The organism is Mycobacterium sp. B14F4 (genome assembly GCF_039871645.1).
Taxonomy (GTDB): Bacteria; Actinomycetota; Actinomycetes; order Mycobacteriales; family Mycobacteriaceae; genus Mycobacterium.
On the sequence record NZ_JBDPMF010000002.1, the window covers coordinates 842,926 to 889,299 of the forward strand.

Genomic DNA, 46,374 nt, shown 5'->3' on the forward strand with positions numbered 1-46,374 from the left:
CGCCTCACACAGCGGGTCGAGAACCATCCGGCCGTCGTAGCCGGCGTCCCAGGCCCGGGGTGGTCCGACGTAGGCCGGCAGCGGTTCACAGTCGGCGCCCGGATCGTGCGGGACGTACGGCGGATTGCACACCACCAGGTCGAACGGCCCGAATTCAACTGCCCGGGCCCATGATCCGAGATGGACGTCGACCTTCATACCGGCCGCCGCCGCGTTGGCCCGTGCGCAGCGCACCGCACGCGGGCAGATGTCGAGCGCCGTCACCGATGCGGCGCCCTGCTCGGCGGCGCCGACGGCGACGACTCCGCTGCCGGTGCACAGGTCGACGACGTGGCGCTCGCGCGCCAACGCAGTGGCCTCCATGACGTCGATGAGCAGTCGCGAATCTTCCTGCGGAACATAAACGCCCTCGGCCGCAACCAGCGGATCACGGACGTCGGTGTATGCGGTCGTCACATCGGCCTCTCGACAGGTCTCTTCGCTGCGGCGACGCAGCACTGCCGTGAATTAATGCCCGGTATCGGCCCGGTTAAACGTCGCCGGTCGTTTCACGAGGCGACCGCGCGGCTATCCCTGGGTGGTGCAAGCATCCGACATCGCCGCACTGCCCATTCGGCTGGGCTCGGCCATTCGCCAGCGCAGGATCTTCCATCCCGCGGGGGTGATGGCCGAAGGTCTCCTCGAGCGCGTCGCGCCCGAGGGTGAGGGCTTGCCGATGAACTCCTGTGACGTGATCGCGCGGGTCTCGAAGGGCATCGGCCTGCCTGGTGCCACCCCCGATATCGCGGGCCTGGCGTGGCGCATTCCGCCGCCGCCGGATCTGCGCTCGTGCAGTCCGTGGGATGTGCTGCTGGCGACGACGTTCGCGGGCAATCGGGTCGCGCTGGCGCCCGCCGCGTCCTGGACCGGGGCCACGTTCTCCAGCCTGATGCCGTTGCGCTTCCACGGCGGGGTGTGGTGGGTGCGGGCCCGGTTGGCCTCGCAGATCGATGCGCCGGGCTTGTCGCTCGACGTCGTTGAGCGCCAGATCGATTCGGACGGACTGACTTTCACCATCGAGCAAGCACCCGGGACCGGCCATTTCCAACCGTTGGCGCGGTTGACTCTGCGGCATATCGATCCCAGTTGCGACGACATCGCGTTCGACCCGGCCCTGCACAGCGACCCCGAGGTCGAGCTGGCACCCCGCTGGCTCGGCGACTTCCGGCGCGCCGCCTACAAGCGCAGCAGGCAGGGCCGCGACGCCCGGTGACGGTGGCTCAGGCGGTCGGTTCGCCGCCCGACTCGGCGACATCCGGGGCGTTCTCCCGCGTCGCCATGCCGCCGTCGCCGCCTTCGTCGGTCGGACCGGTGCGTTGCGCCTTGCGCTCGTCGCGCTCGTCGGCGTCGTTGTCGTCGTAGATACCCTTGCCCGTTGGCATGACGGATCCTTTCTAGCGCGCGGCAGAGCGCAGTTTGTCCAGCAGGGGCGCAGCCGCTTCCTTGAGGAACAACTCCTGGCCCTCGTCACCGATCTGCACCAGCGCGATATCGGTGAACCCGGCTTCCCAGTACTTGCCGACGGCCTCGACGATCGCGTCGAGATCCGGCCCGCACGGGATGGATTCGGCAACGTCCTCGGGTCGCACGTACTGCGTCGCGCCGTCGAATCCCGCGGTCGTCGGCAGGTCGGAGTTGACCGCCCATCCGCCGCTGAACCAGCGGAACTGGTCATGGGCGCGTCGGACGGCCGCGTCGCGGTCCGGATCCCAGCAGATCGGGATCTGCCCGACGACGCGCACATCGCCGGGCAGGCCGGTGGCCCGCCTGGCTTCGTGCCACGAGTCGACGAGATCCTTGTTCGGCTCGACGGCGATCAGGTGATCGGAGATCGGCGCGAACGTCTCGACCGACCGCTCACCGGAGACGGCGGTGGCAATGCCGACCGGCGTCTCCGGGATGTCCCACAGCCGGGCCGAGTCCACCTCGAAGTACTCGCCCTTCCAGTCGACCAGCTCACCGTCGAAGAGTTCGCGGATGATCTGGATGGCCTCGCGCAGCATGTCCTGGCGCCGCCCCACCGTGGGCCAGCGCTTGCCGACGACGTGTTCGTTGAGGTTCTCACCGCTGCCGAGGCCGAGCGTGAACCGGCCGTCGGCGAGGATCTGCAGGGTCGCGGCCTTCTGCGCGACGACGGCGGGGTGATAGCGCATGGTCGGGCAGGTGACGTAGGTGAACAGCTCGACCCGCTCGGTGGCATGCGCGACGGCGCCCAGCACGGACCAGGCATAGGGAGCATGTCCCTGTGCCGACAACCACGGGAAGTAGTGATCGGACGAGACTTCGAAGTCGAACCCCTCGCGCTCCGCCGAAACCGCATAGCGCACAAGGTCTTTGGGTCCGCTCTGCTCGGTCATGAGGGTGTAGCCGAAACGCGTCATGACCTCTGGGTACCCCAGCCCCACGCGGCGAAAACGGCTACAACCTGGACTTGACGGCCGCCGAAAGCCGCGCGCCGTCGGCCTTCCCCGCGGCGATGGCGGTCGCGGCCTTCATCACCTGGCCCATGTGCTTCGTGCCTGGCCGTTCGCCGATCGCCTCGGCGACCTGCGCGATCGCCGTATCGGCCACGTCGGCGACCTCGGCCTCGGTCAGCGGTGTGGGCAGGTACTCATCGATGATCCGCGCCTCGGCGTGCTCGTTGGCCGCCAGTTCCCCTCGGCCGTTCTGTGTGTAGATCTCGGCGGCTTCGCCACGCTTCTTGGACTCCTTTGCCAGCACTTTGAGCACTTCGGCATCGTCGAGATCGCGCGAGGCCTTGCCGGATACCTCTTCGTTGCGGATCGCGGTCAACAGCATGCGCAGCGTCGCGGTGCGCAGTTTGTCCTGGGCCTTCATCGCGGTCGTCAGGTCGTGCCGCAACCGCTCGGTGAGTTCCGCCATGGGGCCAAAGCTACGCCGCGGGCGGCCGGCGCGGTCGCGGAGACGACGTTGTCAATCTGCCCGGTGATCGACAGGATGGTGGCCATGAGCACCGACGCCGGCGGGTCAGGGATGACCGGACCACCGCCGCCGGGCTACCCGCCCTCCGGCTACCCGCCCTCGGGCTATCCGCCGCCGGGCTACCCGCCTGCCGGATTCGCACCACCGCCCGCATACGCGCCGCCGGGGTACGGACCGCCACCCGGCTACGGACCCCCACCCGGGTACGGACCCCCACCCGGGTACGGACCCCCACCCGGGTACGGACCCCCACCCGGGTACGGACCACCACCGGGCTGGGGCATGCCCGGCTACGGCCCGCCGACACTGAAACCGGGCGTCATCCCGCTGCGTCCACTGAGCCTGGCCGACATCTTCAACGGTGCGGTCTCCTACATCCGCGCCAATCCGAAGGCCACTCTCGGGCTGACCACCGTGGTGGTCGTCATCACCCAGCTCGTCGCGCTGATCCTGTCGGTCGGACCGCTCGCGGTGTCCGGCCAGTTCACGCCCACGCTGACCGGTGAGGAGGTGCCGACCGGCGTGCTGCTCGGCTCGTCGGTCTCGAGCTTCGCGGGCTCGATTGCCACCGGGCTGGCGTCGATACTGCTCAGCGGAATGCTCACCGTCGTGGTGGGCAGGTCCGTCTTCGGCGCCGGGATCACCATCCGCGAAGCGTGGCAACGACTTCGGCCGCGGTTCTGGGCGCTGATCGCGTTCTCGGTGCTCGAGGTGCTCGGCGCGGGCGTGCTGATCGCCGTGGTCGCCGGCCTGATCTTCTGGATCGCCGTCGCGGCCGGCGGTGCCGCCGCGGTCGTCATCGGCATCCCCCTGGTGCTGGCCCTGCTCGCGGCGCTGGTGTACCTGGCGACGATGCTGACGTACACCCCGGCGATCATCGTGCTCGAGCGCCTCGACATCGTCGCGGCCGTTCAGCGGTCGTTCAAGCTCATCAAGAAGGACTTCTGGCGCGTCCTGGGCATCCGACTGCTGTCGGTGATCGTCGCGCAATTGATTGCGAGCGCGGTGGCCATCCCGTTCAGCATCAGCGGCCAGTTCATCCTGATGTCGGCGTCGTCGACGGCGGCCGCACTGCTCGCGCTGATCCTGATCACCACCGGCGGCGCGATCGCCCAGGTCATCACCTCGCCGTTCACCGCGGGCGTGGTGGTGCTGCAGTACACCGACGGCCGAATCCGCGGCGAAGCGTTCGACCTGGTGTTGCAGACCGGTGCCGGATTCGGTCCGTCCGCTCCCTCTGATTCAACCGACCACCTGTGGCTGACCCGCCAACACTGACGTGCCGACGATAGACATCGACAGCGATGCCGCCCATGACGCTGCGCAACGCGAACTGTCGAAACCGATCTATCCCAAGGCTTCGCTGAAAGACCGCCTCGTCGACCGGCTCGGCGACCTGCTGTACCGGGTGATCGAGGAGGGCGCGTCGGTGCCGGGCGGCTGGTTGACCATCTCGGTGCTACTGATCCTGCTGGTGATCGCCCTGATCGTCGCGGTCCGGGTCGCGCGGCGCACCCTGCGAACCAACCGGGGCCGCGATGCCGCGCTGTTCGGCGCCCACGACCGCAGCGCGGCCGAGCATCGCGCCGCGGCCGAACGGAGTGCCGCATCGGGTGAGTGGGCCGCCGCGATCCGGCACCGGCTGCGGGCCGTCGCCAGACAACTGGAGGAGTCGGGCGTCCTCGACCCGGTTCCCGGCCGCACGGCCACCGAACTCGCGCGCGACGCCGGCCGGGTCCTGCCCGAACTCCAGAGCGAATTATCCTCGGCGGCAATTGCTTTCAACGACGTCACCTACGGCGAGCGACCCGGCACCGAGGCGGCGTACCGGATGATCGCCGAGCTCGACGAGCACCTCGGGTCACGGCCCCGGACAGCCGCGGTGACGGCGGCGCCCGGCGGATCGACCGATGGTTGGGCGCAGGTCCGATGACGACGCGCTCAGTCTCCTCGGCCGTCGGGCCCACGCTGCGGCAGCGGTGGCGCGGTGCCCGCTGGGTTCTGCTCGCGCTGGTGGTGATCGTCGGCCTCGCGGCGCTGAGCGCGTACCTGACCGCGCCGCGTCCCGGCGGCCGGATGGACCCGACGTCGACGTCGCCGGACGGCGCGCGGGCCTTGGTCACGTTGGTGCGCGAGCAGGGCGTGGACGTCGTCGAGGCCCCCGACGTCGCGGCGGTCGAGGCGGCCGCGCGGCCCGATGCCTTGATCGTGGTCGTGCAGACCTACCACCTGGTCGACGAGGAGCTGCTCGGGCGACTGGCCGCGCTGCCGGGCGACCGGCTCCTCGTGGAGCCGATGTCGCGGACCCGGGAAGCCCTGGCGCCGGGAATCGAGTCGGCCGGCAGCACGTCGCTCGGCAGCGGCCGACGGCCGGCCTGTGACCTGCGCGAGGCGACGCGCGCGGGGGCGGTGAAGCTCGACATGAGCGCGGCGTACGAAGCGTCCGGTGACATCCCGGTGACACGCTGCTACGACGGTGCGCTGGTCCGGTACATCGCCGGCGGACGCCGGGTCACCGTCGTCGGCAGCTCCGAGTTCATGGCCAACGACGCGCTGCTCGACGAGGGCAACGCCGCTCTCGCCATGAACCTCACCGGCACCAACCCCCGGATGATCTGGTTCGCCCCGCAGTTCACCGAAGGTGAGTCCAGCGGCGGCGCAACGCTGTTCGAGCTCATCCCGGATCAGGTGTGGTGGATCCTGTGGCAGCTCGTCCTGGTGGTCGCGCTGCTGGCGGTGTCGAAGGCGCGCCGCGTGGGTCCGCTTGTCGCCGAACGGCTGCCCGTCGTGGTGCGCGCCTCCGAAACCGTCGAAGGACGCGGACGGTTGTACCGCTCGCGGCGGGCCCGTGACCGCGCGGCCGACGCACTGCGCACCGCCGCACTGCAGCGGATCGTGCCGCGACTGGGTCTGGGTCGCAACGCCGACCCGACGGCCGTCGCACACGGGGTCGCGTTCCTCTGCGGGACAGCGCCGCAGTCGGCGATGCGCACGCTGTTCGGTCCGCCGCCCGGCGACGACGCCGAACTGGTCAACCTCGCGCGCGAACTCGACGACATCGAAAGGCAGGTCGCACACTCGTGACTCAGTCAGGCGAACAGGATTCGGCCCGGGAGGCATTGCTCGCGCTGCGCGCCGAGATCGGCAAGGCCGTCGTGGGCCAGGACGCGGTCGTCAGCGGGCTGGTGATCGCGCTGCTGTGCCGCGGCCACGTGCTGCTGGAGGGAGTCCCGGGAGTCGCCAAGACCCTGCTGGTGCGCACGCTGGCCGCCGCGCTGCAGCTCGACTTCAAGCGCTTGCAGTTCACCCCGGACCTGATGCCCGGTGATGTCACCGGCTCACTCGTATACGACGCCCGCACAGCGGAGTTCGAGTTCCGCTCCGGGCCGGTGTTCACCAACCTGCTGCTCGCGGACGAGATCAACCGCACCCCGCCCAAGACCCAGGCCGCGCTGCTGGAGGCCATGGAGGAACGGCAGGTCAGCGTCGAGGGCGAACCGCGGCTTCTTCCCGATCCGTTCATCGTCGCCGCGACCCAGAATCCGATCGAGTACGAGGGCACCTATCAGCTGCCCGAGGCGCAGCTGGACCGGTTCCTGCTCAAGCTTCACGTGCAGTTGCCGACTCGTCAGCAGGAGGTCGCGATCCTGGACCGGCACGCAGGTGGCTTCGATCCGCGGGATCTGTCCGCCGTGCGACCCGTCGCGGGTGCCGCCGAACTCGCCGCCGGGCGAGAGGCGGTGCGGCGCGTGCTGGTCGCCGACGAGGTGCTCGGTTACATCGTCGACATCGCCGCGGCGACAAGGAATTCGCCGTCGCTGCAACTGGGCGTGTCCCCGCGCGGGGCGACGGCGCTACTCGGCACCGCGCGGACGTGGGCGTGGCTGTCGGGCCGCAACTACGTCACTCCCGACGACGTCAAGGCGATGGCCCGTCCGACGCTGCGCCATCGGGTGCAGCTACGCCCGGAGGCAGAGCTGGAAGGCGCCAGTCCCGACGGGGTTCTCGAGGGGATCCTCGCGTCCGTTCCGGTGCCGCGGTAGTGATCCTCACCGGACGGACCGGCCTGGTCGCACTGCTCTGCGTCCTGCCGATCGCGTTCTCCCCCTTGCCGGCAGTCACTTTCGTCGTGCTGCTGGCGGCACTGCTCGCCGTCGTGGCCGTCGACGCCGCGCTGGCGGGCAACGCCCGCCGCGTCGAGTTCGACCGATCCGGGGACACCACCGCGCGGCTGGGCCAACAGGTCGACGCTGTGCTGCTCGCCCGCAACACCGGCGGTCGTCGCCTGCGCGGCGTCATCCGCGACGCCTGGGCGCCGAGCGCGCGGGCCGAGCCGCGCCTTCATCCGGTCAAACTGTCTGCCGGACAACAGGTCGGGCTGATCACGACGCTGCGGCCGGTCCGTCGCGGAGATCAGCAGTCGGCCCTGGTGACCGTCCGGTCCGTCGGGCCGCTCGGACTGGCGGGCAGGCAGAGCTCGCACCGCGTGCCCTGGGAGATCCGGATCCTGCCGCCGTTTCTGTCGCGCAAGCACCTGCCGTCGCGGCTGGCCAAACTGCGTGAGCTGGAGGGCAATACGCCGGTGTTGATCCGTGGTCAGGGCACCGAGTTCGACTCGCTGCGCGAGTACGTCGTCGGCGACGACGTCAGGTCGATCGACTGGCGGGCCAGCGCCAGGCGCGCCGACGTCGTCGTCCGGACCTGGCGGCCCGAGCGGGATCAGCGGGTGGTGATCGTGCTCGACACCGGCCGCACGTCGGCGGGCCGGGTGGGCGTCGACCCCACCCAAGCGAACGACCCGTCGGGCTGGCCGCGGCTGGACTGGTCGATGGATGCGGCGCTGCTGCTGGCCGCACTGGCGTCGCGCGCAGGCGACCACGTCGACTTCCTCGCCCACGACCGGGTGACGCGGGCCGCGGTGTTCAACGCCACGCGCACCGAACTGCTGGCGCAACTGGTGGAGGCGATGGCGCCGATCGAGCCGGCCCTGCTCGAATCCGATGCCCGCGCCATGGTCGCCGCCGTCGGCCGCCGGGTGCGCAGGCGCGCGCTGGTCGTACTGCTCACCGACCTCAACGCGTCATCGCTCGACGAGGGTTTGATGGCGGTGCTTCCGCAGCTGTCGACCCGGCACGAGGTGATGCTGGCCGCGGTCGCCGATCCGCGCGTCGAGTCGCTGGCCGCCGGTCGCGCCGACGCCGCGCAGGTCTACGACGCCGCGGCGGCCGAGCGGGCGCGCAACGAACGGCGGGCCATGGCGGCGCGACTGCGGCGCAGCAGCGTCGACGTCGTCGATGCGCCGCCCGAGGAGCTGGCCCCGGCGCTGGCCGACCATTATCTGACCATGAAGGCCACCGGCCGGCTCTAGCCGGTCCGCCCTAGCCGGTCGGTACGACGTCGGGTGCGTCCTCGACATCGCCGGTCTCCCTCGCCCGGTCGGCCCTGCGGCCGAAGTGGACGATGTACGCCAGGAACGCGATCTCGGCGGCCACGCCGATCGCGATGCGGGCCGCGGTGGGCAGCGGCGACGGCGTCACGAGCGCTTCGATGAGACCGGCCACCAACAGCATCACCACGAGTCCGCCCGCCACCGCCCCGATCGCGCGGCCCTGTTCGGCGAGTACCTGCCCCCGCGGACGGTTGCCCGGCGAGATGACCGTCCAGCCCAGCCGCATCCCCGCCGCCGCGGCCAAGAAGACGGCCGTGAGCTCCAGAAGCCCGTGCGGGGTGAGCAGGCCGAGGAACATGTCGCCCTTGCCGGCTCCGAACATCAGGCCGCCGATCACGCCGAGGTTGGCGGCGTTCTGAAACAGCACGTAGGGGATCGGGATACCGAGCAGGATCGCAAACGCCAGGCACTGCAACGAAACCCACGAGTTGTTCACCCACACCTGCAAAGCGAACGACGCGGCCGGGTGCTCGCTGTAATAGTCGGCGAAATCGTTGTTGATCAATTGCTCTATCTCGCTTGGCGTTCCGACCGTCGCGCGCACCTCGGGGCTGCCCGACACCCACAGGGCGATCAGGGCCGAGACGACCAGGAACGCGACGGCCGTCGCCAGCCACCACCGCCCCGCCCGGTAGGCGACCACCGGGAACGACACCGTCCAGAACCGGACGAACTCGCGCCACAGCGGCGCGTGGGCACCCGTCACCGCGGAGCGCGCCTGCGCCACCAGCCCCGACAGGCGCCCGACGAGCACCGAGTCGGCGGACGCGGTCCGCACCATCGACAGGTGCGTCGAGACCCGTTGATAGAGATCGACGAGTTCGTCGACCTCGGCGCCGGTGAGGTTCCGCCGCCGCTTGACCAGCTGCTCGAGCCGGTCCCACGTCGGGCGGTGCGCCAGCACGAACGCGTCGACATCCACCTGCGCAATCCTAGTAGCGTGGGCGGGTATGGTCGGCCCGCAAGAACCCGTCGTCACCGGGGACGCGGTGATTCTAAACGTTCAGATCGCCCAGTTACCGATCCGTGCGGTGGCCGCGATCATCGACATCACCGTCGTCGCGCTGCTCTACCTCATCGGGGTGCTGCTGTGGGCCGTCACGCTGCTGGACTTCGACCCGGCGCTGTCGGGTGCCGTGCTGATCATCTTCACCGTGCTCACCCTCGTCGGTTATCCGTTGGTGTTCGAGACCACGACGCGCGGCCGGTCGCTGGGCAAGATCGCGTTGGGTCTGCGAGTGGTGTCCGAGGACGGCGGCCCGGAGCGGTTCCGGCAAGCGCTCTTTCGCGCGCTCGCCGGCGTCATCGAGATCTGGATGCTCAGCGGCGGGCCTGCGGTCATCTGCAGCCTGCTGTCGTCGAAGGGCAAGCGCATCGGTGATATCTTCGCCGGCACGATGGTGATCAGCGAGCGCGCGCCGCGGATGACCCCGCCGCCGCCGATGCCGCCCCACCTCGCGTGGTGGGCGTCGTCGCTGCAGCTGTCGGGGCTGCGTCCCGAACAGGCCGAGTTGGCCCGCCAATTCCTCAGCCGCGCCTCGCAATTGGATCCCGTGGTGCGCGACCAGATGGCCTACCGGATCACCAGCGACGTCGTGGCGCAGATCTCGCCGCCACCGCCACCGGGCACACCCGCGCAGCTCGTGCTGGCCGCCGTGCTCGCCGAGCGGCACCGGCGCGAACTCGCGCGCCTGCAGGTCGCGCAGCCGCCGATACCGCCGCAGTGGCCGGCGCCTGCGCAGCCATCGGCGTCCTACCCGGCCCCGGCCGCTGCGCCGCAGCCGGTTCCGCCACCTCCGCAATCCGGCGGCTTCACGCCACCGGGCTAGCCGGCGATCCAGTTGCCGTGGAAGCCGTACGGAACGCGCTGCGGCAGCTGGATTCTCGCGACGGGGGGACCCGTGAAGTCGGAGGCGTCGATGACGACCAGGTCGCTGCCGTCGCGCACGGGATCGTAGACGTAGCCGAGGTACCAGCCGCTGCTCTCGTCCGCGGGTCCCGACGTCGACGGGACGAACACCGCCTCGCCCGGGCCGCCGGGAGCCTCCGGCGATCCGAACGCATGCTCCACCCCGTCGCCGGTCGTCAGGTCGTAGCGCACCAGTCGCCCGTCGCCGACCGAGACCGCGTACCGGGCGGGCAGCGTTGCGAGCCGGTCGTCGATGCGCGGGAACTCCACCGCGCGGTCGTCGAGCTGGCGTTGGGACACCGTGCCGGTCGTCAGGTCGATGATCCAGGACCACAGCACGCCGTCCGCGTCGAATCCGCCGGTGCCGCGCCACAGTTCCGGGTACCGGATTGCCTGCAGAACAATAGAATCGCCGTCGTCGTAGGCGTTTGCGACGTGGAAGACGTAACACGGGTCGATGTCGAACCACGTGACGGCGCCGAACGGGTCGTCGCGGCGCAGCACCCCGAGCCGGGCGCCGTAGTCGTCGTCCCAGCGGTACGGCATGTCACCCTCACCGCTGAGCGCGGCGTCGAGGTTGAACACGATCGGCAGGTCCATGAAGATGACATGCTCTGCGGTCAGCGCGAAGTCGTGCATCATCGTCAGCGCGGGGACGTCGAGCGGACGGTTGATGGTCAGCTCGCCGTTCGAGTCGGCGCGGTGATAGGTGACATGCGGGGTGAAGATGTTGCCGTACCCGAAGAAATGGAGTTCACCGGTGGTCGGGCAGATCTTCGGGTGTGCGGTCATCGAGTCGACCAGCTTGCCGCCGAAGTCGTAGGCACCCAAGGTTTCCAGGTCGTTGGTGATCTCGTAGGGCAGTGACGACTCGACGAGCGCGAGCGTCTTTCCCGCGTGGTTGACGATGTGGGTGTTGGCGACACTGGACCGCAGGTTGCGGGTCCCGTCGGCGTTGTAGACGGGGAAGTCGGAGACGAAGCTGTCGGTGCGCACCCACCGGTTGCGGTACCACTTCGCGCGGCCGCCCTCAATGCGGACGCCGTGGATCATGCCGTCGCCGGTGAACCAGTGTGCGGTCGCCTGACGCGGGTTCGGCCCGTTGCGCAGATACCAGCCGTCGATCTCGGGCGGGATCGCGCCATCCACGGGAAGGTCGTACTCGGTCAACTCGTCCGCGACGGGCGCGTAGTTGCCGCGCAGGTGGAATGCGCCGGTGCCGAAGAGTGCTGAGGCGTCCGAAGTCTCGGTCATGGGGGTCTCCTTGTGTTCGACATTCCGACTCTGACATGTCGATCATGACATGTCAATGGTGTATGGTCTGTCCATGAGCTTGCGGATTGCGGCGCTGGGGCTTCTGGCTCAACATCCCGCGAGCGGGTACGACCTGCTGCGAGTCTTCGAGAAGTCGATGGCCAACGTCTGGCCCGCCACGCAGAGCCAGCTCTACGGCGAGCTGAACAAGCTGGCCGACAACGGGCTGATCGAGGTGGCCGACATCGGGCCGCGCGGCCGCAAGGAGTACCGCATCACCGACGCCGGACGCGCCGAGCTGCGCCGGTGGATCACCAGCCCGCAGGACGACCCACCGTTTCGCAGCGCCGGCCTGCTTCGCGTCTTCCTGCTGGGCGAGATACCGCGCACGCAGGCCCGGGCGCACCTCGTGGCGATGGCCGAGCACGCCGACACCGAGGTCGAACGCCTGACGGCACTGCGGGATTCGATCGAATGGGGCGACGACGACGGCACGTTCTACGGGCTGGCGGCGCTGGACTACGGCCTGCGGTCGAACGTGATGCAGGCCGAGTGGGCACGCTCGGTGATCGACGGGATCGACGCGCGTGCCGATCCCGTCGGGGAAAAACCGTAAGAGCCCGCGCAGGCGCGCACTCCTACCCGTGAGAGCGGCCCACCGGGGGTCGCGACCATGAGAAGGAGTTCCACCATGAAGCGCAGCCTCAAGAAGTCCGTCGTCGCCGGCCTCGGCACGACCGCGGCCGCCGCGGCGCTGTTCGCGGGTGCCGGCAGCGCGCATGCGTTCACCTGGGTCAACACGAACACCGACGCGCTCGGCGTCACCGTTCACGTCATGTCCTTCGGCGGCCCGGCCAGCAGTGGGTGGTGCACCTACACCGCGATTCCGAACGGACCCGGCGTGCCGGTCTACGGCGTCCCCTTCTATCTGCAAGAGAACGGCACCCACAACCTCTGGTTCCCCGGTATCCAAACGGGCACGACCTGGGACGTCGACGTTTCCTGCCAGAACGGTGTGAACAGCGCAACGCAGCAGGTCGTCTACTGAACGTCCGTGTCGGTGTGGGTTCCGCGCCGTCGAGGCCCATCGTCGCCGGGCGTTGCATCACGATAGTTTCCGATATATCGTCAACGTATCGGAAACGCGATCGGGCGTTTCCTCCCGATGCAAGGACACAGATGACCAACCCATTCACGCCGCCACCCGGCGGCTTCGGCTTCACCCCACTCGATCGCCGCGCCCTGCACCAGCAGCGGCGTCATGCGCGGCGCGAGTTCCGCGAGAACCTGCGCGAGCAGATGCGCCAGCACGACGCCGGTCCCGGCCCCGGCTTTCCGGGCTTCGGGCCCGGTCGCGGCGGCTTCGAGTTCGGCTTCGATCCGCGCGGCGGCTTCGGTTTCGGCCCTGGCGGACCGCGCGGGGGTCGACGTGGCGGTCGCGGACGTGGCCGTCGCGGAGACGTGCGCACTGCCATCCTCAAGCTCCTCGCCGACCGGCCGATGCATGGCTACGAGATGATCCAGGAGATCGCCGAGCGCAGCCAGAACCTGTGGCGACCCAGCCCCGGATCGGTGTATCCAACGCTGCAGCTGCTGGTCGATGAGGGCTTGATCGCCGGAACCGAAAGTGCCGGCAGCAAGAAGCTTTTCGAGCTCACCGACGACGGTCGCGCCGCCGCGGAGAAGATCGAGACGCCGCCGTGGGAGGAGATCGCCGACGGTGTCGAGCCGGGCCATGTCAACCTGCGCAGTGCCGTCGCCCAGTTGATGGGCGCCGTCGCGCAGTCCGCCTACGCCGCCAACGACGAGCAGCAGCAGCGGATCGTCGACATCGTCAACAACGCGCGCCGCGAGATCTACGGCATCCTCGGCGAGTCCGACTAGGCGGTCGGCACCGGAATAAGTCCGGCGGTGAGCGCCGGTCGCGGTGCACAGATCACTCGACGTCGACCCAGTCGAGCGTGCGCTCGACCGCCTTGCGCCAACCCGCGTAGGCCGCTTCGCGCTGATCCTCGCTCCACGACGGCGTCCAGCGCTTGTCCTCCTGCCAGTTCGAGCGCAGGTCGTCCGGGTTCTCCCAGAACCCGACCGCCAGACCGGCCGCGTACGCGGCACCGAGCGCCGTCGTCTCGGCCACCACCGGCTTGACGACGTCGACGCCGAGCACGTCGGCCTGGATCTGCATGCACAGGTCGTTGGCGGTGATGCCGCCGTCGACCTTGAGCACTTCCAGGTGCACGCCGGAGTCGGCCTCCATCGCGTCGACGACATCGCGGCTCTGATAGCAGATCGCCTCGAGCGTCGCGCGGGCGATGTGGGCGTTGGTGTTGAACCGCGACAACCCGACGATCGCGCCGCGGGCATCCGAACGCCAGTACGGCGCAAAGAGTCCGGAGAACGCGGGCACGAAGTACACACCGCCGTTGTCGGAGACCTCACGTGCGAGCGGTTCGCTGTGCGCGGCGTCGCGGATGATGCCCAGCTGGTCGCGCAACCACTGCACCGCCGATCCGGTTACCGCGATCGAACCCTCGAGCGCGTAAACAGGTTTCGCCTCCCCGAACTGATAGCACACCGTGGTGAGCAACCCGTTCTCCGAGCGCACGATCTTCTCGCCGGTGTTGAGCAGCAGGAAATTGCCTGTGCCGTAGGTGTTCTTGGCCTCGCCCGCGTCCAGGCAGACCTGCCCCACCATGGCCGCCTGCTGGTCGCCGAGGATGCCGGTCAGCGGTACCTCACCGCCGGCCGGCCCGTCGGCGAGCGTGACGCCGTAGGGCTGCGGGCAGGACGACGGCCGGATCTCGGGCAGCATCTGACGCGGAATGCCGAAGAACGACAACAACTCGTCGTCCCAGTCCAGCGTCTCCAGGTTCATCAGCATGGTCCGGCTGGCATTGGTCACGTCGGTGACGTGCACACCACCACGCGGCCCACCGGTGAGATTCCACAGCACCCAGGTGTCGGACGTGCCGAAGATCGCGTCGCCGTTCTCGGCGTCGCGGCGCACCCCGTCGACGTTGTCGAGGATCCACTGCACCTTGCCGCCGGAGAAGTACGTCGCCGGAGGCAGTCCCGCCTTGCTGCGGATCACGTCGCCGCGGCCGTCGCGGTCCAGCGCCGAGGCGATGCGGTCGGTGCGGGTGTCCTGCCAGACGATCGCGTTGTAGTAGGGCCTGCCGGTCCTGCGGTTCCATACCAGCGCCGTCTCACGCTGGTTGGTGATGCCCAGCGCCGCGAGGTCCGCGGCGGACAGGTTCGTCTTGTTGAGCGCCGACATCAGCACCGACGCGGTGCGTTCCCAGATCTCGACGGGGTTGTGTTCCACCCAGCCGGCCTTGGGCAGTATCTGCTCGTGTCCGAGCTGGTGGCGGCCGACCTCCGCGCCGCCGTGGTCGAAGATCATGCATCGGGTACTCGTCGTGCCCTGGTCGATCGCGGCTACGAACTCGCGGTCCTCGGCCAACCCTGCTCCCTTCGGTGACGGCGCTCCGTCGTCCATCATGGACTACATGGCAGAGCCGCTCACCGACATTGACCGCATGCCCCGCGGCGGGCCGGACGCGTCATGCCTGGATCGGATGCTGCGCACGGATCGACGGGAATACCTCGATCGCGACGACGTCGACGACTCGATAAAGCGCAGCGTCATCCGGGCACTGGAGTGGACCGGCGAGTTCTTCGGCAACACCGAGAGATTCGCGACGATCACCCTCGACACGGTCGCCGACGTGCCCGACCCGAGGATCCTCGAGCTCGGCGCCGGCCACGGGGGGTTGTCGCGCAAGCTGCTCGAGTGGCATCCCACCGCACGCCTCACCGTGACCGATGTCGGGGACGAAACCGTCACGGCGATGGCCGAGAGCGATCTCGGTTCGCACCCGCGGGCGACGGTGCGGCGCATGGACGCCACGGCGATCGACGCCGCCGACGGCGAGTTCGACCTCGCGGTGTTCGTGCTGTCGTTTCACCACCTACCGCCGTCGGCGGCATCCCGGGTGTTCGCCGAGGGCACCCGCGTGGCGGACACGCTGCTCATCATCGACCTGCCGCGGCCGCCGGCGCCGCTGCATCTGCTGCGGCTGGCGACGATGCTGCCGCTCGCGCCGGTGATTCCGTTCGCGCACGACGGCGTGATCAGCTCGTTGCGCGCCTACAGCCCGTCCGCGCTTCGCGCGCTGGCCGCGCACGCCGATCCGCGAATCGGCCTCGAGTTGCGCGGCGGGCCGATCAGCCCTCAGGTGGTGGTGGCCCGCCGCTGACGCTCGACGGCGCGCCACACCGACGGCCAACGCTCCTGGCCGTACTCGATGAGGGCATCGAGCACGTCGTACAGCGCCGGATGCCGCGCGATGAGCGCGCCGATCAGCTTCACTCGATCTTGATACCCGCTTGAATGCGGCTCAAACCGCGACGCGTTCGACGCGGCGGGCGGGCCGGGTCAGCCGATGCAGAAGCCAGGCGACCGGAATCGTGAGCGCCAGCGTCACGACGAACAGCACCACCACCGAGCCGGTGTACACCGGCCAGCGCAGCACCGACACCATCGCGATCTCCATCACGAGCACGTGCAGAAGAAAGATCTCGTAAGAGATCTCACCCAGCCACACCATCGGCCTGCTCCCCAGCAACCGGGAGTACCAACCGGTGTCCCCGAGGGCCAACGGCGCGACGACCAGCGTCGCGATCGCCGCGAAGCACACCACCTTGACCACATCCTGGGCCAAATTGAGCGCGGGAGCGTCGATCTCGCCCGCGATCGGAGTTGCCACCACGAGGTACACGATGACCCCGACGGGAACGGCCGCGACCGCGTAACACCGAATACCGCTGGCCGCCAACACCGCAAGAGTCATGCCGCCGACGAACCACACCAGATAGTGCGGCAGCCACAGGCCGGCGCCGTCCGGCAGCCAATCGGTGGTATGTAGGACCACCAGCCACAGCGGACTCAGCGCACCCAGTACGGCGAGCCCGGCCAACAGCACACCCGTTCGCCACCGGCGGCGGCACAGCACGACCAGCAACAGGTACGCGAGCCCAGGTAACGCGGCGTAGAACGCCACTTCGACCGCCAGGCTCCACATCTGGGTCAGGCCCTGGTGCGTGTAGAGGGTGAGATAGTTCTCGCTGTAGATCTGCGTCAGCGTGAGGTTTCGCAGCAAGCCCGACCAGGTGTGGCCCGGGTTTGGGCTGATGTCACGGAACTCGTACAGGACGAAGGCCAGCAGCACCGTCACGATGTAGGCCGGCATGATGCGCCGGAACCGACTGCGGGCATACCGGCGCAGCGCCGGCGGCGCGGTTCCCTCGGCGGCCGCCCGCACCCACGCGCCGAACAGCAGTAAGCCCGACAACACGAAGAAGATCGCGACACCGATTTCCATGCGTGCGAAGACGAGTCCGAGGTAGCCGCGGTTGTACGCGCCGGTGCCGTACGCAGCGTGCGTGGCCATCACGAGCAACGCGGCGACGGCTCGGATACCCGTGAGCGACGCGACCCGGTCAACCGTCGAAACCTGTTCGAGTCCACCCTGGTCCACGTCGCCCGGCCATGGCGCTGACACTGAGTCAGTATCAGACGGCGACCGACGAACCGCGCTTCAATTCGATGATCCGGTCGGCCAGGCCGCGCCGCTTCATCTCGTCGACGAAGTCCGACAGCGGCGAGGCGAACACACCGTAGCCGTCGAAGTGCACCGGGATCGTCATCGGCAGGCCGAGAAGTTCGACAGTGTCGGCGCCCTGGCGGCCGTCCATGGTGACCGCCAGCCCGTAGCCGAGGTCGGCGTGTTGGCCCCGGTGCAGGAAGTTCGGGTCGGTCAGCAGGGCCACGCCCCCGCCGGAGATCAGGGTGGTGGCGTTGCCGATGAAGGGAGTGAGCGGGCAAGAAATGTCGCAATTCGCGGCGTGTCAGTGTGCAAACCCGCACGCTCGCCGACAATGGCGGTGTGGGCGAAGAAGTCAAGCAGACCGACTACAGCCACGCGCACCGCCGTGAATACCGCCGCAAGGTGCAGCAGTGCCTCGACGTCTTCGAAACCATGCTCAACCAATCGAGTTTCGACTTCGAGCGCCCGCTGACCGGCATGGAGATCGAGTGCAATCTCGTCGACTCGGCCTACCAGCCCGCGATGAGCAATCAAGAGGTGCTCGAGGCGATCGCCGATCCGGCCTACCAGACCGAGTTGGGCGCGTACAACATCGAATTCAACGTTCCGCCCCGGCGGCTGCCCGGCCGGGCGGCGCTCGAACTCGAGGACGACGTGCGGGCCAGCCTCAACGCGGCCGAGGCCAAGGCCGGCCGCCACGACGCGCACATCGTGATGATCGGGATCCTGCCGACGCTGATGCCCGAGCACCTGTCGGGGCACTGGATGAGCGAGTCGACGCGGTATCAGGCACTCAACGACTCGATCTTCACCGCCCGCGGCGAGGACATCCTGATCGACATCGTGGGCCCGGAGCGGTTGAGCCTGCAGACCGAGTCGATCGCCCCGGAGTCCGCCTGCACCAGCATGCAGCTGCACCTGCAGGTCTCCCCCGCCGACTTCGCGAAGAACTGGAACGCCGCGCAGGTGCTGGCCGGCCCGCAACTGGCGCTGGGCGCCAACTCCCCGTACTTCTTCGGCCATGAGCTGTGGGCCGAGACCCGCATCGAGCTGTTCGCCCAGGCCACCGACACCCGGCCCGACGAACTCAAGGCCCAGGGCGTCCGCCCGCGGGTGTGGTTCGGCGAGCGTTGGATCACGTCGATCTTCGACCTGTTCGAGGAGAACGTCCGTTACTTCCCGTCGCTGCTGCCCGAGCTGTCCGACGAGGACCCGCTTCGTGAGCTGGCCGAGGGCCGCACCCCGAGGCTGTCCGAGCTGCGGTTGCACAACGGCACGATCTACCGGTGGAACCGGCCGGTGTACGACGTCGTGAACGGCCGTCCTCATCTCCGCGTGGAGAACCGCGTGCTGCCCGCAGGTCCGACGGTGGTCGACATGATGGCCAACGCCGCGTTCTACTACGGCATGCTGCGGACCTTGTCCGAGGAGGACCGCCCGCTGTGGACCAAGATGAGTTTCGCTGCGGCACACCATAATTTCACCGAGGCCGCCCAGCGAGGGATGGACGCGCGGCTGTACTGGCCCGGCCTCGGCGAGGTGACGCCCGACGAACTGGTGCTGCGCCAGCTGCTGCCGATGGCCGACGAGGGGCTGCGCCGCTGGGAGGTCGCCGCCGAGGTGCGGGACCGCTACCTCGGCGTGATCGAGGGCCGCGCCAAGACCGGGCGCAACGGCGCCGCATGGCAGGTGTCGACGGTGCGCGCGCTGCAGGAGCACGGTATGGCCCGGCCCGCTGCGCTGGCCGAGATGCTGCGCCGCTACGGGGTGCGGATGCACAGCAACGAACCCGTGCACACCTGGGACGAAGGTTTCGACGGGTGAGGGCGCGTACGTGGCTGGCGGCGGTGGTCGTGCTGGCGCTCGTCTCGTGTCAGGGCGGCCACCCGGCCCGCGCGAACGGCATCGAGGCGGCCCTCGGCCAGCCGTTCACGCTGGCCGGCGGGCAGCAGGCCACGATCATCGGCGCGCCGCTGCGACTTCGGTTCACGCAAGTACTCGAGGACTCGCGGTGCCCGACCGAGGTCGAGTGTGTCTGGACCGGGCAGGCGCGTGTCGCCGTCGAGGTCGAGCGCGGTCAGGGCCGGCCGACGACGGTCGAGTTCAATACCAACCCAGCGCCCGGCCAGAACAGGCAGGCGGTGCGCTCCGACGGGTATCTGATCGCGTTGCAGGCGCTCGACCCGTACCCGCGCACCCCGGACGACGTGGCCACCCTCGAAGACTACCGAGCGACGCTGCTGGTAAGCCGACCGAACTAGCCTCGACTCCGATGACATCGGCCTCATGGACTGGGGCGACGCGTACCTTTCCGGACCAGGGGTGGGTGAGTTTCCCTCAATCTGTCGCTGCCGCTTGCTCCGACGGCAGCGGCGCAGGACCCTTGATGGTCGGGCTCGCCATCTTGACCGGTGTGGTCGAGGTCGTGGCGGCCCCGGTGTCAGGGGCGCCGACAGTCGTCCCCGAGTCCTGCCCGATGGCCACTCCGAGGGCGGCCAGCGCCACCACAGCGCTGCCACCCATGACAGCCGAGGCCCGCTTGAGATTGGTTTTCTGCTGTGCAGTTCGATTTGGCATCCGTCTGCCTCCTTACCGGTCGCCGCTCCACACTCCTCGGAGCGGCCACGGGTTAAATGTTAAGTCCAGATGACGCCCAAGTAAATGCCTCGCGCTGAGTTTCCGCTGGTCAGAGGTCCGCTGTCGGCTAGTCAGCGGCATAGCGGTCGGTGCAGGCTGCCGGGTCTGGCACCGCCGCCGGGCGTGCAGTCGCGGTTTCTTCTCGCTGCCTGTACGACAGGTCGGTTCGACGAGCCCCCGCCCTGAGCGCGGATGCACATCGCTAAGGCACCGGTGCGGTCACACCTGCGCGGTGCCCGCGGCCAGCGCCTCGGCGAACTGCTCGAGTTCCTCGACGCTGACGTCCACGTGCGGTGAGGCCCGCAGCACCGGCGTGGTCATCTCGAACGGCGCGCGCAACTGTTCGGCGTAGGTGGTGACGATGCCGCGCTCGGCGATCAGCCAGGCCCGCACCTTCTGCGGATCCGCGCCCTCCGTCGGCGCGAGCGTGGTGATGGCCGTCGGTTCTTCGGGCGCCTCGACCACCCGCCAGCCCTCGACGCCGGCCAGCGTCTCGCGGGTCATCCGGCCGACTTCGGCCAACCGCACCCGCACCGCCACCGGGCGCGCCGCCAGATGCTCGCCGAGCGCAACCGAAAACCCAACGCGCGCGGCAACATTCGCCTCGCCATGCTCAAGGCGTTGCATCACCGACAGTGACAAGTTCCAGTCCGGCGGCGGCAGCCGCGGGCGCAACCGCTCGGTCAACTCCGGCGCTACGGCCAGGAAGCCCACCCCGCGCGGTCCCGCGATCCACTTGCGCGACGAGCCGTAGATCACCGACGGGGTGACCGCGCAATCGAGATGCCCCAGCGCCTGCGCGGCGTCGACGACGAGCGGCACGTTCAGGCCACGGCAGGTGTCGGCCAGGGTGGCGAGGGGTTGCGCCACACCGCGATGGCTGCCCAGCGCGGTCAGATGCACCAGCGCGGGCGGATCCTTCGCCAGCGACCGGGTGGCCGCGTCGACGTCGAGGCGGCCGTCGGAGTCGGCCGGTAGGGGACGGATGTCGAAACCGTTGGCGGACATGATGGCCAGGTTCGGTCCGTACTCGCCGGGCAGGCAGGCCAGGGTGCGCGGTCCCGACCAGGCCGACAGCAGCAGGTCCAGCGCGTGGTTGGCGCCGGTGGTGAAGACGACCCCGGATGCGTCGAGTCCGGTCAGCGCGCCGATCGCCGCGCGGCCCGCGTCGAGCACCGGCGCGGCGGCCTCGGCGGCGACGTACGCGCCGACCTCGGCCTCGTGACGCGCGTGCTGGCCGACCGCATCCATCGCCGCGAAGCTCTGGCGCGAGCAGGCCCCGCTGTCGAGATGCAGGCCTGCGACGGCGGGTCGCGCCGCCCGCCATTGTTCGGCGATGCTCATTTGACCGACAGCGAGAGCCCGAAGTCACCGGCGGCGTCGGTCCACCAGTGCGTGCGCCGCAGGCCCGCGGCGGCGAGTTCACCCGCGATACCGTCGGGCCGGAACTTGCACGACACCTCGGTGAGCATTTCCTCGCCGTCGGCGAAGTCGACGGTCAACTCGAGGTCACGCACCGTGACTCGCTGAGAGTCCTTGGCGCGCAACCACATCTCGATGCGCTCCTCGTCGGCGTTCCACTTGGCGACGTGCTCGAAGGCGTCGAGGTCGAAGTCGGCCCGCAGTTCGCGGTTGACCACGGCCAGCACGTTGCGGTTGAACCGCGCGGTCACACCCGCGCTGTCGTCGTAGGCCCGCACGAGCCGGCCGGTGTCCTTGACCAGGTCGGTGCCCAGCAGCAGGGAGTCGCCGGGCCGCAGGGCGTCCGACAGCGCGGCGAGGAAGTCTGCGCGCGGACCCGGGGTGAGGTTGCCGATCGTCGACCCGAGGAACGCGACCAGCCGCCGCCCGACCCGCGGGATCCGGTCCAGGTGCTCCTCGAAATCACCGCACACGGCGTCGATCTCGATACCGGGATACTCGCTGCTGATCGCCGAACCGGCAGAGGTGAGCACGCTCGCGTCGACGTCGAACGGGATGAACCGCCGCAGCGACCCGCTGTCGCGCAACGCGTCGAGCAGCATGCGGGTCTTCTCCGAGGTGCCGCTGCCGAGCTCGACCAGCGTGTCGGCGCCGGACGCCGCGGCGATCTTGGCCGAGGTGTCCCGCAGGATCTGCGCTTCGGTGCGCGTCGGATAGTACTCCGGCAGCCGGGTGATCTGGTCGAACAGGTCGCTGCCGACGGAGTCGTAGAACCACTTCGGCGGCAACGACTTCGGTGACTGCGTCAACCCGTCGAGCACGTCCCGGCGCAGCGCCACCGCGGCCGAGTCGGCGGACAGGTAGTTCGACAACGAGAGGGTCATGACGATCCTTTCAGCGGGATCAGTTCGACGCCGGAGGCGGCTTGCACGCGGATGAGGTGGCGGTCGGGGATCTCCTGCCAGCCCGGGTCGTCGTCGTAGGGTTCGCTGGCCAGCACGACGCCGTCGGGTCGGCGCAACACCGACAGGGTGTCGCCCCACGTCGTGGCCAGCAGCCGGGTTCCGTTGCCGGCGAGGATGTTCAGCCGCGCGTTGGGATCGGCGGCGGCGACCTCGACGATGGTGTCACCGAGCGCGTCGAGGCCCCGGTCGAAGACCAGCGCGGCCAGCAGTGCGCTGTCGTTGGTCGACTCGGCGCGCGGCGCCAGGGGCAGCGCCGCACGGTCCACCAGACCGTTGTGGGACAGCAGCCAGTGTCCGTCGCTGAACGGCGCGGAGGCCGTCGCCTCGATCGGCATGCCGATGCTGGCCGACCGCACGGCGGCGACCACACATCCGCTATGCAGCGCCGGCGCCACCGACGCGAACGATGCGTCCCCCCACAGGGGCGTCGCGCTGCGCCAGCGCCTCGGTGTGCCGTTGTCGAAGAAGCCGACGCCCCACCCGTCGGCGTTCATCAACCCGTGCTTCTGCCGGCGCGGCGAATAGCTTTGCACCAGTAGCCCGTTGGCGGGCTCGAGCACGAGCGAGGCCACCGAAACCGGCTCGCCGAGCCAACCCAGATGCCGGCACATCAGGCGTCCCACGCCAGGCGAACACCGCAGAAGATCTGCCGCCGGATCGGGTGGTCCCAATTACGGAAGCTGGGCCGCAGGATGCTCGGCGCGACCGCCCACGATCCGCCGCGCAGCACCTTGTAGTCGCCGGCCCCGACACCTTCGAAGAACGGCGCCGAATAGCGTTCGTAGATCATCGGCGTGAAGCCGGGCCACGGCCGCAGCGGCGATGACGTCCACTCCCACACGTCGCCCAGCATCTGTTCGGCGCCATACGCCGACGCCCCCGCCGGGTAGGCGCCGACCGGGGCGGGCCGCAGCGCGTCGCCGCCGAGGTTGGCCAGGTGCGCCGTCGGTTCGGACGATCCCCAGGGGTAGCGGCGACGCGCACCGGCCGCCGGGTCCCAAGCACATGCCTTCTCCCACTCCACTTCGGTGGGTAGCCGGGCCCCGACCCATGTCGCGTAGGCCTCGGCCTCGAAATACGAGACGTGCTGGACGGGTTCGTCGGCGGGCAGGTCCTCGACGTGGCCGAAGCGGGTCCGGGTGCCGGCAAGGTGTCCGTCGTTCCAGAACTGCGGTGCGCGCAGACCGGCGTCCTGCCGGTGCGCCCAGCCGCGCTCGGACCACCACCGCGGGTCGTCGTAGCCGCCGTCGTCGACGAATCGCCGCCACTCGCCGTTGGTGACCGGCACGCGGCCGATCCGGAAGGCGGGTACGTCGACGACGTGCGCGGGACGTTCGTTGTCGAGGGAGTGCGGTTCACCGACCGCGTCCACGCCGAGGACGAATTCGCCGGCCGGCACGTGCACGGATGTGCCCGCGACACCGGCGCGTCCCGCCGGCAGCGGCGCACCCGCGTCGAGCAGCGGCGCACCGGTGCGCAGGTTCAGCGCCTGCAGCATCGTCTCGTCGTGCTGGTTCTCATGGCTGATCACCAGCGCGAAGGTGAACCCGGAGTCGTCGTCGGGCAACGCGTCCAGCCGGTCGAGCCCCTTGTCGCGGACGGTGCCGCAGTACGCCCTGGCGTCCGACGGCGGCAGCAGCGGCAGATCGACCCGGCTGGCGCGGGAGTTCTCGAACGCGTCGTAGAGACGCTCGACGCCGGGCTCGAGCATTCCGGGCCGGTCCGGGTTGCCGTCGCGCAGCAGCCACAGCTCCTCCTGCTGGCCGATGTGCGCGAGGTCCCACACCAGCGGGCTCATCAACGGGCTGTACTGGCGGCCCAGCTCGGCATCGTCGAAGTCGACCAGCCGCAGCGTGCGGTCCCGGGCCCGGGTCAGTTCGCGCGCGATCGTTTCGCGTGACGTCACATCTCCCCTTGTGCAAGTTGAGCGACCGCGGGCGCGATCCCGTACGTGACGACCCGGTCGGCGAAATCGTCGGCCGGAGACCGTCCCTGGTCGACCGAACGCACCAACTGCTGCATCGATTCCTCGAGTTCGGCGGGCGCGCGCTCGGCGGCGCTCTGGACACACCGCTGAGCGGCGGCCTGCAGCCTGCGGTCGCCGAGCCCGAGCTGTGCCGCACGGTCCCAGGCCGTGGCGACGGACTCGGTCGCCTCGGCGGCCAGCTCGGCGGCCCCCGGATCGTCGAGCAGGGTGACGAGGGTGAACACCACCGCCGGCCACACGGCCTCGGGCATGCTGTCGAGGTAGCGGATCTCCAGCCAACGGCGTGGCCGCACCGGCGGGAACAACGTGGTCAGGTGGTACTCGATGTCGGCCTCGGTGGGTCTGCGCCCCCCGAGCAGCACGCGGCCCTCGGCCCAGTCGGCGAACGGAACCCACTGGGTGACGGGCTCGGCCTCCCCGGTCGCGGCGTCGTTGACGAGCATGACCGGCGCCTTGAGTGCGTAGCGGGCCCAGTCGCTGGCGGGGTCGTCGCCGCTGGCGCCGAGGATCGGGCCGCATCGGGCGGAGTCCAGTTGGCTCCACACCCGCTGCCGCGTCGAGCGCCAGCCGGAGAACTGCCCGCCGAGCAGCGGCGAGTTGGCGGCGATCGCGATCATGGTCGGGCCGAGGGCGTGGGCCAGCCGCACCCGGTCTGCCCAGCCGTCGCGTGGGCCCGCGTCGATGTTCACCTGCACCGACGCCGTCGACGTCATCATCGCCGCACCGGCGGCACCGGTGTGGCTGGCGTCGAAGAACGTCTCCATCGCGCTGTAGCGGGCGCCCGGGTTGACGCGCTTGGGTGGGCGCACCGGGTCGGCGCCTAGCAGCACCAGGCCCAGCCCCGCCCGGGCGAACGCTGCGCGCAGCACGGTGCGATCCGCGGTCATTGCGGTGATCGCAGGCAGCGGCCCCGCCATGGGCGGGCCGGACAGTTCGACGGCGCCGCCGGGTTCGACGGTCACCCTGCTGCCGCCGGGCAGTTCGGGGAGATCGGCGATGATCCCGGTGAGCTCGTCCCACGCGGGCCGCTTCATCGGGTCGGCGAGATCGAAGCAGTGCGCCTCGATCTCCAACCCGACCCGGCCGGCCGGACCGTCGGTCAGGCAGTTGCCTCCGACGTGCAGCGCGGCGCTGTAGGCGCTGGTCAACTCCGGAGATGCGGCTTCGGGTGGGTGTGCGTCGTCCACCTCGGACGTGATGGTGAAGGTCATCTCAACCATCCCCTTCCGGGTTTGGATCGGTCCCCCGCTTCAGTCCATCTTCCAGAGGACACCGACAAAGTCCCGCGATTTTTGGATGACGCCTTCGTTACCGGAACTCGACTCCCGACCGCCCGCTATTGCCCAAGGGTGTTCTGCATTGCGCCGGCCAGGACATTCACCGCTGGACCGCCGTTGCCAGATTGGCACACCTTGGCCTGCAACAAAACATTTTCCCGTTTCCGGGTGGTGGTGAAGCAGCGCCGGTCCGTGCCCGCCTGCAGCTTGACCCAGTCGGCGTCGGCCGCCGTGGCGGGCCCGCCCGTGAACGACCACACCTGCGTGGTGAGGTTGTCCAGGTGCATGGCGGTGGTCTGACCGCTGCAGCCGACGGTGCGATCGACGACGCGGCGGAACGCGCGCTCGGCCGCGTCGTTGGTGGCGAAGACCCCGACGGCCTGCTTGACGAGGTGCGTCGCGTCGGTCGGCGACTCCTGCGTCACGGCGCCGTTGAACGACGCGAGGTCGGGGTCGGCGTAGACGTCGGGTAGACCGATGTCGGCCCAGTTGTTGCAGACCGGGTTGTCGACGGAGAAGGCCTGAAACGGTTCGGTGAACGTCGACTCGAAACGCATTGTGGCGCCGACGATGTTGCCCACCGAGCCCTTCGGGAGCACGGCGTAGTTCACCACACCCGGGTCCGAGGGGCGGGCGGAGGCGACATCAGCGGGCGCCACCGCCGAGAGGCCGATGGCCACGCCGACGCCGGCGACGGCGGCCGGTTTCCACCGGCCGCTCCGCCGCCGTCGGGGCATCGTCGGTCAGACCTTCGCCGAGAGTTTGACGTCGATGTTGCCGCGGGTGGCCTTCGAGTACGGGCACACCTCGTGGGCCTTGTTCATCAGGTCGTCGGCGGCACCCTGCTCGAGGCCCGGCAGGTAGCCGATCAGATGGGCGTTGATGGCGAAGCCGCCCGCGGGGTCCTTGCCGAATCCGACCTGAGCGGTGATGGCGCTGGCGTCGTCGAGCGTGATGTCGTTGTTCTTGGCCACCAACCGCAGCGCGCCGAGGAAGCAGGCGGAGTAGCCGGCCGAGAACAACTCTTCGGGGTTGGTGCCCACGCCGCTACCGCCCATCTCCTTCGGATGGTTGGTGTCCAGGTCGATCTTTCCGGTCGAGGACTTCACGTGGCCTTCACGGCCACCACCGGTTGCAGTTGACTCCGAGGTGAAAACGACTTCGATGCTCATGGGCTCGATCATGCCAGCCCGGGCTCGTCGATCTCCCCCCACCGCCCCGAAGACGGCGGGGCGCCCGGCTCAGTTCCCGTCGCCGTTGGCCTTGGCCCGAACCCCTTCCTCGATGGCCTTGCCCAGGTCGGCGTCGACGTTGCGCCAGTACTCGAACACCCGCGACAGCACCGGTTCCCGCACACCCTTGGACACGTGCCCGATCACGTTGTGGGCCAACCGCTCCCGCGCGTCGTCATCGAGCACCTCGCGAACCAGCGTGCCGGCCTGGCCCCAGTCGTCGTCGTCCTGGCGCAAGGTGTAGGCGGTGCGCACCATGTCGCCGTCGGACGCCCAGTGCACTTCGGCCGCGCGCCGGGGATCGGCCTCGGGGCCGCCCATCGAGTTCGGTGTGTAGACGGGGTCGGTCACGTTGCGGATGCGCATCGGACCGTCCTTGGAATACGCGCGAACCTCGACCTTCGGTTCGTTGACCGGGATCTGCTTGTAGTTGACGCCGAGCCGGTGCCGGTGTGCGTCGGCGTAGGAGAACCCGCGGGCCAGCAGCATCTTGTCCGGGCTCAGGCCGGTTCCGGGCACGATGTTGTTCGGTTCGAACGCGGCCTGCTCCATCTCGGTGTGGTAGTCGGTGACGTTGCGGTCCAACGTCAGTCGGCCGACCTCGTGCAGCGGGTAGTCGCCGTGCGGCCACACCTTGGTCAGGTCGAACGGGTTGAAACGGTAGGTCTTGGCGTCCTCGAACGGCATGATCTGGACGTGCAGCGTCCAGCTCGGGAAGTTGCCCGCCTCGATCGAGGTGTACAGATCGCGCTGGTGATAGTCGCCGTCCTCGCCTGCCAGTTGATCGCCCTCTTCCTGGGTGAGGAACTCGATGCCCTGGTCGGTCTTGAAGTGGTACTTGACCCAGAACAGTTCGCCGGCGTCGTTGAGCCAGCTGTAGGTGTGGCTGGAGTAACCGTTCATGTGCCGCCACGTCCTGGGGATGCCGCGGTCGCCCATCAGCCAGGTGACCTGATGCGCCGACTCGGGGGACAACGTCCAGAAGTCCCACTGCATGTGGTGGTCGCGAAGGTTGGTGGCCTGCATGCGCTTCTGTGAGCGGATGAAGTTCTGGAATTTCATCGGGTCGCGCACGAAGAACACCGGGGTGTTGTTGCCGACGATGTCGAAGTTGCCCTCGGTGGAGTAGAACTTCAGCGCGAAACCGCGGGGGTCGCGCCAGGTGTCCGGGCTGCCGCGCTCGCCTGCGACGGTCGAGAACCGGATCAAGGTGTCGGTCTTGGTGCCGGCCTCAAACACCGCGGCCTTGGTGAACTCGCTGACGTCCTGGGTCACCTCGAAGTGGCCGAACGCACCGCCGCCCTTGGCGTGGGGTTGGCGTTCGGGGATGCGCTCCCGGTTGAAGTTCGCCATCTGCTCGATCAGGTAGTGATCGTGCAACAGGATCGGGCCGTCCGGGCCGACGGTGAGCGAGTGCTCCACGCTCGGGATCGGGTTGCCTGCGTCGTTCGTCGTGTACTTCTCGGTCATCGCCGGATCATCTCCTCGAATGGGGTGGCATATGGACTGAGCCGCCTCGTGGTGAATCCCCCTGAGTGGATCGATTCCAAACATCGCAGACTCGCGCGCCCGATGAGTAGGGCCGCAAGTCCCGTTTCACTGCGGCGAATCTCGCCATGCCCGATCGGGTCTGGCCCGCCGACCAACGCCCATCGCTGACCGGCCAGCGCGCACTTCAACAAAGAATGGGCTGCGGGGACCTCCCGGGCCCAACGTCATCCTCGCCGCGGCGGGCTCAGGGGGCCGGATTAACCGCAATTGCCGGGGGAGCGTTGTTGCAGCCAAACGGCAGGTTGCAGACGGGGGCGGGGCCTGGATCGACTTCGGTCAACTGCGGACCCGTTACGTCGGGAATCCGGTTGGGCGGCGGCGCCGGGTTGCCGGCGTCGACGGCATTCTTGAGGGTTTCCGGATCGATACACGCACCGGTGCGCATCACGCCCCCGGCGTGTTCGCAGCAGTAGTCCGTGGGCATGTCGCGCTCCAGGCACGCTGCGAAGTCCTGTTCCTTGTAGTCCGCGTTCGCGGGAGAGGTGAACAGACCCGCCGCGAGGGCTAACCCACTCGCGACAACGGCCGCCTGGACAAGTCGTCGGATGCGTGAGGCACTGGTCATGCGAGTTCCCTTCACTCGTTGCCCGGCGCCGGTTGCCACAGCTACGCAACGCGGACCCTGGCGCCGAAGGTGAATGGTTCGCGGGCCTGTGGTACAGGCGAACCCTACGCCGCTAAGCGTCGAGCGGATAGGCCCATGTGAAAGGCGGTTTGACCAGTCTTGTCCTGCGTGGGTCAGCACTGCCCGAGGGCCCGACGTGACGCCGGGCCCTCGAGTCGAACGATTACGGTCGCGCGGGTGCCGTGGTGGTCGGAGCGCCAGGCGACCGCGGCGATTGGGGTGGCTGCATCCCCGGACCACCGGGGCCGCCGAACGGCGGGCGCTCGGACTCGCCACGGGGTCCCATCGGGAACATCGGCGGCGGCCCGCCCCGGTGGAAGATCGCGACGTCGTGATCGCCACGATGCCCGCCGCCGCGCGGTCCGTCGGCGTTCTTGCCGAGGACGAACCCGGAGAAGAAGACGACGGCGACGATGAAGACCACACCGGCGACGATGCCGACCCAGGCGGCGATGGTGGTCAGGCGGGACCGGCGCGGCGACTCCGCGTAGGTGGGCGGTACGGGCGGCGGCGGTGTTGTCGCGACGGGATCCGTCGCTGGTTCGGACGGGGACGACGTTGGTTCGGTCATGACCCCGATTCTGTGAACCGATCCAATGTGCCGGTCATGTTTTGCCTATGAATCAGCTGTGAGCCCCCGGGGTCCTCAAAGTAGAGGACTTTGGACCCTGATGTCGCCGGAGCCATTGATCGATGCACGATCGATGCGCTAGAAAGCTGTATCCACCCCGGGCGAGATCGACTACCAAGTCCGGTGACGTCGAAATCCGCGCTGTGGTCAGCCTATTGGAGGCAACCACCCCTCGGATCACAGCGGATCCCGGCCGGGGTGGACCCACGTCACGGCTTGAACGGGTTCACCGCGAACTGGATGACGCGGTAGGGCGATCCACCGCGCGGACCGGTGTTCCACTGGCTGACGAACACCCGCACCTCGTCGAGCGTCGACCCCGGCGAGATGTACCCGCCGTACGGCTGGGCCAGCCGGTTGTTCTCCGGCGGCCCCAGGTGTTCGACCGGGTCCGGCCAGTCCGTCGCGACGACGACCGTCGTCACCGGCGCGCTACCCAACAAGGTCGGGTCGTCGGCCACCCGCATCTCCATGTTGCCTGTGGTGGCGTTGAAGTACGACAGCACCGCCTCGCCGTCGACCTGCCGGATGCTCATCTCCCCGACCCAGTCCGACCACAGCGGCGTCGGCGGTCGGCCCCAGCCCAGCGACGCCGACCAGCCCTGCCACTTCGCACGGTCGGGAAAATCCTGCGGGGTAGCCCGGTAGAGCACCAGCGGTGCGCTGCGGTCGAAGTTGTTGGCCACGATGTACACCCACCCGCGCTCGGAGTCCGGCCGCGGGATCGGGTCGTAATAGCCGCTGATCTGCGACTGCCGCCCGTCGGCGAACGACGCCTCGCGCTCCGAACCCGGCACCGTCGGCCAACTGCCCTGTGCCGCATCGGCTTTCACCAGCCGCGACGACACCGGTTCGAGGTCCCGGACGGTGGTGACCAGCATGTAGTTCTCGCGGTTGATCTGCACGACTCCGGCGGGCAATTGCGAGGTGCCGGGCGGGGTCGGCTCGGCCAGCAGCGGTTTGTCCACACCGGTCACGCCGTCGTAGCGCACGCCCGCCGGATCGTCGATCGACTCGGTCTCCACGTGCAACGCGATGGGCGAGTACCACCCCCCGAAACCGACGCCCTGCCCGACGAAGCTGTCTCCGCACACCTGCAGGATCCCGCTGGAGAACTCCATGAACTCGCACAGGTCGGTCGCGCCGATGCCGTAATCGCGGGTGGGCGTTCCCGTTCCGGCGGTCGGGCCGATACGCAGCACCTGCCCGGGCGCCAGCGGCGGCAGCACCGGATCGGGAATCGGGGCCGGCTGTGCCAGGGCCACCGGGGCGCCGAGCACGGCCAGCACCGCTGAGATTGCACTCACGCAGGCGGTCGCTCGCACTTTGTCTGCGTAGCTGCAATCTCGCCGCGGCTAGAGCTCGGCGGCCAACAGTTCGGCGATCTGAATGGTGTTCAGCGCGGCACCTTTTCGCAGGTTGTCGCCGGACACGAACAGCGCCAGGCCGCGGCCGTCGGGAACGCCCGGATCCTGGCGGATACGGCCCACCAGGGAGTCGTCGACGCCCGCGGCGGCCAGCGGAGTGGGCACATCGACCAGCTCGACGCCGGGCGCACCGGCCAGCAGTTCCTTGGCCCGCTGCACGGAAAGCGGTTGCGAGAACTCGAGGTTCAGAGACAGCGAGTGACCCGTGTACACCGGCACCCGCACGCAGGTCCCGCTCACCGCGAGATCCGGGATGCCGAGGATCTTGCGGCTCTCGTTGCGCAGCTTCTGGTCCTCGTCGGTTTCGCCGGAGTCGTCGTCGACGTACGCACCCGCCAGCGGGACGACGTTGAACGCGATCGGCGCCACGTACTTCGACGGCTCGGGGAACGCCAGCGCGCTACCGTTGGCGACCAGATCCCTGCTGTCGCCGACGACCGCGGTCGCCTGGCCGAACAACTCCTCCACGCCGGCGATCCCGCTGCCCGACACCGCCTGATACGTCGAGGCGATCATCCGCACCAGACCCGCTTCGTCGTGCAGCGGCTTGAGCACCGGCATCGCCGCCATCGTCGTGCAGTTCGGGTTGGCGATGATGCCCTTCGGCCTGCGACCGGCATCGCGAGCGAAGTTCACCTCGCTGACCACCAGCGGCACGTCGGGGTCCTTGCGCCACGCCGACGAGTTGTCGATCACGACGGCGCCGGCCTCGGCGAACCGCGGCGCCTGCACCCGCGACATCGTCGCGCCCGCGGAGAACAATGCGATGTCCAGACCCGACGGATCGGCGGTCGCCGCGTCCTCGACCTCGATCTCCTGCCCGCGGAACGGCAGCTTGCGGCCCTGCGAGCGTGCGGACGCGAAGAACCGCACCGAACTCGCGGGGAAGTCGCGCTCCTCCAGCAGTGTTCGCATCACCTGGCCGACCTGACCGGTCGCGCCCACGACACCGATCGAAACCATGCGCTACCGTCCCGTTCCCGCGTAGACGACCGCTTCCTCGTCGCCGCCGAGGCCGAACGCCTCGTGCAGCGCGACGACGGCCTTGTCCAGTTCGGTGTCCTTGATCAGCACCGAGATCCGGATCTCGGAGGTGGAGATCAGGTCGATGTTGACCCCGACCTCGGCCAGCGCCTCGCAGAACCTCGCGGTGACCCCGGGATGACTGCGCATCCCCGCGCCGATGAGCGACACCTTGCCGATGTGGTCGTCGTAGAGCACCTTGGAGAACCCGATCTCGCTCTGCAGCGAGGTCAGCTTCTCGACGGCTCCCGGACCGCTGTCACGCGAGCAGGTGAAGGTGATGTCGGTCTTGCCGTCCTCGATCTTGGAGATGTTCTGCAGCACCATGTCGATGTTCACGTCGGCGTCGGCGACCGCGCGGAACACCTTGGCGGCGTAACCCGGAACGTCGGGCAGGCCGACCACGGTGACCTTGGCCTCGCTGCGGTCGTGGGCGACTCCGGTGAGAATGGCGTCTTCCATGGGGATGTCCTCTATCGATCCTTTGACGAGGGTGCCGGGCTTGTCGGTGTACGACGAGCGCACGTGAATCGGCACGTTGTAGCGGCGGGCGTACTCGACACAGCGCAGCATCAGCACCTTGGCGCCGCACGCGGCCATCTCGAGCATCTCCTCGAATGACACGGCGTCCAGGTGCTTGGCGTTCGACACGATGCGCGGGTCGGCGGTGAAGATGCCGTCGACGTCGGTGTAGATCTCGCACACGTCGGCGTTCAGCGCCGCGGCCAGCGCGACCGCCGTGGTGTCCGACCCACCGCGGCCCAGCGTCGTCACGTCCTTGCTGTCCTGGCTGACCCCCTGAAAACCGGCGACGAGGACGATCAGTCCCTCGTCGAGGGCGGACCGCAGCCGGCTGGGTGTGACGTCGATGATCTTGGCATTGCCGTGCGTGCCGGTGGTGATCACGCCCGCCTGCGATCCGGTGAACGAGCGGGCCTGCGCGCCCAGCGAGTCGATCGCCATCGCGACCAAGGCGTTGGAGATGCGCTCACCCGAGGTCAGCAGCATGTCCATCTCCCGCGCGGGCGGCGCGGGGCTGACCTGGCGGGCCAAGTCGAGCAGGTCGTCGGTGGTGTCACCCATCGCCGAGACGACCACGACGACGTCGTTGCCCTGCTTCTTCGTCTCGACGATCCGCTCGGCGACGCGACGGATCCGCTCGGCGTCCGACACCGAGGATCCGCCGTACTTCTGCACGACGAGCGCCACTGACCATGCCTTTCAACTGGGGGAAGATCCCACCAAGGATAAGGGTTGGGCGCACTCGATTTTTCCCGCCGGTGGCGCCCCCTGCTCAGTGGCCAGTTATCCCGCGTTGTGGGCTTGTTTCCGCGCGATGAGTGGCCGCTCGGCGCAAGAGGCTCAGCCCGAACAGGCGTCCGCGAGCTCCGCGAGCTTGCGCTGAATCTGGTCGTCGAGCGCGGCCATCTCGTAGACGACCTGCGGGGTCGGGGCGCCGGGTGCCCGCGCGGCCGACGCGGAGCGCAGCTCGGGCAGCTTCTGCACGAACTCGCCGGCTAGGTCGGCGACCTCGACGGCAGTGAAGCGCAGCTCGCGGGCATCGATGTTGCGCGCCCGTTCGGCCAGGCCGTCGGCCCACTGCTGATAGGCGATCTCGTCGGCCGCGCTCGGCAGCCCCTCGGCACCCTCGCTCCTCGCTGCGATGGCCTCACCCGAAGACCTGTTGAACTCCATCAGGTCGGCGACCGGGCGGCACTCCTCCGGCGGCTGGCGGATCACGGTGTACAGCAGCGCGATCAGCGTCACGACCCCGACGCCGATGGCGATCCACCACCGTCGATCAAGCCTCATCACCGCTCGCACTCTAGCCAGCGCCGGACTCTTAACGCGCAGATGTAGTTCTTCGGCGAGCGCTCAGCCTTGTACAGATTCGGGGCCCGAAACTGTACCTGGCTGTGCGCTCGCGGCCGAAGGGGCGCATTTGGTCGCTGGACGTCTCCCGGAGTACAGTTGCCGTCGTGCAGCGGGTGCTCCTTCTCGGCAGCCGCGACGGGGTCTGATCGGACCGGCTTCCCGTCGCGGGTGTTCGCGATGCGCCGGTCTCGACCTTTCTGAGGTCCCTCGACTACCCCCGGAGCAACCATCGTGACCACCTTCTCGAAACCCGCACCAGATTCACCCGACGCGTTCGCGTGGTCTGCTGAGGCACGCCAGATCCATCAGCCCTCCGGCCCGCCGAACCCCGGCCAGCCGGCATGGAACACCCAGCGCGGAACCGCGATGCCCGTCGGCCGCTACCGCCCGTTCGCCCAAGAGGTACCGGGCGGGAGCCCGCCGTTGGGCTCAGTACCGGTTCCTTTCGACCGCACCTGGCCGGACAAGGTCGTCGACCGCGCGCCGATGTGGTGCGCAGTCGACCTGCGCGACGGCAACCAGGCCCTGATCGATCCGATGAGCCCCGCCCGCAAGCGCCGCATGTTCGACCTGCTGGTGCGCATGGGTTACAAGGAGATCGAGGTCGGCTTCCCGTCGGCCAGCCAGACCGACTTCGACTTCGTCCGCGAGATCATCACCGAGGGCGCCATCCCCGACGACGTCACCATCCAGGTGCTGACCCAGTGCCGGCCCGAGTTGATCGAGCGGACGTTCGAGGCGTGCCAGGGCGCACCGCGCGCGATCGTGCACTTCTACAACTCGACGTCGATCCTGCAGCGGCGCGTGGTGTTTCGCGCCGACCGCGACGCCGTCAAGACCATCGCCACCGACGGTGCGCGGATGTGCGTCGAGGAGGCCAGGAAGTACCCGGACACCAAGTGGCGCTTCGAGTACAGCCCGGAGTCCTACACCGGTACCGAACTGGAATACGCGGTCGACGTCTGCAACGCGGTCGCCGAGATCATCGAGCCCACCCCCGAGGTGCCGCTGATCGTCAACCTGCCCGCCACCGTCGAAATGGCCACCCCCAACGTCTACGCGGACTCGATCGAGTGGATGCACCGGCACCTGACCCCGCGCGAGGCCATCATCTTGAGCCTGCATCCGCACAACGACCGCGGAACTGCGGTCGCCGCAGCCGAATTGGGGTACCAAGCCGGTGCCGACCGCATCGAGGGGTGCCTGTTCGGCAACGGTGAGCGCACCGGCAACGTCTGCCTGGTGACGCTGGGCATGAACCTGTTCAGCCGCGGCGTCGACCCGCAGATCGACTTCTCCAACATCGACGAGATCCGGCGCACCGTGGAGTACTGCAACCAGCTGCCGGTGCACGAACGCCATCCGTACGGCGGCGATCTGGTCTACACCGCGTTCTCCGGCAGCCACCAGGACGCGATCAACAAGGGGCTGGACGCGATGAAGGTGGCGGCCGACGAGCAGGACGCCGATGTCGACGACATCCTCTGGCAGGTCCCGTATCTGCCGATCGACCCGCGCGATGTGGGCCGCACCTACGAGGCCGTCATCCGGGTGAACTCGCAGTCCGGCAAGGGCGGGGTCGCCTACATCATGAAGGCCGACCACGGCCTGGTGCTGCCGCGCCGGCTGCAGATCGAGTTCAGCCAGGCGATCCAGAAGATCACCGACGGCGAGGGCGGCGAAGTGTCGCCCAAGGAGATGTGGGACGTCTTCGCCGAGGAGTACCTGACGCCCGTGCGGCCCCTGGAGCGGATCCGGCAGAAGGTGACCGCGTCCGAGGTCGACGGCGGCACCGACACGATCGAGGCAGTGGTGAAGGTCGACGGTGTCGAGCGCCAGATCGTCGGAGCGGGCAACGGTCCGCTCGCGGCGTTCGTCGACGCGTTGGGCGCGATCGGGATCGACGTCTCGGTGCTGGACTACTCCGAGCACGCGCTGTCGGCGGGGGAAGAAGCCCAGGCCGCCGCGTACGTCGAGGCGTCCATCGGCGGCAGGACCGTGTGGGGCGTCGGCATCGCGACGTCGATCACCACCGCGTCGCTGCGTGCGGTGGTGTCGGCGGTCAACCGGGCCGCGCGCTAGCCCCTGAGTCGAGGAAGGCACTCAGCAGCCGGTCCACAAGACCGGCGGCATCGAATGCGCGCGGCGTGATGGTGAGGTTGCTGAACACAAGCCCGTTGAGCAGCCTGCTGAGTTCGTCCATCCTCTCCGGCGCCGGGGTGAAGCCGGCGGCCTCGATAAGGAGCGTCGCCGACTTCACCGCGGCCGCCTGGAGTTCACCCATGAGCGGCCGCAACTCCTCACGCCGAGTGCTCTCCATGAACAGCTCGAACCGCGCCAGTGTCCAGCGGCGAAATTCCTCGTCGGGTTCGAGCATGCGAACCAGCAACGCCTGCAGCGCATTCCGCGACAGCGGGCCGACCGACGATCTCAGCGCCTCGACACGCTGCCAGTGCAGGTCGACCGTGCGCGACGCCGTCGCCTCCAGCAGCGCCCGCCGCGTGCGGAAGTAGTTCGACGTGGTGCCCGGCGGGACGTCGGCGCGCCTGTCGACCTGCCGGTGCGTCAGACCTCCGACGCCGTCATCGCAGAGGATGTCGATCGCGGCGTCGAGGATCCGGTTCCGCCGTTCCGGATTGGGTGCCATCGGCTCTTATCCTGCCGAGCGTCACCGAGGCGCGTCGACGAGCGAGAGCCGGAAGACGACGCCAGCGGTCGCGGCGTCCACCAGGGTGATGCGGTGGCCTGCCATCTCAGAACAGGGCGAACTGGTCGCCGGCAAGCGTGGGGTCGGTGAACTCCTCGATGCCGCTACCGCCGACGACGGCGTCGAGGTGGCGCATGAAGTCTGCGTCGTTCACCAGCGGAACACCCAGCTCGGTGCCGTGGTATCCCTTGCCCTGCCCGGGCTCGGACTCGTTGCAGACGATCAGCGAGGTCTCGGGGTCGACAGTGTCGGTGTAGGCCAGTCCGGCGTACAGGATCCGCTCGATGAGCTCCTCGTGGGTGCGCTCGACCTCCGACGAGAGCGCCACCCGCATGCCCTGCACCAGCGGCCGCCCCGCGACGAAGCGCCCTGGGTTCATGTGCGCGCACGGCAGCCGAGAGGCCACCGCCTTGAGCGGGCGCAGCTCGTCGTGCGTGACGAGCCCGTTCGGCCAGCTTCGGCGTGTCACCGGATGCACCGGCAGCCAGACCCGCCGCTCACGTGCCCGCACCAGCACGGGCTTGAGGATCTGCGCGAGCACCAACGCGTCGTCGAGCGCATCGTGCGGCTTCATCTGCGTGATGCCCCAGTGCGCGGCCAGCGTCTCCAGCCGCAGGTTCTCCGTGCCCAGGTCGAGCCGGCGGGTGAGCTCGACGGTGCACATCACCGTCTCGGTCGGTAGTTCGGCGCGCGCCAGTTCGGCCTCGGCTGCCAGGAACGAGTAGTCGAACCCGACATTGTGCGCGACGAGGGTGCGCCCGTCGAGCACTTCGAGGAGGGGCCCGACGATGTCGGCGAACGTCGGCTGCCCCTCGAGCATCTCGGCGGTCAGGCCGTGCACATGGGTGGGCCCGGGATCGACACCGGGGTTGAGCAGGCTGTACAGGCTCTGCTCGACGTTGCCGTCGTCGCCGAGGGCCAGTGCGGCGATGCTGACGATGCGAGCCTGCCCCGGCCGGAAACCCGTCGTCTCCACGTCGACGACCGCCCAGCCCGCGCCGGTCTCCGTCGCCGGCCGGCCCCAGGAGCCGCTCGGCCGGCGATATCCGGCTCCAGTTTGGCTCACTTCGTCAGAATGGCACGGTGCAGTGACAATGCCGGGACCTCGCCGGATCGCCGGCATGCGTGTCGGCTCCCTAAACTGCTCTGCGATGGTCACCACTCGTGGACGCGTCGCGCTGGCGGCGGGCGCAGGGGCGCGATGGGCGTCGCGGGTCACCGGCCGCGGCGCCGGCGCGATGATCGGTGGCCTCGTCGCGCTGGCCCTCGACAAGTCGCTGCTGCGCCAACTCGGCGCCGGCCGCCGCACGGTCGTGGTGACCGGAACCAACGGCAAGTCGACGACCACCCGCATGGTCGCGGCGGCGCTGCGCACGATCGCGGCGGAGCCGGGCAGCCGGCGACATCCGACGGTGGCGACAAACGACACCGGAGCCAACATGGACGCCGGCCTGGTGGCCGCGCTGGCCGGCGCGCGCGACGCGTCGCTGGCCGCCCTCGAGGTCGACGAGATGCACGTGCCCCACGTGGCCGATGCCACCGACCCGGAAGTCCTCGTGTTGTTGAACCTGTCGCGCGACCAACTGGACCGCGTCGGCGAGATCAACCTCATCGAACGCACGCTGCGCGGCGGGCTGGCCCGTCACCCCTCGGCGGTGGTGATCGCCAACTGCGACGACGTGCTGATGACGTCGGCGGCCTACGACAGCCCGAAGGTGGTGTGGGTGGCCGCGGGCGGCAGCTGGGCCAACGACTCGGTCAGCTGCCCGCGCTCGGGTGAGGTCATTGTGCGCGACGGTCGCGAATGGTATTCGACAGGAACGGATTTCAAGCGGCCTGAGCCGCAGTGGTGGTTCGACGACACCGACATCCACGGGCCCGACGGGTTTTCGATGCCGATGACGCTGAAGCTGCCCGGCACGGTCAACCGCGGCAACGCGACGCAGGCGGTGGCGGCCGCGGTCACGATGGGCGCCGACCCGGCCGCGGCGGTCGAGGCGGTGTCGGCGGTCGACGAGGTCGCCGGGCGGTACCGCACCGTGCGCCTCGGCCAGCACACCGTGCGCGTGCTGCTGGCCAAGAACCCGGCCGGCTGGCAGGAGGCGCTGTCGATGGTCGACAAGCACGGTGCCGGCGTGGTGATCTCGGTCAACGGGCAGGTGCCCGACGGTGAGGACCTGTCGTGGCTGTGGGACGTCCGCTTCGAGCATTTCGACGACACCCACGTGGTGGCCGCGGGCGAACGCGGCACCGACCTGGCGGTGCGGCTGGGGTACGCCGGCGTCGAGCACACCCTGGTGCACGACACGCTGTCGGCGATCGCGTCCTGTCCGCCGGGACACGTCGAGGTGATCGCGAATTACACGGCGTTCCTGCAGCTGAACAGGCGGTTGCCCAGTGCGTGAGTCGACGGTGCGGATCGGGTTGGTGCTGCCCGACGTGATGGGCACGTACGGCGACGGCGGCAACTCCGTCGTGTTGCGACAGCGCCTGCGGCTCAGAGGCATCGACGCCGAGGTCATCGAGATCACGCTGTCCGATCCGGTACCCGCCGAACTCGACCTGTACACGCTCGGCGGTGCGGAGGACTACGCCCAGCGACTGGCGACGAAGCATCTGCTGCGGTATCCGGGTCTGCAGCAGGCCGCCGGGCGGGGCGCGCCCGTGCTGGCGATCTGCGCGGCCATCCAGGTGCTCGGGCACTGGTACGAGACGTCGACGGGGGAACGGGTCGAGGGTGTCGGCCTGCTCGACGTCACCACCTCGCCCCAGAAGGAGCGCACGATCGGCGAGGTGGTGTCCCAGCCGCTGCTGCCCGGCTTGTCGCAGCGGCTGACGGGCTTCGAGAACCACCGCGGCGGAACGGTTCTCGGCGCCGATGCGCAGCCGCTGGCCAAGGTGATCAGCGGGGCGGGCAACCGCGCCGGTGACGGCTACGACGGTGCGGTGCAGGGCAGCGTCGTCGCGACCTATCTGCACGGGCCGTGCCTGGCCCGCAATCCGGAGCTGGCCGATCACCTGCTCGGCCGCGTCGTCGGCGAGTTGTCGCCGTTGGAGCTCGACGAGGTGGAGCGGTTGCGCGCCGAACGCCTGGCCGCCCCGCGCCGGGTGTAGCGGTCACGCCGCCTGGGTGATCTCGACGAAGCAGCCGCGATTCGCCAGCGCCGCTTCCACCTTCGGCAGCCAGTCCTGCGGCCGGTCCTCGCCGGCTATCCGGATCACCAGCCAGCCGAGTGCCTCCAGCATGCGTTGCCGTGCAACGTCTTTGATGCCGTGTTCGACCGCGACCCGGTACTCCGGCCAGCCGATCGCGAGATGGTCGACCGGTTGCCCACCCGCGAGCACCGGGATCTGGGTCTGCGGGCGCGGGAAGCCGCCGTCGATCAACCGCAGGCGGGTGCGGCTCTGCCACGGCGACCCCGCTCCCCCGTCGACGAGCGTGAGCAGTTCGCGCAGTTGGCGGCTGCCGGGTGCCCGGAAATACCGCTTCGCCAGCGCGCGGACGTCGTCGACACCGAACGGCTGCGCCCACATCATCGCGTCGAGGCGCGCCAGCGCAGCCGGCCGGTCGAGATGTCGCGCGACGTCGAACGCGGTGCGCGCCACGGTGGTCACGGGTAGGCCGAACACCCGGGTGACCTCGTCGTCGGCGATGCGTTCGGTACGCGGGACCAGCCCGTCCTGCGGACGGCACTTCACACCGGCCACCTCGATGGGCTGTGCCGGGTCCACCCACGAGGCGCCGTGCAGGGCCGAGGCCGCCACTCCCGCGACGACCCCCTTGCGTCGGGTGGCCAGCCACGCCGCGATGGCCCGGTCTCGCAGCGTGAGTTCGCGCCCGTTCGCGGCGTACACCCCGCGGTAGACCACCCGGTACGACGTCCTGAGCTGATGGCGCGTCACCACACCCGCCGCGACGGCCTCCCCGCCGAGAATGACCTCAACCATGCCCCGCATCGTGCCTCAAGGCACCGACATGTCGCCGAGATGAAATTCCAGCAGAAGCGCTACAGGCCCAGGTCGCGCAGGAAGTGCGGCTTGTAGGCCTCGAGGATCACGTAGCTCGGGTCCGGGGTGGGCGCCTCGCGCGCATCGTCGTGCACCTCCTGCCCACTGGCGGGATCCACCCATTCCTGCGCGGCGGCGTCCCACCGGCTCACGGTGTACTGCGCGCTCACGTGGTCGTCGCTGACCAGCCCGCGCACCGTGCGCTCGGCCTCCTGCGCATCGGCCAGCGTGCGGGTGTAGAGCTGGATGCGGTCGCCGTTGCGCGTGACCGTCACCCGCGACCCGAGCCGCTTGCGGGCGTCGTCGTCGAGGTCGAGCGCGCGCAGCTTCTCCCAGAAGGAGAGCCGGTGCTCGTGGCTGCCGAGCTCGACCTCGACCTTGAACTCCTCGTCGGGCATAGATCCTCTCCTCAGGCCATCGCCCTGCGGCCGGCCAGCGCGCGGCCCAGCGTCAACTCGTCGGCGAACTCCAGGTCCCCGCCCATCGGCAGCCCCGAGGCGATCCTGGTCACGGTCAGCCCCGGGATGTCGCGCAGCATCCGCACCAGATACGTCGCGGTGGCCTCGCCCTCGGTGTTCGGGTCGGTCGCGATGATCACCTCGCTGACGTCGACCCCGTCCACCTGCTCGCCGATCCTGTTGAGCAGCTCGCGGATTCGCAGCTGATCGGGCCCCACCCCCGACAACGGATCCAGCGCCCCGCCCAGCACGTGGTAGCGCCCGCGGAACTCGCGGGTGCGTTCAACTGCCTGCACGTCCTTGGGCTCCTCGACGACGCACACCAGTGAGGCGTCGCGCCTCGGATCGGAGCAGATGCGGCAGCGTTCGGCGTCGGACACATTGCCGCACACCGCGCAGAACATGACCCCGTCGCGCACCTTGTTCAGCACAGCGGTCAGCCGGTCGATGTCCGGCGGCTCGACCGACAGCAAGTGAAAGGCGATCCGCTGCGCGCTCTTCGGCCCGATGCCGGGCAGCTTGCCGAGCTCGTCGATCAGATCCTGGACGGGTCCTTCAAACATGGAAGGACAATTACATTCCCGGCAGACCGAGATTGCCCATCCCGCTGGCCAACGGCCCGAGCCGGTCGTGGGCGAGGATGGTGACCTGCTTGGACGCGTCGGCGATCGCGCCGACGACGAGGTCCTGCAGCGTCTCGGGGTCGGCCGGATCGATCACCTTCGGGTCGATCGACACCGCCACCACTTCGCCGCTGCCCTTCATCGTCACCTGCACCAGACCGCCGCCGGCCTGACCGTGCACCTCGGAGTTGGCCAGCGCCTCCTGTGCCTCCATCAGCTGCTGCTGCACCTGCTGAGCCTTCGCCAACAGGGCCGACATATCGGGTTGGCCTCCGGGTTGCATGACAGTCCCCTTGCGTATCGGTTTCGACTTGGTCTCACCTCGGCCGCGTGCGGCGGTTTGGCCTTTCAGCGTAGTCGTGGATGCGGCTACGGTGACGCCCGTGCCTGCCCGCCTGCGTGTCGGGGCCACCAGAGCAGTGCGTGTCTGCGCCGCGGTGGCCGCCGGATCACTCGTCGTCGCCTCGACGCTCGCCGGACCGGTGAACGCCGCACCCGCCAACATCGCGGGCAAGGTCGTGTTCCTCGACCCCGGCCATAACGGCTCCAACGACGCCTCGATCAGCAGGCAGGTGCCGACCGGCCGCGGCGGCACCAAGGACTGCCAGGCCAGCGGCACCTCGACCGACGACGGCTATCCCGAGCACACCTTCGCCTGGGAGACCACGCTGCGCGTCCGTCAGGCGCTGTCCGCGCTGGGCGTGCGCACTGCGATGTCGCGCGGCGACGACACCGGCCTCGGACCTTGCGTCGACGAGCGCGCTGCGCTGGCCAACTCGCTCAAACCGAACGCGATCGTGAGCATCCACGCCGACGGCGGGCCGCCGACCGGACGCGGGTTCCACGTCCTGTACTCGGCCCCGCCGCTCAACGACGCGCAGGCCGGGCCGTCTCCCCAGCTCGCCGCGATCATGCGCGACCAACTGAAGGCGGCGGGCTTCGTGCCGTCCACCTACATCGGATCGGGCGGGCTGAACCCGCGGTCCGACATCGCCGGGCTCAACCTCGCGCAGTACCCGTCGATCCTGGTCGAACTCGGGAACATGAAGAATCCCGTCGACTCCGCGCTGATGAAGACGCCCGAGGGCAGGCAGAAGTACGCCGACGCCGTCGTCCGCGGGATCGCGGGCTTCCTGGGAGTCAGTTAGGGGCCTCTTGCGCTCTGACGGGTTGATTCCCCGCACCAGGTGCGTGCAATCGACCCGTTAGCGACTCAGCGTGCCGACTCGACCTCTTTCTTGAGGTTCTCCAGCACCTCGGCCTGGATCTTGCGCAGCCCCAGCGGTGCGAACGTCTTCTCGAAGAACCCGCCGATGCCGCCCGCGCCCTGCCACGACGTCTTGACCGTGACCGACGAGCCGGGGCCCGCCGGGGCGACGGTCCAGTTCGTGATCATCGACGAGTTGGCGTCCTTCTCGATGACCGTGTGACCTGCCACGTCGACGGTGGCCTTGACGTCGCGCACCCGCTTCTTGGTCGCCTGCAGCTTCCAACTCGCGACGGTGCCCGCACCCTGCCCGCCCTCGAGCACCCGGTACTCGCTGTAGTGCGACGACAAGATCCTCGGGCGGACGCCTGCGTAGTCCGCGACGGCCGCCAACACGGTCTCCGGCGTCGCGTCGATCAAGACCGTGCTTGACGCACTGACCTGTCCCATCTCCTGCAAGCTCCTCGGTGTCGGCGTTGATGCGGTCGCGTCGGATGCGACCGCGGACTAGCGTATATCCGTGTCCGCTGCCGAGACTGACGCACGTGCTCGTCACACCGCGGGGGTGCGGCGGCTCATCGCCAGCTACCGCGAGATCCCGCCGGACGCAACCGTCCGGCTGGCCAAACCCACGTCGAATCTGTTCCGGGCGCGGGCCAAGACGACCGCCAAGGGGCTCGACGTCTCGGGTCTGACCAGCGTCATCGCCGTCGATCCCGAGGCGCGCACCGCCGATGTGGCGGGCATGTGCACATACGAGGATCTCGTCGCGGCCACGCTGCCCTACGGCCTTTCGCCGCTGGTGGTTCCGCAACTGAAGACGATCACCCTCGGCGGTGCGGTGACCGGGCTCGGAATCGAATCCGCATCGTTTCGCAACGGCCTGCCGCACGAGTCGGTGCTCGAGATGGACATCCTCACCGGCACCGGCGATGTCGTCACCGCCTCGGCCGACCAGCACGCCGACCTCTTTCGCTCCTTCCCCAATTCTTATGGCACGCTTGGCTATTCGGTACGAATCAAGATTGAGCTGGAGCCGGTGAAGCCGTTCGTGGCGTTGCGGCACCTGCGATTCGACTCGCTGGCCGACCTGGTCGCCAAGATGGAACGCATCATCGAGACGGGCGGGCACGACGGCACCCCGGTGGACTACCTGGACGGCGTGGTGTTCTCCGCCGGCGAAAGCTACCTCACGCTGGGCTTCCGAAGTGCCACTGCCGGGCCGGTCAGCGACTACACCGGCCAGCAGATCTACTACCGCTCGATACAACACGAGGACGGCGAGAAGCACGACCGGTTGACGATCCACGACTACCTGTGGCGATGGGACACCGACTGGTTCTGGTGTTCACGGGCGTTCGGCGCGCAGAATCCGAGAATCCGCCGGTTCTGGCCTCGGCGGTACCGGCGCAGCAGCTTCTACTGGAAGCTCATCGGCTACGACCAGCGATTCGACATCGCCGACCGCATCGAGAAGCGCAGTGTCGTCAGGCCAGACACGCCGCTGCGTGAGCGTGTCGTGCAGGACGTCGAGGTGCCGATCGGACGGGTAACCGAGTTCCTGGATTGGTTCCTGGCCAACGTGCCCATCGAGCCGATCTGGTTGTGCCCGTTGCGGCTTCGTGACGCCGGCGGGTGGCCGTTGTATCCGATCCGGCCGCACCACACCTACGTCAACGTCGGGTTCTGGTCCTCGGTGCCCGCCGGACCAGAGGAGGGCCACACCAACAAGCTGATCGAGCGCAAGGTCAGCAAACTCGACGGGCACAAGTCGCTGTACTCCGACGCCTACTACAGCGCCGAGGAGTTCGACGAACTCTATGGTGGAGAAACCTATAAGACCGTAAAAAAGACATACGACCCAGATTCGCGACTCCTCAACCTGTATGCGAAGGCGGTGCAACGGCGATGAGCGCTAGCGCGAAGAGCGGAGGACACTGATGAGCGCTAGCGCGAAGAGCGGAGGACACTGATGACGACGTTCAGAGAAGGCACGGCACCCTCGGCCACCCATGAACACAAGCTGACGCTTGCCGAGATACTCGAGATCTTCGCGGCGGGTCAACTGCCGCTGAAGTTCACCGCGTACGACGGCAGCTCGGCCGGACCCGACGACGCGCCCGTCGGCCTGGACCTGCTGACGCCGCGCGGCACCACGTATCTGGCCACGGCGCCGGGCGATCTCGGCCTGGCGCGGGCGTACGTGTCGGGCGATCTGGAAGCGCGCGGTGTGCATCCCGGCGACCCGTACGAGTTGCTCAAGGCGCTGGCCGACAAGATGGACTTCAAGCGCCCACCGGCGCGCGTGCTCGTCGACATCGTGCGCTCCATCGGCATCGAGCACCTCAAGCCGATCGCCCCGCCGCCGCAGGAGGCCCTGCCCCGCTGGCGTCGTATCGCAGAAGGGTTGCGGCACAGTCGAACCCGTGACGCCGAGGCGATCCATCACCACTACGACGTGTCCAACAGGTTCTACGAATGGGTGCTGGGGCCGTCGATGACCTACACCTGCGCGTGCTATCCGCAGGCCGACGCCACGCTGGAGGAGGCGCAGGACAACAAGTACCGCCTGGTGTTCGAGAAGTTGCGGCTGTCGCCGGGTGACCGGCTGCTCGACGTCGGCTGCGGCTGGGGCGGCATGGTGCGCCACGCGGCCCGGCATGGGGTCAGGGCCGTCGGGGTGACGCTGTCGAAGGAGCAGGCGGCGTGGGCGCAGAAGGCGATCGCCGAGGAGGGCCTCGCCGACCTCGCCGAGGTACGGCACGCCGACTACCGCGATGTACGCGAGTCCGGGTTCGACGCGGTGTCCTCGATCGGGCTGACCGAGCACATCGGAGTGCACAACTACCCCGCGTACTTCCGGTTCCTCAAGTCGAAGATGCGCGCCGGCGGGCTGTTGCTCAACCACTGCATCACCCGGCCCGACAACCGCACCGGGCCGACTGCGGGGGGTTTCATTGACCGTTACGTCTTCCCCGACGGTGAGCTGACCGGGTCCGGCCGAATCATCTCCGAGGTTCAGGACGTCGGACTGGAGGTGGTGCATGAGGAGAACCTGCGCCGGCACTACGCGTTGACGTTGCGGGACTGGTGCCGCAACCTCGTCGAGCACTGGGACGAGGCCGTCGCGGAGGTCGGCCTGCCGACCGCCAAGGTGTGGGGCCTCTACATGGCCGGCTCACGGTTGGGTTTCGAGACGAATGTGGTTCAGCTGCACCAGGTTCTGGCGGTCAAGCTGGACGGCAACGGCGACGACGGCGGGCTGCCGCTGCGCCCGTGGTGGACGGCCTGACTTCTCGCCGAAACTGAAGGTCTGCAGGTGATTTCGGGCTCAAAGTCAAGTGGTTAGTGCAATGCGGCTACGCGGCTTGGTCGAGGAGGGCGGCTAGGCGTTGGGCTGGAGTGTCGAGATTCAGGGTGGGTCGGGGTCGGCTGTTGAGTTTGTCTTGGACCCGTTTGAGGTCGGTTTTGGTGTAGCCGCTGAGGTCGGCGCCCTTTTCGAACCAGAACCGCAGC

50 protein-coding genes and 2 pseudogenes (1 of these 52 only partly in view) are annotated in these 46,374 nt (G+C 68.9%); 19 read left to right on the forward strand and 33 right to left on the reverse strand.

The window, feature by feature from the left end; all coding sequences use genetic code 11:
- Positions 1-456, reverse strand: the 5' portion of a protein-coding gene (locus ABGB19_RS09405) for a HemK2/MTQ2 family protein methyltransferase (protein WP_347685578.1). It extends 240 nt beyond the left edge of the window; only the first 456 of its 696 coding nucleotides appear in the window; the start codon lies at positions 454-456; the stop codon falls past the left edge of the window.
- Between the two features lie 124 nt (positions 457-580).
- Between ABGB19_RS09405 and ABGB19_RS09410 the strand changes: the two genes are divergently transcribed.
- Positions 581-1,252 (forward strand): phosphodiesterase, encoded by a 672-nt coding sequence (locus ABGB19_RS09410; protein WP_347685579.1) that lies wholly within the window; start codon positions 581-583, stop codon positions 1,250-1,252.
- A 7-nt stretch (positions 1,253-1,259) separates the two neighbouring features.
- On the opposite strand, the gene ABGB19_RS09415 is transcribed toward ABGB19_RS09410, so the two are convergent.
- The 3 genes from ABGB19_RS09415 to ABGB19_RS09425 are packed head-to-tail and all read right to left on the reverse strand — an operon-like array spanning position 1,260 to position 2,922.
- Entirely contained in the window at positions 1,260-1,421 is a 162-nt protein-coding gene (locus ABGB19_RS09415; protein ID WP_347685580.1) for a hypothetical protein, read from the reverse strand.
- Between the two features lie 12 nt (positions 1,422-1,433).
- Entirely contained in the window at positions 1,434-2,420 is a 987-nt protein-coding gene (locus ABGB19_RS09420; RefSeq protein ID WP_347685581.1) for an LLM class F420-dependent oxidoreductase, read from the reverse strand.
- A gap of 37 nt (positions 2,421-2,457) precedes the next feature.
- Positions 2,458-2,922 carry a GatB/YqeY domain-containing protein gene (locus ABGB19_RS09425; RefSeq protein WP_347685582.1) on the reverse strand — a complete coding sequence of 155 codons (465 nt, stop codon included), beginning with the start codon at positions 2,920-2,922 and terminating at the stop codon, positions 2,458-2,460.
- Positions 2,923-3,006: 84 nt separating this feature from the next.
- On the opposite strand from ABGB19_RS09425, the gene ABGB19_RS09430 reads away from it, so the two are divergent.
- From ABGB19_RS09430 to ABGB19_RS09450, 5 genes are read left to right on the forward strand one after another with little or no spacing between them, the layout of a single operon-like run.
- Positions 3,007-4,260, forward strand: a complete 1,254-nt coding sequence (locus tag ABGB19_RS09430) for a hypothetical protein (RefSeq protein ID WP_347685583.1) — start codon at positions 3,007-3,009, stop codon at positions 4,258-4,260.
- Position 4,261: 1 nt separating this feature from the next.
- On the forward strand, positions 4,262-4,915 hold the full coding sequence (locus ABGB19_RS09435) for a DUF4129 domain-containing protein (RefSeq protein WP_347685584.1): 654 nt from the start codon (positions 4,262-4,264) through the stop codon (positions 4,913-4,915).
- The gene (locus tag ABGB19_RS09440; protein WP_347685585.1) at positions 4,912-6,066 is read left to right on the forward strand and encodes a DUF4350 domain-containing protein; all 1,155 of its coding nucleotides are present in this window, start codon (positions 4,912-4,914) and stop codon (positions 6,064-6,066) included. The genes ABGB19_RS09435 and ABGB19_RS09440 overlap by 4 nt, the downstream gene beginning before the upstream one ends.
- On the forward strand, positions 6,063-7,025 hold the full coding sequence (locus ABGB19_RS09445) for a MoxR family ATPase (RefSeq protein WP_347685586.1): 963 nt from the start codon (positions 6,063-6,065) through the stop codon (positions 7,023-7,025). Before ABGB19_RS09440 ends, ABGB19_RS09445 begins: the two co-directional genes overlap by 4 nt.
- Positions 7,025-8,350, forward strand: coding sequence for a DUF58 domain-containing protein (locus tag ABGB19_RS09450; RefSeq protein WP_347685587.1), 1,326 nt, complete (start codon positions 7,025-7,027; stop codon positions 8,348-8,350). The genes ABGB19_RS09445 and ABGB19_RS09450 overlap by 1 nt, the downstream gene beginning before the upstream one ends.
- A gap of 10 nt (positions 8,351-8,360) precedes the next feature.
- Here the strand turns inward: ABGB19_RS09450 and ABGB19_RS09455 are convergent, their stop codons facing one another.
- Positions 8,361-9,353: a stage II sporulation protein M gene (locus ABGB19_RS09455; RefSeq protein WP_347685588.1), complete on the reverse strand. Its 993-nt coding sequence runs from the start codon at positions 9,351-9,353 to the stop codon at positions 8,361-8,363.
- Between the two features lie 28 nt (positions 9,354-9,381).
- Between ABGB19_RS09455 and ABGB19_RS09460 the strand changes: the two genes are divergently transcribed.
- A complete protein-coding gene (locus ABGB19_RS09460) occupies positions 9,382-10,260 on the forward strand; it encodes an RDD family protein (RefSeq protein WP_347685589.1) in 879 nt (292 codons plus the stop codon).
- Here ABGB19_RS09460 and ABGB19_RS09465 read toward each other — a convergent pair.
- The gene (locus ABGB19_RS09465) at positions 10,257-11,594 is read right to left on the reverse strand and encodes a carotenoid oxygenase family protein (RefSeq protein ID WP_347685590.1); all 1,338 of its coding nucleotides are present in this window, start codon (positions 11,592-11,594) and stop codon (positions 10,257-10,259) included. The two genes, ABGB19_RS09460 and ABGB19_RS09465, sit on opposite strands and share 4 nt — an antisense overlap.
- A gap of 73 nt (positions 11,595-11,667) precedes the next feature.
- Here ABGB19_RS09465 and ABGB19_RS09470 point away from each other — a divergent pair, with 73 nt between their 5' ends.
- The 3 genes from ABGB19_RS09470 to ABGB19_RS09480 all read left to right on the forward strand — a co-directional run bounded on the left by ABGB19_RS09470 (position 11,668) and on the right by ABGB19_RS09480 (position 13,478).
- On the forward strand, positions 11,668-12,210 hold the full coding sequence (locus ABGB19_RS09470) for a PadR family transcriptional regulator (RefSeq protein ID WP_347685591.1): 543 nt from the start codon (positions 11,668-11,670) through the stop codon (positions 12,208-12,210).
- Between the two features lie 75 nt (positions 12,211-12,285).
- Positions 12,286-12,642 carry a hypothetical protein gene (locus ABGB19_RS09475; protein WP_347685592.1) on the forward strand — a complete coding sequence of 119 codons (357 nt, stop codon included), beginning with the start codon at positions 12,286-12,288 and terminating at the stop codon, positions 12,640-12,642.
- A 131-nt stretch (positions 12,643-12,773) separates the two neighbouring features.
- Complete coding sequence (locus tag ABGB19_RS09480; RefSeq protein ID WP_347685593.1) at positions 12,774-13,478, forward strand: PadR family transcriptional regulator; 705 nt, start codon at positions 12,774-12,776, stop codon at positions 13,476-13,478.
- Positions 13,479-13,530: 52 nt separating this feature from the next.
- Here the strand turns inward: ABGB19_RS09480 and glpK are convergent, their stop codons facing one another.
- Positions 13,531-15,093 (reverse strand): glycerol kinase GlpK, encoded by a 1,563-nt coding sequence (glpK, locus tag ABGB19_RS09485; protein ID WP_347685682.1) that lies wholly within the window; start codon positions 15,091-15,093, stop codon positions 13,531-13,533.
- A 1-nt stretch (position 15,094) separates the two neighbouring features.
- Between glpK and ABGB19_RS09490 the strand changes: the two genes are divergently transcribed.
- Positions 15,095-15,853, forward strand: a complete 759-nt coding sequence (locus ABGB19_RS09490) for a class I SAM-dependent methyltransferase (protein WP_347685594.1) — start codon at positions 15,095-15,097, stop codon at positions 15,851-15,853.
- Here ABGB19_RS09490 and ABGB19_RS09495 read toward each other — a convergent pair.
- The 3 genes and pseudogenes from ABGB19_RS09495 to ABGB19_RS09505 all read right to left on the reverse strand — a co-directional run.
- Complete coding sequence (locus tag ABGB19_RS09495) at positions 15,829-15,966, reverse strand: hypothetical protein (RefSeq protein WP_347685595.1); 138 nt, start codon at positions 15,964-15,966, stop codon at positions 15,829-15,831. The genes ABGB19_RS09490 and ABGB19_RS09495 overlap by 25 nt on opposite strands.
- Before the next feature lie 28 nt (positions 15,967-15,994).
- Positions 15,995-17,158 (reverse strand): acyltransferase, encoded by a 1,164-nt coding sequence (locus ABGB19_RS09500; protein ID WP_347685596.1) that lies wholly within the window; start codon positions 17,156-17,158, stop codon positions 15,995-15,997.
- A gap of 10 nt (positions 17,159-17,168) precedes the next feature.
- Positions 17,169-17,379, reverse strand: a pseudogene (locus ABGB19_RS09505) (MBL fold metallo-hydrolase); the annotation flags it as partial.
- A gap of 163 nt (positions 17,380-17,542) precedes the next feature.
- Between ABGB19_RS09505 and ABGB19_RS09510 the strand changes: the two are divergent.
- Together ABGB19_RS09510 and ABGB19_RS09515 are read left to right on the forward strand one after the other, a co-directional pair.
- Positions 17,543-19,027 carry a glutamate--cysteine ligase gene (locus ABGB19_RS09510; protein WP_347685597.1) on the forward strand — a complete coding sequence of 495 codons (1,485 nt, stop codon included), beginning with the start codon at positions 17,543-17,545 and terminating at the stop codon, positions 19,025-19,027.
- Positions 19,024-19,464: a hypothetical protein gene (locus ABGB19_RS09515; RefSeq protein WP_347685598.1), complete on the forward strand. Its 441-nt coding sequence runs from the start codon at positions 19,024-19,026 to the stop codon at positions 19,462-19,464. The genes ABGB19_RS09510 and ABGB19_RS09515 overlap by 4 nt, the downstream gene beginning before the upstream one ends.
- Positions 19,465-19,540: 76 nt before the next feature.
- On the opposite strand, the gene ABGB19_RS09520 is transcribed toward ABGB19_RS09515, so the two are convergent.
- The 15 genes from ABGB19_RS09520 to ABGB19_RS09590 all read right to left on the reverse strand — a co-directional run bounded on the left by ABGB19_RS09520 (position 19,541) and on the right by ABGB19_RS09590 (position 33,792).
- On the reverse strand, positions 19,541-19,780 hold the full coding sequence (locus ABGB19_RS09520; RefSeq protein WP_347685599.1) for a hypothetical protein: 240 nt from the start codon (positions 19,778-19,780) through the stop codon (positions 19,541-19,543).
- A 279-nt stretch (positions 19,781-20,059) separates the two neighbouring features.
- A complete protein-coding gene (egtE, locus tag ABGB19_RS09525) occupies positions 20,060-21,184 on the reverse strand; it encodes an ergothioneine biosynthesis PLP-dependent enzyme EgtE (protein WP_347685600.1) in 1,125 nt (374 codons plus the stop codon).
- A complete protein-coding gene (egtD, locus tag ABGB19_RS09530; protein WP_347685601.1) occupies positions 21,181-22,146 on the reverse strand; it encodes an L-histidine N(alpha)-methyltransferase in 966 nt (321 codons plus the stop codon). The genes egtE and egtD overlap by 4 nt, the downstream gene beginning before the upstream one ends.
- Complete coding sequence (gene egtC, locus ABGB19_RS09535; RefSeq protein ID WP_347685602.1) at positions 22,143-22,838, reverse strand: ergothioneine biosynthesis protein EgtC; 696 nt, start codon at positions 22,836-22,838, stop codon at positions 22,143-22,145. The genes egtD and egtC overlap by 4 nt, the downstream gene beginning before the upstream one ends.
- Positions 22,838-24,133 (reverse strand): ergothioneine biosynthesis protein EgtB, encoded by a 1,296-nt coding sequence (gene egtB / locus ABGB19_RS09540; RefSeq protein WP_347685603.1) that lies wholly within the window; start codon positions 24,131-24,133, stop codon positions 22,838-22,840. Before egtB ends, egtC begins: the two co-directional genes overlap by 1 nt.
- Positions 24,130-25,425, reverse strand: a complete 1,296-nt coding sequence (gene egtA, locus ABGB19_RS09545) for an ergothioneine biosynthesis glutamate--cysteine ligase EgtA (RefSeq protein WP_347685604.1) — start codon at positions 25,423-25,425, stop codon at positions 24,130-24,132. The genes egtB and egtA overlap by 4 nt, the downstream gene beginning before the upstream one ends.
- A 125-nt stretch (positions 25,426-25,550) precedes the next feature.
- Positions 25,551-26,228: a sensor domain-containing protein gene (locus ABGB19_RS09550; RefSeq protein ID WP_347685605.1), complete on the reverse strand. Its 678-nt coding sequence runs from the start codon at positions 26,226-26,228 to the stop codon at positions 25,551-25,553.
- Positions 26,229-26,234: 6 nt separating this feature from the next.
- Positions 26,235-26,663, reverse strand: coding sequence for an organic hydroperoxide resistance protein (locus tag ABGB19_RS09555; RefSeq protein WP_347685606.1), 429 nt, complete (start codon positions 26,661-26,663; stop codon positions 26,235-26,237).
- Between the two features lie 69 nt (positions 26,664-26,732).
- Positions 26,733-28,193 (reverse strand): catalase, encoded by a 1,461-nt coding sequence (locus tag ABGB19_RS09560; RefSeq protein ID WP_347685607.1) that lies wholly within the window; start codon positions 28,191-28,193, stop codon positions 26,733-26,735.
- Between the two features lie 265 nt (positions 28,194-28,458).
- Positions 28,459-28,839, reverse strand: coding sequence for a hypothetical protein (locus ABGB19_RS09565; protein ID WP_347685608.1), 381 nt, complete (start codon positions 28,837-28,839; stop codon positions 28,459-28,461).
- A 223-nt stretch (positions 28,840-29,062) separates the two neighbouring features.
- Positions 29,063-29,470: a hypothetical protein gene (locus ABGB19_RS09570; protein ID WP_347685609.1), complete on the reverse strand. Its 408-nt coding sequence runs from the start codon at positions 29,468-29,470 to the stop codon at positions 29,063-29,065.
- 269 nt (positions 29,471-29,739) lie between these two features.
- Positions 29,740-30,837 (reverse strand): DUF4185 domain-containing protein, encoded by a 1,098-nt coding sequence (locus ABGB19_RS09575; protein ID WP_347685610.1) that lies wholly within the window; start codon positions 30,835-30,837, stop codon positions 29,740-29,742.
- A 48-nt stretch (positions 30,838-30,885) separates the two neighbouring features.
- On the reverse strand, positions 30,886-31,920 hold the full coding sequence (locus ABGB19_RS09580) for an aspartate-semialdehyde dehydrogenase (RefSeq protein ID WP_347685611.1): 1,035 nt from the start codon (positions 31,918-31,920) through the stop codon (positions 30,886-30,888).
- Positions 31,921-31,923: 3 nt separating this feature from the next.
- A complete protein-coding gene (locus ABGB19_RS09585; protein ID WP_347685612.1) occupies positions 31,924-33,189 on the reverse strand; it encodes an aspartate kinase in 1,266 nt (421 codons plus the stop codon).
- A gap of 153 nt (positions 33,190-33,342) precedes the next feature.
- Positions 33,343-33,792 (reverse strand): hypothetical protein, encoded by a 450-nt coding sequence (locus ABGB19_RS09590; protein ID WP_347685683.1) that lies wholly within the window; start codon positions 33,790-33,792, stop codon positions 33,343-33,345.
- Positions 33,793-34,086: 294 nt separating this feature from the next.
- Between ABGB19_RS09590 and leuA the strand changes: the two genes are divergently transcribed.
- Positions 34,087-35,937: a 2-isopropylmalate synthase gene (gene leuA / locus ABGB19_RS09595; RefSeq protein WP_347685613.1), complete on the forward strand. Its 1,851-nt coding sequence runs from the start codon at positions 34,087-34,089 to the stop codon at positions 35,935-35,937.
- Here the strand turns inward: leuA and ABGB19_RS09600 are convergent.
- Together ABGB19_RS09600 and ABGB19_RS09605 are read right to left on the reverse strand one after the other, a co-directional pair.
- Complete coding sequence (locus ABGB19_RS09600; RefSeq protein WP_347685614.1) at positions 35,918-36,502, reverse strand: hypothetical protein; 585 nt, start codon at positions 36,500-36,502, stop codon at positions 35,918-35,920. The two genes, leuA and ABGB19_RS09600, sit on opposite strands and share 20 nt — an antisense overlap.
- Before the next feature lie 106 nt (positions 36,503-36,608).
- Positions 36,609-37,628 (reverse strand): DEDDh family exonuclease, encoded by a 1,020-nt coding sequence (locus ABGB19_RS09605; protein WP_347685615.1) that lies wholly within the window; start codon positions 37,626-37,628, stop codon positions 36,609-36,611.
- Positions 37,629-37,713: 85 nt separating this feature from the next.
- Between ABGB19_RS09605 and ABGB19_RS09610 the strand changes: the two genes are divergently transcribed.
- Together ABGB19_RS09610 and ABGB19_RS09615 are read left to right on the forward strand one after the other, a co-directional pair.
- Positions 37,714-38,967, forward strand: a complete 1,254-nt coding sequence (locus ABGB19_RS09610; RefSeq protein ID WP_347685616.1) for a Mur ligase family protein — start codon at positions 37,714-37,716, stop codon at positions 38,965-38,967.
- Positions 38,960-39,676: a glutamine amidotransferase gene (locus tag ABGB19_RS09615; protein WP_347685617.1), complete on the forward strand. Its 717-nt coding sequence runs from the start codon at positions 38,960-38,962 to the stop codon at positions 39,674-39,676. The genes ABGB19_RS09610 and ABGB19_RS09615 overlap by 8 nt, the downstream gene beginning before the upstream one ends.
- 3 nt (positions 39,677-39,679) lie before the next feature.
- Here ABGB19_RS09615 and ABGB19_RS09620 read toward each other — a convergent pair whose 3' ends face one another.
- The 4 genes from ABGB19_RS09620 to ABGB19_RS09635 are packed head-to-tail and all read right to left on the reverse strand — an operon-like array spanning position 39,680 to position 41,934.
- Positions 39,680-40,510 carry a hypothetical protein gene (locus ABGB19_RS09620; protein WP_347685618.1) on the reverse strand — a complete coding sequence of 277 codons (831 nt, stop codon included), beginning with the start codon at positions 40,508-40,510 and terminating at the stop codon, positions 39,680-39,682.
- A 59-nt stretch (positions 40,511-40,569) separates the two neighbouring features.
- Positions 40,570-40,968 (reverse strand): hypothetical protein, encoded by a 399-nt coding sequence (locus ABGB19_RS09625; protein ID WP_347685619.1) that lies wholly within the window; start codon positions 40,966-40,968, stop codon positions 40,570-40,572.
- A gap of 11 nt (positions 40,969-40,979) precedes the next feature.
- Complete coding sequence (gene recR / locus ABGB19_RS09630; protein WP_347685620.1) at positions 40,980-41,591, reverse strand: recombination mediator RecR; 612 nt, start codon at positions 41,589-41,591, stop codon at positions 40,980-40,982.
- A gap of 10 nt (positions 41,592-41,601) precedes the next feature.
- On the reverse strand, positions 41,602-41,934 hold the full coding sequence (locus ABGB19_RS09635; RefSeq protein WP_347685621.1) for a YbaB/EbfC family nucleoid-associated protein: 333 nt from the start codon (positions 41,932-41,934) through the stop codon (positions 41,602-41,604).
- 100 nt (positions 41,935-42,034) lie between these two features.
- Here ABGB19_RS09635 and ABGB19_RS09640 point away from each other — a divergent pair, with 100 nt between their 5' ends.
- Positions 42,035-42,799, forward strand: coding sequence for an Rv3717 family N-acetylmuramoyl-L-alanine amidase (locus ABGB19_RS09640; RefSeq protein WP_347685622.1), 765 nt, complete (start codon positions 42,035-42,037; stop codon positions 42,797-42,799).
- Positions 42,800-42,864: 65 nt separating this feature from the next.
- Here ABGB19_RS09640 and ABGB19_RS09645 read toward each other — a convergent pair whose 3' ends face one another.
- On the reverse strand, positions 42,865-43,308 hold the full coding sequence (locus ABGB19_RS09645) for an SRPBCC family protein (RefSeq protein ID WP_347685623.1): 444 nt from the start codon (positions 43,306-43,308) through the stop codon (positions 42,865-42,867).
- A gap of 70 nt (positions 43,309-43,378) precedes the next feature.
- On the opposite strand from ABGB19_RS09645, the gene ABGB19_RS09650 reads away from it, so the two are divergent.
- The gene (locus ABGB19_RS09650) at positions 43,379-44,770 is read left to right on the forward strand and encodes an FAD-binding oxidoreductase (RefSeq protein WP_347685624.1); all 1,392 of its coding nucleotides are present in this window, start codon (positions 43,379-43,381) and stop codon (positions 44,768-44,770) included.
- 60 nt (positions 44,771-44,830) lie between these two features.
- Positions 44,831-46,150, forward strand: a complete 1,320-nt coding sequence (locus ABGB19_RS09655; RefSeq protein WP_347685625.1) for a class I SAM-dependent methyltransferase — start codon at positions 44,831-44,833, stop codon at positions 46,148-46,150.
- A 67-nt stretch (positions 46,151-46,217) separates the two neighbouring features.
- Here the strand turns inward: ABGB19_RS09655 and ABGB19_RS09660 are convergent.
- Positions 46,218-46,374: pseudogene (locus tag ABGB19_RS09660) on the reverse strand (IS30 family transposase); the annotation flags it as partial.

Coding starts and splice junctions, on each gene's coding strand:
- ABGB19_RS09600 (WP_347685614.1), bottom strand. CDS start 36,502: ATGGCACCCAATCCGGAACGGCGGAACCGGATCCTCGACGCCGCGATC.
- ABGB19_RS09565 (WP_347685608.1), bottom strand. CDS start 28,839: ATGACCAGTGCCTCACGCATCCGACGACTTGTCCAGGCGGCCGTTGTC.
- ABGB19_RS09415 (WP_347685580.1), bottom strand. CDS start 1,421: ATGCCAACGGGCAAGGGTATCTACGACGACAACGACGCCGACGAGCGC.
- ABGB19_RS09620 (WP_347685618.1), bottom strand. CDS start 40,510: ATGGTTGAGGTCATTCTCGGCGGGGAGGCCGTCGCGGCGGGTGTGGTG.
- ABGB19_RS09490 (WP_347685594.1), top strand. CDS start 15,095: ATGGACTACATGGCAGAGCCGCTCACCGACATTGACCGCATGCCCCGC.
- ABGB19_RS09560 (WP_347685607.1), bottom strand. CDS start 28,193: ATGACCGAGAAGTACACGACGAACGACGCAGGCAACCCGATCCCGAGC.
- ABGB19_RS09480 (WP_347685593.1), top strand. CDS start 12,774: ATGACCAACCCATTCACGCCGCCACCCGGCGGCTTCGGCTTCACCCCA.
- ABGB19_RS09625 (WP_347685619.1), bottom strand. CDS start 40,968: ATGCCCGACGAGGAGTTCAAGGTCGAGGTCGAGCTCGGCAGCCACGAG.
- egtE (WP_347685600.1), bottom strand. CDS start 21,184: ATGAGCATCGCCGAACAATGGCGGGCGGCGCGACCCGCCGTCGCAGGC.
- ABGB19_RS09420 (WP_347685581.1), bottom strand. CDS start 2,420: ATGACGCGTTTCGGCTACACCCTCATGACCGAGCAGAGCGGACCCAAA.
- ABGB19_RS09550 (WP_347685605.1), bottom strand. CDS start 26,228: ATGCCCCGACGGCGGCGGAGCGGCCGGTGGAAACCGGCCGCCGTCGCC.
- ABGB19_RS09470 (WP_347685591.1), top strand. CDS start 11,668: ATGAGCTTGCGGATTGCGGCGCTGGGGCTTCTGGCTCAACATCCCGCG.
- egtC (WP_347685602.1), bottom strand. CDS start 22,838: ATGTGCCGGCATCTGGGTTGGCTCGGCGAGCCGGTTTCGGTGGCCTCG.
- ABGB19_RS09475 (WP_347685592.1), top strand. CDS start 12,286: ATGAAGCGCAGCCTCAAGAAGTCCGTCGTCGCCGGCCTCGGCACGACC.
- ABGB19_RS09425 (WP_347685582.1), bottom strand. CDS start 2,922: ATGGCGGAACTCACCGAGCGGTTGCGGCACGACCTGACGACCGCGATG.
- ABGB19_RS09520 (WP_347685599.1), bottom strand. CDS start 19,780: ATGCCAAATCGAACTGCACAGCAGAAAACCAATCTCAAGCGGGCCTCG.
- ABGB19_RS09460 (WP_347685589.1), top strand. CDS start 9,382: ATGGTCGGCCCGCAAGAACCCGTCGTCACCGGGGACGCGGTGATTCTA.
- ABGB19_RS09645 (WP_347685623.1), bottom strand. CDS start 43,308: ATGGGACAGGTCAGTGCGTCAAGCACGGTCTTGATCGACGCGACGCCG.
- recR (WP_347685620.1), bottom strand. CDS start 41,591: ATGTTTGAAGGACCCGTCCAGGATCTGATCGACGAGCTCGGCAAGCTG.
- ABGB19_RS09610 (WP_347685616.1), top strand. CDS start 37,714: ATGGTCACCACTCGTGGACGCGTCGCGCTGGCGGCGGGCGCAGGGGCG.
- ABGB19_RS09635 (WP_347685621.1), bottom strand. CDS start 41,934: ATGCAACCCGGAGGCCAACCCGATATGTCGGCCCTGTTGGCGAAGGCT.
- egtD (WP_347685601.1), bottom strand. CDS start 22,146: ATGACCCTCTCGTTGTCGAACTACCTGTCCGCCGACTCGGCCGCGGTG.
- ABGB19_RS09555 (WP_347685606.1), bottom strand. CDS start 26,663: ATGAGCATCGAAGTCGTTTTCACCTCGGAGTCAACTGCAACCGGTGGT.
- ABGB19_RS09655 (WP_347685625.1), top strand. CDS start 44,831: ATGACGACGTTCAGAGAAGGCACGGCACCCTCGGCCACCCATGAACAC.
- ABGB19_RS09440 (WP_347685585.1), top strand. CDS start 4,912: ATGACGACGCGCTCAGTCTCCTCGGCCGTCGGGCCCACGCTGCGGCAG.
- ABGB19_RS09430 (WP_347685583.1), top strand. CDS start 3,007: ATGAGCACCGACGCCGGCGGGTCAGGGATGACCGGACCACCGCCGCCG.
- ABGB19_RS09570 (WP_347685609.1), bottom strand. CDS start 29,470: ATGACCGAACCAACGTCGTCCCCGTCCGAACCAGCGACGGATCCCGTC.
- ABGB19_RS09580 (WP_347685611.1), bottom strand. CDS start 31,920: ATGGTTTCGATCGGTGTCGTGGGCGCGACCGGTCAGGTCGGCCAGGTG.
- ABGB19_RS09465 (WP_347685590.1), bottom strand. CDS start 11,594: ATGACCGAGACTTCGGACGCCTCAGCACTCTTCGGCACCGGCGCATTC.
- glpK (WP_347685682.1), bottom strand. CDS start 15,093: ATGGACGACGGAGCGCCGTCACCGAAGGGAGCAGGGTTGGCCGAGGAC.
- egtA (WP_347685604.1), bottom strand. CDS start 25,425: ATGACCTTCACCATCACGTCCGAGGTGGACGACGCACACCCACCCGAA.
- ABGB19_RS09590 (WP_347685683.1), bottom strand. CDS start 33,792: ATGAGGCTTGATCGACGGTGGTGGATCGCCATCGGCGTCGGGGTCGTG.